The sequence below is a fragment of the Streptomyces sp. AM25 genome (genome assembly GCF_058146165.1).
The window spans coordinates 253,006-308,991 of record NZ_JBKIWN010000015.1 but is presented as its reverse complement, the minus strand read 5'-3'; the positions used below and the strand labels follow the sequence as shown (position 1 = coordinate 308,991).

Here is a 55,986-nt window from a genome sequence, read left to right as displayed (position 1 = left end):
ACCACCCGCACTGCGGTCCACATGGCCCTCAACGGCGTCATGTCCCGTCACATCCGGATGAAGGTGATCCTCTCCCACGCCGGCGGCTTCCTGCCCTACGTCGCCCACCGGGTGGCGGTCGCAGCGAGCCTGGCGCGGCCCGAACAGAGCACCGTCGACGCCGTCCTGACGGACCTCAAGCGCTTCTACTTCGACACGGCCCTGTCCGGCAGCCCCACCGCACTCCCGTCCCTCCTGGCCTTCGCCGAGCCCGGCCACGTCCTCTACGGCAGCGACTGGCCGTTCGCCCCGGCCGAGGCGGGCGCGTACTTCAACGGCCACCTGGACGGTTACGAGGGGTGGCGGGCGGGCGAGCTCGACGCCGTCGGGCGGGGCAATGCGGAGGTTCTCTTTCCGCGGCTGGCGCGGGCATGAGAACGCCCCCGGTGCACCGCAGTGCACCGGGGGCGGGACCGAGCCACCGCGAAGGCGTCAGGCCTTCTTGGTCTCCCAGAAGATCCTGTCGATCTCCGCGATGAGCTCCAGCGCCTTCTCGCCCGTCTTCGGGTCCGTCGACGCCTTGGCGGCGCTCAGGGCCTTGAGGGTGTCGTTGACCAGCTGGTGCAGCTGGGGGTACTTCTCGAAGTGCGGGGGCTTGAAGTAGTCGCTCCAGAGCACCGAGATGTGGTGCTTGGCCAGCTCCGCGCGCTGCTCCTTGATGACGGTGGCGCGGGCGCGGAAGTGGGGGTCCTCGTTGGCCTGGTACTTCTCCTGGACGGCCTTGACCGACTCGGCCTCGATGCGGGCCTGGGCCGGGTCGTACACGCCGCAGGGGAGGTCGCAGTGTGCGCTGACCTTCACCTTGGGGGCGAACAGGCGGGAAAGCATGTGCTGTCCTTCCTCGTGATCGTCTTCTCGGGTGCGAGATTACTCGGTGCGGGAAGGCTTTTCCCGGGCGGCCCGGGGGGATTGGGTCAAAAGGCCGGTGCCGGTCTGGGACCGTGGACGGAGAGGACGACGGAGGTGCCGTGGTGCAGGTGCGACTGGACGAGCGCGGGCAGGAGCTGGAGCGCGAGCGTCGCGGGCTGCTGCGGATCGGGCTGGCCGAGGTCTACAACCCGTCGATGGTGCCGACGCTGAACCCTGGAGACCAGCTGCTCGTGCAGTACGGGGCGGCCGTGCGGCCGGGGGACGTGGTGGTGCTGCGGCACCCGTTCCGGCAGGACCTGCTGATCGTCAAGCGCGCCGTGGAGCGGCGCGCGGGCGGCTGGTGGGTGACCGGGGACAACCCGCTGGTGGAGAACGACAGCCGGGAGTTCGGGGCGGTGCCGGAGGAGCTCGTGGTGGCCCGGGCCCGGCTGCGGCTGCGCCGGCCGCCGGAGCGGGGTCAGCGGTCGGTGCGGGCCTGGGTGCGCTGGGCGGTCTCGGCGGTGCGGCCGCTGCGGGGGGCGCCGGGCGCGCTCTCCGAGCGGGCGTTCTCCAGGCGCTTGCGGGCCCGGTAGGCGGCCACGTTCGCGCGGGTGGCGCAGCGGTCCGAGCAGTAGCGGCGGGAGCGGTTGGTGGAGGTGTCGAGGTAGGCGTTGCGGCAGGGCGCGGCGCGGCAGATGCCGAGCCGGTCGACGCCCAGCTCGGTGAGGTGGACGGCCAGGCCCATGCAGGCGGTCGCGGTGTACGAGGCGCCGGCGCTGGCCGCGTGGTCGGCGATGTGCATGTGCCACTTGGGGCGGCCGTCCTCGTCGCGCTGCTCGTGGCCGGAGATCTGCGGGCTGACGGGGAACTCCATCATCAGCGCGTTGAGCAGGTCCACCGCACGGACCTCGTCGCCCTCGTCCGCCGCCTCGAAGACGGCGCGCAGCCGGACCCGTACCGCGCGCAGCCGGGTCAGGTCGCCGTCGGTCAGCCGACGGGCCATCTGGGTGCTGGAGCCGCAGAGTTCGCGGACGGCGTCGAGCGAGGTGAGGGCATCCGTACCGCGTGCGGGCTCTTCGGTGTTGACCAGCCGCACGGCGTAGTCCGAGTAATAAGCCAGTTCCACTTGTGGTCCTTACGCGGCGAGGTCTAGGGTGCGGGGCATCGATCGGTAATGGCCGGTTCTGCTTCGAGGGTATTACACGCGTTTTCCTTGTACAGGGCCCGGCCCGTAGGCATGTGCGACATGTGTGGCCGCGTCCCCGCGGTGCACACGACGAGCGGAGCTGAAAGATGTCCGAGATGTCCCAGACCACCGCAACCGCCCCCGACTGGGCCGCCTGGCAGGCCAGCTGGGACCGGCAGCAGGAGTGGTACCTGCCCGACCGCGAGGAGCGGTTCCGGGTCATGCTCGACATGGTCGAGGCGTGCGTCGGCGCCGAGGCCCGGGTCCTGGACCTCGCCTGCGGCACGGGCTCGATCTCGCAGCGGCTGCTGGAGCGCTTCCCCAAGGCCACCGTCACCGGGATCGACCTCGACCCCGCCCTGCTCACCATCGCGCGCGGCACCTTCGAGGGCGACGACCGCGTGGAGTTCGTGACGGCGGACCTCAAGGACCCGCACTGGACGGACCGGCTGCCGCACGCCGAGTACGACGCCGTGCTTACCGCCACCGCCCTGCACTGGCTGCACTCCACCGACCTGCGCGTGCTCTACGGGCAGGTCGCGGGCGTGGTCCGCGCGGGCGGCGTCTTCATGAACGCCGACCACATGCCGGACCCGGCCACCCCGCGCATCAACGAGGCCGAGCGCGCCCTGCGCCACGCCCGCCGGGAGCGGGCCCGGGCCGCGGGCGCCCTCGACTGGCGCGACTGGTGGCAGCTCGCGGCCGCCGACCCGGTCCTTGCCGAGCCGACCGCCGAGCGCTTCGTGATCTACGGCGAGCACGCCGACGGCGACACGCCTGCCGCCGGCTGGCACGCCGCGACGCTGTGCGAGGCGGGATTCAACGAGGCGCGGGCGGTGTGGAGTTCGCCGTCCGATGCGATGGTGCTGGCGCTGAAGTGACCTGCGCCCCGTAAGGGGCGCTACAGCACCTTCGACAGGAACGACTTCGTCCGCTCGTGCTGCGGGTTCGTCAGAACCTCTCGCGGCGCGCCCGACTCGACGACCACGCCGTCGTCCATGAAGACGACCGAGTCCCCGACCTCGCGGGCGAAGCCCATCTCGTGGGTGACCACGATCATCGTCATGCCGTCCTCGGCGAGGCCCCGCATGACGTCCAGCACGTCGCCCACCAGCTCCGGGTCCAGGGCGGAGGTCGGCTCGTCGAAGAGCATCAGCTTCGGCTCCATCGCCAGCGCCCGCGCGATGGCGACGCGCTGCTGCTGGCCGCCGGAGAGCTGCGAGGGGTAGTTGCCGGCCTTGTCGGCGAGGCCGACCCGGTCCAGCAGCTTCGTCGCCCGCTCCCGGGCGACCGCCTTGGTCTCGCCCTTGACCTGGACGGGCGCCTCCATGACGTTGGCCAGCGCCGTCATGTGCGGGAAGAGGTTGAAGCGCTGGAACACCATGCCGATGTCCCGGCGGTTCTGGGCGACTTCGCTGTCCTTGAGCTCGTAGAGGCGGTCGCCCTTCTGCCGGTAGCCGACGAGCTCGCCGTCGACGTACAGCCTGCCCGCGTTGATCTTCTCCAGGTGGTTGATGCACCGCAGGAACGTCGACTTGCCGGAACCCGAGGGGCCGATGAGGCAGAACACCTCGCGCGGTGCGACCTCCAGGTCGATGCCCTTGAGGACCTGCGTGGCGCCGAAGGACTTGTGGACGCCCTCGGCCTTGACCATGGCGCTCATGCGCTGACGCCTCCCTTGGTGCGGTTGCCGGCCCCGGCCAGGTTCGCCCTGATCTTCTGCCAGGGCGTGAGCGGCAGGCTGCGCTGCGAGCCGCGTGCGTAGTAACGCTCCAGGTAGAACTGCCCGACGCTGAAGACGCTGGTGAGGATGAGGTACCAGGTGGCGGCGAGGAACAGCATCTCCACGGTCGCACCGGTGGTCTGCCCGATGTCGGAGGTGGAGCGCAGCAGTTCCAGGTATTGTGCGGCGCTCGCGGCCAGCGACGAGGTCTTGAGCATGTTGATGAACTCGTTGCCCGTCGGCGGCACGATCACGCGCATGGCCTGCGGCAGCACGATCCGGCGGAGCGTTCTGCCCTGGCTCATGCCGAGCGCGTGCGCGGCCTCGGTCTGGCCCTCGTCGACCGACTGGATGCCGGCCCGGACGATCTCGGACATGTACGCGGCCTCGTTGAGTCCGAGACCGAGCAGCGCGGCCATGAACGGCGTCATGAACGAGCTCATGTCGTCACGGTAGATCGGGCCGAGGTTGATCTCCGGGAAGATCAGCGCGAGGTTGAACCACAGCAGCAGCTGGACGTAGACCGGGGTGCCGCGGAAGAACCAGATGTAGAGCCAGGAGACGGTCGACGTCACCGGGTTCTTGGACAGCCGCATCACGGCGAGCACGATGCCGAGGGCGAGGCCCAGCAGCATGGCGAGCACCGAGATGAGGACGGTCTTGCCGAGGCCGGAGACGACGGAGGAGTCGAAGAGGTAGTCGGGGATGGCGCCGTAGTGGACGTTCGCGGAGGCGAAGGCGTTGACCAGCAGTCCCAGCAGCGCGATCACGACGACGGCGGCGACCCAACGCCCGTAGTGCCGTACCGGGATGGCCCGGATGGCCTCGGGGGTGGCCTTGCCTGTCTTCTCCGGTGTCTCTGGAGAGTCAGTCATGGATACGACCTTTCAACGGTCAGCACGAGGGAAGGAAGGTCAGGAACCGCCGTTGATCTTCGGTTCCTTGATCGTTCCTGCCTCGACTCCCCAGGTCTTCATGACCTTCTCGTAGTCGCCGTTCTTGATGATCGCGTCCAGGGCCTCCTTCAGAGCGTCGCGCAGCTGCGTGTTGCCCTTGGCGACGGCGATGCCGTACGGAGCGGCTTCCACCTGGTCGCCGACGATCTCGAAGGCGTTGCCGCCGCCCGAGGTCTTGACCGCGTAGGCCGCGACCGGGAAGTCGCTGGAGACGGCGTCGACTCCGCCGGCCTTCAGCCGGGTCTGGGCCTCCAGGTCGGTGTCGAAGGCCTCGATGCTGATCTTGCCCTTGCCGGCCTTCTCGCACTTGTCCGACTCGGACTTGGCCATGTCGTCCGAGACGGTGCCGCGCTGCACGGCGATCTTCTTGCCGCAGAGGTCGTCCCAGGACTTGATGTCCTTGGTGTCGCCCTTCTTCGTGTAGATCGACACGCCCGCGGTGAAGTAGTCGACGAAATCGACGCCTTCGCCCACCTTCTTGCGGGTCTTGGGGTCGACACCGTCCTGCCGGTCCTTGGTGTCGGTCATCGCGGACATCGCTATGTCGTAGCGCTTGGAGCGCAGACCGGTCAACAGGGTGTCGAACGTGCCGTTGTTGAACTCGAAGGTCACCCCGAGCTGCTTGCCGAGCGCTGCGGCGATGTCCGGGTCGATGCCGACGGTCTTGCCGTCCTTCTTGAACTCGACCGGCGGGTAGGCGATGTCGGAGCCGACCTTGATGACGCCGGCGTCCTGGACGGACTTGGGCAGCTTGGCGAAGAGCGGCGCGGAGGAGCCCTTGGCGGTGGCCTCCCCGCCACCGTGGCCGGACTTGTCCCGTTGGTCGCCGCAGCCGCTCAGCAGCAGGGCGCCGGCGACCGCGATCGCGCCGGCCGCGGCCACACGACTCCTGGCGGCAACCGGGCGGGGGGTGGTGCTTGCGGTCATTGCTGGTTCCTCCTGCGGGTGAGGGGATAGCCGACTGGTCAACACTGCGTGTGGTTCACAAGCGGTAACGCGTTACCCGGGGGTGCACAGGGGTACCGAGGAGGCCCGGCGCACCTGCTGTGCGGTCGCAACCTCGTGCGGTCTGCGCATCTTGCCATCCGGAGTACCCCATTCGGGGGCCCAGCTATATCAAAATCGGATAACGGGCCGTCTGCATGCGCTACCGGTCGGTAAGGAACCGGTCGTGGTTGGCATGCTTTTGTCACCAGGATTCCCCCATAACCTGCAGAACGCCCGAGAACTCGCTCGTCTGCCGTCGTGTTCATCCGGTAGAAAGGCCCGGGACCCCTCACCCGGGGCTCAGGGCGCGCCCGTGCGGCGTGCGCCCGGTGTCCGTACCACCCCTGTCACGGACGCGGCGTCCGGCCTGCTCCGCAACACGGGGCGGCTACCCTCGACAGCAGTTACGACAAAGGGGTCAACAACAGTGTCAGCGGAGATTGTGAATCCTCGGAGCGACAGCGGCCAGGACGGAGACGCTCACGGCGAGCTCTTCGACCCGGCCTTCGCACTGCACCGTGGCGGCAAGATGGAGATCCGGGCGACGGTCCCGGTCCGGGACCGGGACGACCTGTCCCTCGCCTACACGCCCGGCGTGGCAAAGGTGTGCAGCGCGATCGCCGAGCAGCCCGAACTCGTCCACGACTACACCTGGAAGTCCCAGGTCGTCGCGGTGGTGACGGACGGCAGCGCGGTGCTGGGCCTGGGGGACATCGGCCCCGAGGCGTCGCTGCCCGTCATGGAGGGCAAGGCCATCCTCTTCAAGCAGTTCGGCGGCGTCGACGCGGTGCCGATCGCGCTCGACTGCCGCGGTGTCGACGAGATCGTCGACACCGTCGCCCGGCTCGCACCCTCCTTCGGCGGCATCAACCTGGAGGACATCTCGGCGCCGCGCTGCTTCGAGATCGAGCGCCGCCTCCAGGAGCGCGTGGACATCCCCGTCTTCCACGACGACCAGCACGGCACCGCCGTCGTCACCCTCGCCGCCCTGCGCAACGCGGCCCGCCTCACCGGCCGCGAGCTCGGCGACCTGCGCACCGTCATCTCCGGCGCGGGCGCGGCCGGCGTGGCCATCGCCCGCATCCTGGTCGAGGCCGGCATCGGCGACGTCGCCGTGTGCGACCGCAAGGGCATTGTCTCCCGGGACCGCGAGGACCTCACCGACGTCAAGCGCGAGCTGGCCGGCTTCACCAACAGGTCCGGTCTCTCCGGCTCGTTGGAGACCGCGCTCGACGGCGCGGACGTCTTCGTCGGCGTCTCCGGCGGCACGGTCCCGGAGAGCGCCGTGGCCACGATGGCCGACAACGCGCTCATCTTCGCAATGGCCAACCCCACGCCGGAGATCCACCCGGACGTCGCCCACAAGTACGCGTCCGTGGTCGCGACGGGCCGCAGCGACTACCCGAACCAGATCAACAACGTCCTCGCCTTCCCCGGCATCTTCGCCGGTGCGCTCCAGGTGCGTGCCACGCGCATCACCGAGGGCATGAAGCTGGCGGCTGCGGAGGCGCTGGCCGCTGTGGTGGCCGACGAGCTCAGCGCGGAGTGCGTGATTCCGTCGCCGTTCGATCCGCGGGTTGCGCCGGCCGTCACGGCGGCCGTGGCGGCGGCTGCGCGTCGGGACGGCGTGGCGCTGCGCTAGGCGCTTTGCCCGGGGCGCGGGGTTCTTCGGCTGCGGGTTCGCTCTGGTTGCTCGCGCCCGCGCGGCGGAGCCGCAAATCGAAACAGTCCCGCGCCCCTTCGGGGCGCGGGACGCGTGTCACACTCGCTTACGGTTCCCCCATGAACGCGCCCCCGGCTAGGTTCTGACCATGTTCGCCGCCTATGCCGCACGCATCGACCGTGACCAGCCGCTGAACGGCCTCGAGTTGGGGGAGCGCCCCGAGCCCGAGGCGCGGCCCGGCTGGACGACCGTCACCGTCAAGGCCGCCTCCCTCAACCACCACGACCTGTGGTCGCTGCGCGGGGTGGGACTGTCCGAGAAGGCCCTGCCCATGATCCTCGGCTGTGACGCGGCCGGGATCGACGAGGACGGCAACGAGGTCGTCCTGCACTCCGTCATCGGCCAGACAGGCCACGGCGTGGGCCCGGACGAGCCCCGTTCGATCCTCACCGAGCGCTATCAGGGCACGTTCGCCGAACGGGTCGCCGTGCCGGCCTGGAACCTACTGCCGAAGCCGCAGGAGCTGTCCTTCGAGGAGGCGGCCTGCCTGCCGACCGCGTGGCTGACCGCCTACCGGATGCTGTTCACCAACGCGGGCGTGCGGCCGGGCCAGAGCGTCCTGGTGCAGGGCGCCGGGGGCGGTGTGGCCACGGCGGCCATCGCGCTGGGCGCGGCGGCCGGGCTGCGGGTCTATGCGACGAGCCGTGACGCGGCCAAGCGGGAACGCGCCCTGGAACTGGGCGCCATCGGGGCGTTCGAGGCGGGTGCGCGACTGCCGCAGCGCGTCGACGCGGTCATCGAGACGGTGGGCGCGGCGACGTGGTCGCACTCGGTCAAGTCCCTCAAGCCCGGCGGCACGCTGGTCATTTCGGGCGCGACGAGCGGCCCCAACCCGCCCGCGGCAGAGCTGACCCGGATCTTCTTCCTGGAGCTGAAGGTCGTCGGCTCGACGATGGGCACGAAGGAGGAGCTGGCGGATCTGCTGGCCTTCTGCGCGGCGACCGGGGTCCGTCCGGTGATCGACTCGGTCCTGCCGCTTGACCGGGCGCGGGAGGGCTTCGAGAAGATGGCGGGCGGAGACCTGTTCGGAAAGGTGGTCCTGACCGTCTGAGGGCCCCGAAGGGGCGCGGGAGGCACCGGGTGTTACGCGGGGTGCGGCCAGTCCTGGCGGCCTTGATCCTGACCATGACACCGCCCCCGCCCCCGCCCCCCACGGCCCCGGCCCTGACCGGCTGGAACGTCGAAGACAAAACACACCGCGGCCCCGACGCCCTCCGGGACATCACGGAACGCCACTTCCGCGACCTTTCCGCACACGGATTCACCTTCGTCCGTCTGCTGGTCTTCTGGGACGACCTGGAACCGCTTCCCGGCCATTACAGCGAGCGATATCTGGCCCGTATCGAGCGCATTCTGGACTGGGCCCACCGGTATCGTCTCCGCGTGGTGCTGGACGCCCATCAGGATGTCTACGGGCCGGCTTTCGGCGGCCACCGCGGCATTCCCGAATGGGCCACGCGCACGGACGGCCTGCCGTATGTGCCGCACCCCGGCGACTGGTTCTCCGAGTACTACGAGCCCGCGGTGCAGGCCGCGTTCGAGCACCTTTACCAGGATGCGGATCTGCGGAATGCGCAGATGCGCATGTGGCAGGTGCTGGCAGGGCGTTTCGCGCGGCACCCGGCGGTTCTCGGCTACGACCTGATGAACGAGCCGATGGGAAAAATGCGCCCGGGCGAGGACTTTCCCGCAGCGGCGCGGCGCATCGAGGCGACGCAGCTGACGCCGATGTACGGGCGTATTGCCGCGGCGATCCGCCGGGTGGACCGGAAGCACTGGCTGTTCGTGGAGCCGACCCCCGCCGCAGGCGAGGGCCTGCCCACCGGACTCGGCCGGATCCCCGACCCGAAGGTGGTGTACGCGCCGCATCTGTACGACGCGGCGATGGAGGCGGGCCGGGACTACGACCCCGGCTCCGGCTGGCTCGCGCGGTTCGAGGCCGCGGTGGTGCGGTACGCGCGGGAGTACCGGGTCCCCGTCGTGGTGGGCGAATGGGGCTCGCCCCGCAGCGAGTTGCCGCACATGCGGCGGTTCTACCTCGACGCGCCGGCGTCGATGGCGCGGTACACCTCCGGCTGGGCGAGCTACACCTGGTGCTACGGGGCCGGGTACTGCGCGGTGGACGCGGCGGGCCGGTTCCTGCCGAACAAGGGGCTCACCGCCCGCCGGTTCACTCCTTCCCGTCCCGCCCCTGGCTGAGTACGGCACCGATCCCGGCCGCCGCCTCCGCCAAGTGCGCGCGCACCTCGGTGAGCTGATCGGACGTCACACCGTGGTCCCGGGCCGTGTCCCGCACCTCGTCGCGGAACCGGTCGAGCAGCCGCTCGAGTTCGCGGCCGGCGTCCTTCCACGCCTGCCGGGCCCGCCGGCTCTCCTCCTTGGCCCGCCGGGCCTGCTCCTTCCACTCCTCCTTCGCGCGCCGCAACTCCTCCTTGGCGCCGGCGAAGTAGTCCGAGACCGTCTCCCCGTTGCTCGCGCGGGACCGCAGCGCGGCCTCGCGCATCTCGCGCCGCAGGTCCCCGGCGGCCCCCCGGACGTCCTCGCGGATGTCCGCGGCCAGCGCGGCGACGGATTCGCGGATCTCCAGCTCCAGGTCGGCCAGTTCGCCCTGTCGGTCGGCGAGTTCGGCGCGGCCGGCGTCCGTGATGGAGTAGACCTTGCGCCCGCCCTCCGTCGCGTGCGTGACGAGCCCCTCGGCCTCCAGCTTGGCCAGCCGCGGGTACACCGTGCCGGCCGACGGCGCGTAGAGGCCCTGGAAGCGCTCCTCCAACTGCCGGATGATCTCGTACCCGTGGCGCGGCGCCTCGTCGAGGAGCTTGAGCAGATAGAGCCGCAGCCGGCCGTGGGCGAAGACGGGGGCCATCAGAGCACCTTCCCTTCCACCGGGCCCGGGCCCGGTTCCGCGGACCCGGCCGGCCGGCGCAGCAGAGCCACGCCCCCGGACACCGTGGTGATCTTCAGGCGCCCGCCGCCCGTCCCCAGCCGCCCGGTGATGCGCTTGGCCCCCCACTGCCCGCCGACCCGCAGGTCCTCGAAGGCGCAGGAGACCGGGCCGCTGGCCGTGTTGGCCTCGACCTCGGCGTCGACCGGGTGCGGCAGCCGGATGGCGATCTCGCCGGAGACGCTGGTGAGCGTGAGCGAGGGGTTCGTCCCGGCGGTGCCGGAGAGGTCGATGAGCATGTCGCCGCTGACGGAGTCGGCCTTGACCGTGCCGCCCTCGGTCTCGATCAGCGTGAGGTCGCCGGAGACGGAGTTGAAGCGCAGCTCGCCGCCGAGCGACTGGGCCTCCAGCCGGCCGGAGACCGTGTCGGCCCGGACCGTGCCCGTCAGGCCGACGAGGGTGGCCTCGCCGGAGACGGTGGCGATCCTGGCGTCGCCGGAGGTGCGGGAGACGACGGCGCCCGCGGAGACGGTGCCGACGTCGACGGGCGTGGCCGTCGGTACGGTGAGCGTGACGGTGACCCTGCGGTGCCGCTCCTTGGGGTCGAACCACTTGAGGAAGCCCGTCCAGGGCACGTCGTCATAGGTGACGGTCAGCGTGCCGCTCGTGTGGGTGACCGCGAGCGGGGGACCCTCGATCTCCGTCAGCTCCAGCCGGGCGGGCCCGCTGTCCGTGCCGACGACATTGACCGTGCCGCCCACGATGCGCACCTTCAGGGCCGTGACCGGCTCGTCGAGGGTGAGCTTCTGTGGCGCGGCCAGTGACCACTTCGACTGGCTGGGCATTCCGGGCCTCCTCTGACCGAGGACGCAACATATCGCGTCTTGCAAGACACGATATATCGCGGTCCCTGGAAGTCAAGTGCCGCCCCCGTGGCTTAGCGTTGACGCATGTCCGCAACTGATCACAGCCGGGCGGCGGGGGTTCTGCTGCTCTGCCGGGCCGAGCCCGACCGCGTCCGTCCTTCCGCGCAGCTCCTGCGCGAACCGCTCCTCCTGGCCCCGGCGGGCGAGGGGTGGAGCGTGCTGGTGCCGGGGGAGGAGGCATGGCGCGAGGAGGGCTCGCAGATCGCCGCCATGACGGCGGACTGGGCGCACGCGCTGACCGTCGCCGAGACCTGGCCGGCGGTCGGGCTGTGGTGGGACGAGCAGGGCGCGGGCTTCGTGGTGGCGTCCGGCTTCCGCCGGACCGTCGGCTACACCTGGCTCGCGGACGGCACGCCGCTGGGCGGCGAGGACGCGATGACCGCACTGCGCGCGCGGCTCGGGCTCGATCCGGTGCTGGACGCCGAGGCGTTCGACCGGCTGACGGAGGCGGACTCCGACGCGGACGCCGCTGCGCGGGTGCTCGGGCTGATCGCGGTGCTGTCGCGGGCGGGCCTGCACCTGGGCTCCGGGCTCGCGCCCGGCGCCGGGGCCGAGCTGCTGCGGGCCGCGGCCGGGGCGCTGCCGGAGGCGGAGCCGGTGGAGTGGCCGGGGTGGCGGGCCGCCGTTCGCGGGCCGCGGGCCCGGGCGTTGGGGGTGGCCGAGGTCGCCGTCGGCGCCGGGCTGCTGCTGTGGGGGCGGCGGCGCCCCCGGGTCCGGCTCGCCGGGGCGTTGCTCGTCGCGGACGGTGCGCTCACGATCGCGTACGACACGTGGCGGGCGCGGCGGGACCGGGACTGAGCGGGAGCTGCTCCCGGTCCGTTGTCGCCTGCAGGCCGTTTACGGCTGGTCGCGCAGTTCCCCGCGCCCCTGACGGGGCGCGGGCGAACCGCCCTACTCGTCGTCGTCCTCGTCGTCCAAGCGCGCCAACCACGTCGCCAGACGTTCCACCGGCACCTCGAAGTCCGGGTTGAGGTCCACGAACGTGCGGAGCTGCTCGGCGACCCAGCCGAGGGTGACCTCGTCCTCGCCCCGCCGGTTCTCCAGCTCCTCGATGCCGCGGTCGGTGAAGTACAACGCGCTCTCCGTCAGTCATAGTCATACGGGTAGAGGCCCAGGATAGGTCCCGACTAGCCTGCTGCATCATCGCGGCTAGCGGGGGGTGGGACGCGTGGCTCAGGGGATCGCTCAGGTCCGGCTGGACGACGGCACCGTCGTCTGGGCACGGATCACGGAGGCGCACGAACTCGACGAGGACGCGGCGGGGGACGGCGGCTACGCCGACTCCAGCGCCGTGAGCCGGGTCGCCGAGATGACCGACGGCCTGTCCGACGTCGTCCGCGGCGTCGTCGGCTCGCTCCGCATGGGCCTCGCGGCAGCGGCCCCGCAGGAGGTCGAGGTCGAGTTCGGGATCGAGCTGTCGGCCAAGGCCGGCAAGGTCATCAGCCTGCTCGCGGACGGCGAGGGCAGAGCGTCGATCACGGTGCGGCTCACCTGGAATCAGGCGGATCGGGCAGAGCTCGCCGCCCGGGAACCTGCGACCCCGGCTGCTCCTTGAGCGCCTGGGACGGCCCCGCGCGCCGGTCGGTCGTACGCATTTCCGCGCCGGGCGGAGGGTATGAGCGAAGCGGCACCGGGTTCTGGGGCAGTGGCTTCTTCATCGCTCCCGGCTGGGTGCTGACCTGTGCCCATGTCGTGGGGAACGGGGGTGGCGGCGTGCTCGGCGGCGGTACGGCCATCGACATCACCGACGCGGACGAGCGCACGGTGCAGGGCCGCGTCGCGCTCGTGCTGCCCGAGGCGGACGACCCCGCCTCCCCGCCGCGCCGCTGGCCCCTGCCGGACCTCGCCCTGGTGGAGGTGGCGGACGCGGACGGCGCCGAGTGCCTCTGGCTGAGCGACCGTTCGACGATCGTCCCGGCCCCGGTCAGCCTGCACGGCTGGTCGCTGGAGACGGGCGAGCCGGCCCTGCGCTTCGGCGTGGGCATCGCCTCCGGCGGCGACGGCACCGAGGGCAACGCGATGCTGCTGCGCGGCGAGATCCCCGTGGCCGGCTGCTCGGGCGGGCCCGTGGTGGACACCGCCCGCGGCGCGGTGATCGGGATGAGCAAGGGCCGCGGCAAGGACACCGCGGGCCTGGCCGTGCCCATCACGGCGCTGCGCCGCGTCGCCGACGACGCCCCCGGTCGCAGCCTGCTGCACTCCGTCGTCCGGGCCCACGACCGCCACCATCTGCTCCGCTACCGCACCCTGGGCATGGGCAGCTGGACTGGCCTGCAGCAGGACCAGCGCCTGCACGCGGCCGACAGCTTCACCCCGGTGCTGCGCGCCCATCTCTTCGCCCGGCTCGCCGAGTTGCCGCCGCCCGGCACGCCCGCCGAGGTCATGAGGCTGGTGGACCGGGCCAAGCGCCGGGTGATCCAGGGGCCGTACCAGCCGGGGGTGGAGCACGACCCGCGCAGCTGGCGCGAGGGCGTGGGCCTGCTCTACGACGTGCGCGGCGGCGACGACGCCGACGGCCGCGAGGCGGGCCGCGGCCCCGGGCGGGACCTGGAGCTGGAGGCCGTGCTGCTCTACGCGGCCCTGGTGGTGGCGGAGCTCGGCCGGCCGGGGCGGTCCGGCCCGGCGGTGGACGCACAGCTGCTGCGCGACGTCGGGACCTGGCTGGAGAACCACGCCGAGCCCCTCACCGACGTCATCCGGTGGGAGATCGACGACATCCTGCACGGCGGTGCACCCGACGGCCCGGACGGACCGGTGCCGCACCGCCAACCGCGGCCCGACGCCGTCGACCTGGACAAGCGCCCGTCGCGGCCCGTCGCACCGGCCGACGCCCCGACGCGCGCCCGCGCCGATGTGATCGTCGAGGTCGACGAGGTGCTCTACGGCGCCCGCTACCCCTGGCGCGTCAAACTCCTGCTGGAGGACGACCTGGTGACCCCGCTGACGTTCGACGAGGAGGGCGCTCCGCGGGACGGGCTGCACGAGGCGTTGCGCCGGCCGATCGCCGAGGCGCTGAGCCTGGGGGACGTGGGGGAGCATCTGGCCGCCCTGCACGTGGTGCTGCCGCGCGAGCTGTTCGACGTGCCGCTCGACTCCTGGGAGTTGACGCCGCCGGGCCGGTCCGCCTCGGGCATCGACCCGTACACGATGCCGCTGGGGCAGCGCCGCGTGGTCGTCGTGCGCGACCGGCGCCGCCGCGACTTCCCCGCGATACCGGAGTGGCGCCGGCGCTGGAAGGCCGCGGCCTCGGGTCCGTTGACGGCCGTCTCGCTGCGCAGGGAGGTGCCGGAGCCGGGCCACGACAGCCCGCGCCGGGAGACCGGGCGTGCGACGTACCGGAGGCTGTCGTTCGTGGCCGACACGGCGGTGCCGGTCTACTGCGGCGAGGCGGCCGCGGGCTCCGGGGCCACCGCGATGGAGGCGGCGCTGGCCGCCGGGCACGCGGTGGCGATCTGGCGGCGCTGCGCCCCGGACCACCGCGACTGCGCCGACTTCCACGCACAGGTCTCCCGCCTGGTGAGCGAGGCCGGCACGGCCGAGGGGCTGCCCCACCGGATACGCGAACTCCGCATCGCCTGCGGGGATCCCGACGAGATCGAGCCCGGGGCGCAGTGGGCGCAGTCGATCGCCCTGCTCCTGGACTCACCGGACCATCCGCCGCTGCCCGACACGCCGTTGTACGCACCCGGCACCTGGCCCGGGGCGTCGTGATGGCGGTGCGCGGGGCTCCGGCGGCCGGTACCTTCGGTCGGGGAGCGGCGGCCCATCGGACACCCCCGAGGTCACCATCAGCCGTGAGGAGCCACGCGTGAACGATTGGCGCATCTACCGAGGGGCGGGCCTGCCGCACGACGGGATCCGGCGGCTGCCGCCGCCCCCGCCCTGGCGGGACTTCGCCGCGACGGCGCCCGACGCGGGGGCCGCCACCGATCCCAGCGCCGCGCGCCGGCTCGGGGTGCTGCGCCGGCTGGTGGAGAACCACCACCCGCGCCCCGAGGAGGTCGAGGCCGTCAACGCCGCGCTCTACCTGCGCCGTCCGCTGCTGGTGACGGGCAACCCGGGCACCGGCAAGTCGACGCTGGCGCACGCCGTCGCCTACGAGCTGGGCCTGGGCCGGGTGCTGCGCTGGCCCATCGTCAGCCGCTCCACGCTGCGCGACGGGCTCTACCACTACGACGCCATCGCCCGTCTCCAGGACGTCCAGCTGGAGCGGGCCGGGGGCGACGGCGGGGAGCGGCGCTCCATCGGCTCGTACGTCCGTCTGGGCCCGCTCGGCACGGCGCTGCTGCCGGCGGCGCAGCCGCGGGTGCTGCTCGTCGACGAGCTCGACAAGAGCGACCTGGACCTGCCCAACGACCTGCTCAACGCCCTGGAGGAAGGGGAGTTCCAGCTTCCGGAGCTGGAGCGGATCGCCGACCGGGAGCCCGAGGTCGAGGTGCTCACCGACGACGGCGGGCGGGCCGTGCTCCAGGGCGGGCGGGTGCGCTGCACCACCTTCCCGCTGATCGTGCTCACCTCCAACGGCGAACGCGACTTCCCCGCGGCCCTGTTGCGGCGCTGCATCCAGCTCGACCTGAAACCGCCCGGCGAGGAGCAGCTGACCGCCATGGTGCGGGCGCACCTGGGGGACGACGCCGTGACCGACGGCGACGCCCTCATCCAGCGCTTCCTGGACCGCGAGCCGGGCGAGGTCATCGCCGCCGACCAGCTGCTGAACGCCCTCTTCCTCACCCAGCACGCGCCGCGCACCGAACGGGTCACGCGGGACCGGCTCGCCGAAATGCTGATGCAGCCACTCGACCGTCCGAGGTGATGAGATGACGGCGCCGCCCCCCGAGCAGCCGCTGGGGCAGCTGGTCGCCCGGCTGCGGGCCGCGTCCTGGGAGCTCACGGCGGAGGAGCTCGCGGACGCGGTGTGGCTGGCCCAGTGGACGGACCCGGTCCCCGCGGATCCGGGGCACCCGGCGGAGACCGGAGTGCAGCAGCCGGCCCCCGCGTTCGTCGACGGCGGTGCGCAGCGGGCCGCCGAGGACGCGGACGCGGTGACCCGTCCGGCCGGCTCGGACGACGGTGACCCGCCGGCGGACCGCTCCGGTGCGTCGCGGCTCGCCGAGCGCACCGGTCCCGTACAGCTGTACGCCCGGGGCGGGCGCACCGGCGGAGGCGTGGACGCGTTTCCGATACGGGTCCCGATGGCCGCCTCCCTGCCCGGGCTGCTCGGCCTGCAGCGCGCGCTGCGGCCGCTGCGGGGCTACCGGCCGGCCGCCGCGCGCGTCCGGGGGCCGCTGGACGAGGACGCCACCGCCGAGCGCGGCGCCTGCACCGGCGTCCTGCACCCCGTCTTCCGGCGGGGCGGGCGGCGGGCGGCGTCCATGCAGCTGCTGATGGACGCCTCGCCGTCCATGGTGGTCTGGGAGCGGATGCTGGAGGAACTGCGTCAGACCTGCGCCCAGTTGGGCGTCTTCCGGGACGTCCAGGTGCGCTATCTGCACCGGGCGGACGACGGCACGCCGCTCGTCGGCACGTCGGCCTCGCCCGCTGCGGGACGCCGCCAACGGCCGCGGCCCGCGGACCAGTTCCGCGACCCGACCGGGCAGCGGCTCACGCTCGTCGTCAGCGACTGCGTGGGGCCGCTGTGGCAGGAGGGGCGGGCACAGCGGCTGCTGCACCACTGGTCGCGGAGCTCGCCGCTGGCCGTCGTGCAGCCGCTGCCGCCACGGCTGTGGCCGCGGACGGCGCTGCCCGCGGGAGGCGGCACGCTGGTGCGCGACCCCGGGCCCGGCGGCCGGCTGGGCTTCGAACCCGAGGGCTACGGCTCGCTGCCCGGCCCCGGCGCGCTGCCCGTGCCCGTCCTGCTGCCCACGCGCGAGGCGCTGGGCAGCTGGGCGCGGCTGCTGTCCGGCCCCGGCCGGACGGCCGTGCACGGCGCCGCGGGCTGGCTGCTGCCGGACCACCCGGCCCGGCCGGCGCCCGCCGGGTGCGCCGGCCGCGACGCCGACCGGCTGCTCCGGACGTTCCGGGCGGGCGCCTCGCCCGGGGCGCTGCGGCTGGCCGTGCACCTGGCCGCCGTTCCGCTGACGCTGCCGGTGATGCAGGTGGTGCAGCGCGCGATGCTGCCCGACACCGGGCCCATGGAACTGGCCGAAGTCCTGCTGGGCGGGCTGCTGCAGCGCCTCCCGGACCAGCAGGACTGCGCGGCCCCGGGCCGGGACGCGGCCTCGTGCTGGTACGAGTTCGCCGACGGCGTACGGGAGATGCTGCTGCGCCACCTCGACCGCAGCGCGGCGGCCCTGGTGCTCAAGCACTGCTCGGACTACGTGGAGCGGCACTTCGGCAAGGGCGCCCGCAACTTCGCCGCCCTCGCGGCCGCGCAGCTCGCGGGCGACGAGCCCGTGGCGCCGGGCCCCGAGCGGCTGCTGTCGGGGGCCGCGGAGCCCGAGCTGTTCGCGGAGATCCCCGCCCGCGTGGTGCGCTGGTACCGGCCCGTGCCGGTGGGCAGCGGCCCCGTCGGCGAGGCGGAGCGGCTGCTGCGCCTGTGGCGGGTCCAGGCCGACCCGACCCTGCTGCACCGCGCCCGCACCCTGGCCGGCCCGGCGGCGGTCGCACCGCTCGCCGCGGAGGGGGAGGCCGACGGGATACGGGCCAGGATCGTCCTCGGCGAAGTGCTGCTGGCCCTGGCCGGCACCGAGTCGGTGCGCGGCGACGCGCAGGCGCACCGCGACGTCCTGGCCGAGGCCGTCACCCTGCTCGACGAGGCCCACGGGCACACCGCCGCGGGCAGTCCCCGGCACACCGAGGCGGCCCTGGAGCTGGCCGCCGCGCACCACGCCTGCTGGCAACAGGACGGCAACCGCGACCACTTGCTGACCGCCGCCCGCACACTCCGTGCCCTCCCCGGCGGCCGCCCGGTCCGTCACCTGCGCCTGGGCCGCGTCCTGCTGGACCTGGGCGCCGCACACGCGGACGAGGCCGCCGCCGAACTCCGCATCGCCTGCGACCTCCTGGACACCACGGAGGCCCCGCCCGCACAGCGCTGCGCGGCCCTGACCGACCTGGCCCGGGCGCAGCGCCTGGCCCGCGCCCCCGCGGCGGAGACCATCGCCGTCCTGGTCCGCGCCGCGGCCGCGGCCACGGACGACCTCCAGCTGCTGGCCTGCCTGACGGAACAGGCCCGCGCCTACGACGTGGCCGAGGCGCCGGCGGACGCGGACGAGTCCTACGCGGCGGCGGTGGCCCTCACGGACCGCCACAGCGTGCAGCGCTGCGAACTCCTCACGGAATGGGGGGAGTCGCTGCTGCGCCGCGCCTCCGCCGAGGCGCCCCCGTCGTCCCGTGGCCCCGACCTGTCGACTCCGCCGCACGGTACGCCGGTGGTGCCCGTCACTCCTCAGGAGGCCATGGGGCCGGACCGGTTCGCGGTGGCGGCAGCCGCCGAGGGGGCGGACGAGGCGGTCGCCCGCGCCGAGGCCGTGCTGCGGGAGGCGTTCGTCATGAGTCCGGGGCGGTCGCCCCTGCTGTCGCGGACGCAACTGCTGCTCGGGCGGGCGCTGGTGCTGCGGTTCCGGCGGCAGGGCTTCCTGCCCGACCTGTACGAGAGCAGCCATCTGCTGGAACAGGCCGCACGGCGCGGCCCGGACGGGATCGTCCGGGCCGAGGCGTGGCTCGAACTCGGCGAGGCGCGGCTGGCGTTGTCCGCACGCGGGGCGGTGCCGCAGGCCGACGCCGCCGCGGCGTTCGCGTCCGCCGTGGAGGAGGCCCGCACCGCGGAGGCGTACCTGGTCGCGGCCCGGGCCGCCCACCGGTACGGCACCGTCCTGGAGGGCATGGGACTGCACCGCTCCGCCCTCACCGCCTACCGTGACGCACAGCGCGCCTGGCACGAACTCACCGACCGGCTGGCCGAGGTGCCGTGGGACGAGGTCGAGGCCAACCGGAACAGCATCCGGCGGCTCGAACGCGTTTCCGGGTGACGGGGCCTGGGAAGAACCGTGCAGCCGCGGGGCCGTTCCGCGGCGGGCGGCAGGGAGGAGAAGAGGGTGCCGAAGCACGAGAGCGGAACGCTGCCGCTGCCCGACCTCACCGGGATGAGCCTGCGCTCGCTGCGTGCGGCGCGCACCGAGCAGGACCCGGCCCTGGCGGCCGTCGTGGACCGTGCCCTGCAGCACCCGGCGGACCTGGGGGAGACCTGGTACTCGTGCGGTACCGAGGGCGGCCGGGCGCGCGGATGACGCCCGGCCCCCGGCCCGCCGGCCCGGCCCTGGCGCGCCTGGCCCGCACCCGGTCCGCCCACGGCGACGTCGCCCTGCTGCTCGGCGGGGTGCACAGCCGCCGCCTGGTGCTGCTCAAGTCCCTGCTGACCCGCCTGGAGCGGCGCCCCGGCGCCGTGCCCGTCCCCGTCCGCCAACGCTTCGAGGAGCACTGGAGGCTGCTGGAGCAGGCCGAATCGCTGCACCCGCACTCGGTGCGCCGCACCCTCGACTACCCGGCCGTGGGTCACTGGCTGGCCCGTACCCTCGCCGCCGAGGACGGCGGGCAACTGGCCGGGCTCCTGGACCGGTTCGGGGCCGTCGCCGCGTCCGCCGCCCTGCGCGCGGGCACCGACTTCACCCTCGAACTGCCCGCCCCCGGCGGTCTGCTGGCCCTGCCCGGCATCGGCCTGCTGGGCTGCGACGCCCCCATGGTCCGCCTCACCGCCCACGGCCCCGCGGCCCACCTGGCCCCCGGCCCCGTCCTGCACCGCGCGGCCGGCCGCGTGCACGGCAGCGGCACCGGCTGGCGCGGCCTGCGCCCGCTCCCCGGCAGCGCCGGGTACCTGGACGACCTGGACCCGCACCGCGCCCCGCCCGGCGGCGTCGGCCACACCGCCCTGCCCGCCGCCCCGCGTTCGGCCACCGCCGTCCAGCCCTGGCTGCCCCGCTGGCGCGCGGCCCTGGCCCTGCTGCGCTTCGCCGACCCGCTGCGCGCCGCGGAGACCACGGCCCTGCTGCGCTGTCTGGTGCCGCTCGCCCGCACGGGGCCGCAGGGCCAGGACGGTCGGAAGGCACTCCAGGTCAGCGCCACGCTCCGGTCCGCCCCCGGCGCGGTGCTCTGCACCCTGCCGGACACCGCGGCGGACCTGGCCGAGGTCCTCGTCCACGAGACCCAGCACAGCAAACTGGCCGTGCTCCACGACCTCGTACCGCTGCACCGGGCCGGACCGCACGCCGTCCACCGGGTCCCCTGGCGCCCCGACCCGCGGCCCTTCGAAGGCGTGCTCCAAGGCACGTACGCGCACCTGGCCCTGGCCGACTTCTGGACCCGGGCGGCCCGCCGCGACGGCCTCGCCCCCACGGTGCGGAGCGTGGCCGTGGCACGGGGTGACGCCTGCCGCAAGCAGGTCGCGCAGGTCCTGCCCCTGCTGCTTGAATCCAGGGAACTGACTCCCGCCGGGCGGGAGTTCGCGGCCTGCATGCAGCAGCACCTCGTGGGCCTGGGGCGGTCCGTGGACCCGTCCGCGACGATCGGCGGAACGTCACATTCCAGTGACGTACGGTAATCTTGGGGCAAAGCCGGCCGGTCGGCCGGAGCGCCGCGAAGGAACGAGGGAGACGGGCGATGAGCACGCAGCGGCAGGGTTCCGGCAGCGGTTCGGTGCAGGCCGGCGAGAGCTTCGTCATCGTCTTCGCCGGGTTCCACCGGCCCTGGGGCACCTGGATCGCCCACCGTCTGGAGAGCCACGGCCACTCCGTCGTCCTGCACCGCTGGGACCCGCGCCGCGAGGTGCCGCTCGACGACTACCTGGGCGACCTGCTGCTCGGCCCCGGCCGGATCCTGCTGGTGCTGGACGACTGGTTCTTCGCCCTCGGCCCGCGCCGCGAGGGGGAGTGGGCCGAGGCCCTGCGCGGCATCGTCGCCCTCAACGCCGACCGCTTCGCCGCCGTCAACCTCACCAACCGCCCGCTGCTGCCCGCCACCGTCGTCCTCAAGCCCGTCGAACTGTGGGGCGTGGGAGCCCAGGAGGCCGAGCGCCGGCTGCTCGGCCGGCTCGGCCTCCCCGCCGGCCCCGCCCGCCGCTCCCTGCCCCCCGGCCCCGGCACCCGCTACCCCAACGACCCGCCCGCCGTCTGGGGCGAGGTCCCCCGCCGCAACGCCCGCTTCACCGGCCGCGACGACCTGCTCAACGCCCTCCAGGAACAGCTGATGGACGCCGACCAGGGCACCGCCGTGTGCGCCCTGGTCGGCATGCCCGGCATCGGCAAGACCCAGCTCGCCGCCGAGTACGCCCACCGCTTCAGCTCCGACTACGACGTCGTCTGGTGGGTCAACTCCGACACCCGCGGCACCCAGCGCGAGCGCCTTGGCGAACTCGCCCCCGAACTCGGCCTGATCGCCGGCTCCGAGCCCGGCGAGCGCATCCGCGCCGTCCACGAGGCGCTGCGCCGCGGCGACCCCTACCCCCGCTGGCTGCTGATCTTCGACGGCTGGGACGACCCGGAGGGCGCCGCGGACCTGCTGCCCGACGGCGCCGGCCACGTGCTGATCACCTCCCGCAACCGCCGCTGGGCCGAGGCCGGCGCAACGTCCCTGGAGATCCCCGGCTTCCAGCGTCACGAGTCCACCGGCTACCTGATGCGCCGCGCCCCGCGGATCACCGCGGAGGAGGCCGACGCCGTCTCCACCGAGCTGGAGGACATCCCCCTCGCGCTCGTCCAGGCGGCCGCCTGGCTGGGCGAGTCGGACATGGACGTCACCGACTACCTGCGCATGGTGCGGGCCGGCGAACTCGCCGGATTCGCCGACCAGCCGGGCTTCGACAACATCTCGCGCTCGTCCCTCACCTCCTGGTCGATACTGATCAACCGGCTCCGCGAGGCCCAGCCCCACGCCGTCGAACTCCTGTCGCTGTGCACGTCGTTCGCCCCCGGCCGGATCCCCATCGGGCTCGTGCGCCACCTGCCGCCGTCCCAGCTGCCCGAGGGCCTCGCCTGGCTCGCCGGCGACCTGCCCAGCTGGACCCGCGCCCTCGACACCCTCGTCAGCTACTCCGTCATCAGCGCCCGCGACACCCGCACCGCCCTGGCCGGCGAACCCGGCCCCGAACAGGAGTCGGTGCACATGCACCGGCTCGTCCACGACATCGTCTCCCGCCTCACGGCCCCCGACGAGCAGCGCGAACACCGCCGCGTCGTCCGCCGGATGCTCGCCGCCGCCGACCCCGGCAACCCCCAGGACAGCCGCCTGTGGCCGCGCTACGCCGAGCTGCTGCCCCACCTGGAGCCCTCCGGCGCGCTCGCCAGCCACGACGCGGGCGTCCAGGAGACGGTGCTCAATCTGCTGCGCTACTGCTTCCGCAGCGGCGAGTTCCGCCTCGGCGCCGAACTCGCCGAGAAGATCCGCACCCAGTGGTCCGAGATCTTCCCGCCCGAGCACCCGCGGATGCTCGACCTCACCACCCAGCAGACCAACATCCTGCGCTCCCACGGCGGTTTCCGCGCCGCCTACGAACTCGACCGCGCCGTCCTGGAACGGCTGCGCTGCACCGCCGGCGTCGACCCCACCGCCCTGATGACCGCCACCAGCAACCTCGCCGCCGACCAGCGGTACCTCGGCCAGTACGCCGAGGCCCTGCAGATGCAGCGCGAAGTCCTCGACACGGCCCTGCGGCTGCTCGGCCCCGACGACTACCTCACCCTCCTCGCCCAGCACAATCTGGGCCTCGGCCTGCGGCTGCTCGGCCGCTACGCCGAGGCGTACGACATCGACCTGGAGACCCTGCGCAAACGCGAGGCCCTGCTGCGCACCCGGCACGCCGCCACCCTCGTCTCCGGCCTCTCCTGCGCCCGCGACCTGCGCCTGATGGGCCGCTACGCGGACGCCCTGGCCCGCCAGGAGCTGGTGGTCCGGATGCACATCCAGGTCCTCGGCCCGCAGCACCCGCAGACCCTGCGCGCCCGCCACAACCTGGTGCTCTGCGAACGGCGCGCCGGAACGCTCCAGGACGTGGGCGGTGCGATGGCGGGTCTGCTGGAGCAGATGGAACAGGTCCACGGGCGCCGCCACTACGCCACGACGTCCTTCGTCGTGGACTACGGCAACTACCTGCGCGAGCACGGCGACCTGAGCCACGCGCGCGACCTCATCCTGGAGGGCGACCACGCCTTCCGCGAACTGCTCGGGCCCGCACACCCCATCAGCACCGGGATGCAGTCCAACATGGGCCTCATCCTGCAGGCGGCGGGCGAACGGGCCGACGCCCTCACCCTGTTCGAGCAGGCGTACGCGGGCCTGGCGGCCACGCTGGGCACGGACCACCCCGCGGTCCTGGGCTGCGCCCTGAACGCGGCCGCCGGCCGCAACTTCAACGGCCGCCTGGACAGCGCGGAGGAACTCAGCCGGAGCACCTTGAGGCGGGCACGGCACGCGCTGGGGCAGGACCATCCGTTCACGCTGTCGTGCGAGGTCGCCCTCGCCATGGACTTGCGAGGGCTCCGGCAGCACGAGGAGGCGGGGAAGGTCGAGGAGGACGCGCTCCAGCGGCTGACGCGCACCTTGGGTGCGCAGCACCCGCACACGTTGTCGGCGCGCCAACGGGTTCGTCCCTACTGGGACTTCGAGCCGTATCTGGGGTAGGCGCGGGCCGGCTTGGGCTGGTCGCGCAGTTCCCCGCGCCCCGTCAGGGGCGCGGGGAACTGCGCGAGCAACCAAAAGAGGCCCGCACCGAAAAACGATGCGGGCCCCAGTGAGACGCGGTTACGCGTCAAACACCTCGGCAACAAGCTGCGCCTGCTCCGCCTGGTGCCTCTTGGCGGAGCCGACGGCCGGCGACGACGAGTGCGGACGCGAGATCCGCCGCAGCCGCTCCGACGCCGGAACATCCGCGCCGACCGCCAGGTCGAGGTGGTCGATCAGGTTCAGCGCGATGAACGGCCACGCACCCTGGTTCGCCGGCTCCTCCTGCGCCCACAAGTACTTGGCCGCGTTCGGGAACTTGGCGATCTCCGCCTGCACCTCCGCACCCGGAAGCGGGTACAGCCGCTCCAGGCGGATGAGGGCGGTGTCCATCGCGCCGCGCTTCTCCCGCTCGGCGGCGAGGTCGTAGTAGACCTTGCCGGCGCAGAAGACGACCTTGCGCACGTCGGCCGGGTTGACGGCGTCGTCCCCGATGACCGGACGGAACTGGCCGCTGGTGAACTCCTCCGCCTTCGACGCCGCGGCCTTCAGACGCAGCATCGACTTCGGGGTGAAGACGATGAGCGGCTTGTGGTGCGGGTTGTGGACCTGCCAGCGCAGCAGGTGGAAGTAGTTCGACGGCAGCGTCGGCATGGCGACCGTCAGGTTGTTCTGCGCGCACAGCTGCATGAACCGCTCGATGCGGGCCGAGGAGTGGTCCGGGCCCTGGCCCTCGTAGCCGTGCGGCAGCAGCAGCGTGACGCCGGAGGTCTGGCCCCACTTCTGCTCGGACGAGGAGATGAACTCGTCCGTGATGCTCTGGGCGCCGTTGACGAAGTCGCCGAACTGCGCCTCCCACAGCACCAGCGCGTCCGGGCGGGCCAGCGAGTAGCCGTACTCGAAGCCCATCGCCGCGTACTCGCTGAGCAGCGAGTCGTAGACGTTGAAGCGCGCCTGGTCGTCCGAGAGGTAGAGCAGCGGGGTGTAGTCCTCGCCGGTCTCGCGGTCGACGAGCACCGCGTGGCGCTGGCCGAAGGTGCCGCGGCGGGAGTCCTGGCCGGCGAGCCGGACCGGGGTGCCCTCCATCAGCAGCGAGCCGAAGGCGATGGTCTCGCCCATGCCCCAGTCGATGGTGCCGTCCTCGATGCTGGCGGCGCGGCGCTGCAGCTGCGGCACCAGGCGCGGGTGCACCGTGACGTTCTCCGGCGTGGTGACCTGCGACTCGGCGATCCGCTTGAGGACCTCCTGGGAGATCGCGGTGTTCACCGCGGCCGGGAACTCCGGCAGCTCGGCCGGGGGCTCGTAGGCCGCGGGGGCCGTGTCGGCGTCCCGGACCTCGACGAAGACCTTCTCCAGCTGGCCCTGGTAGTCCTGCAGGGCCTGCTCGGCCTCTTCCAGGGTGATGTCGCCGCGGCCGATCAGGGACTCGGTGTAGAGCTTGCGCACCGAGCGCTTCTTGTCGATCAGGTCGTACATCAGCGGCTGGGTGAACGAGGGGTTGTCCGACTCGTTGTGGCCCCGGCGCCGGTAGCAGATCAGGTCGATGACGACGTCCTTGTTGAACGCCTGGCGGAACTCGAAGGCGAGCCGCGCGACGCGGACCACGGCCTCCGGGTCGTCACCGTTCACGTGGAAGATCGGCGCCTCGATCATGCGCGCGACGTCGGTGCAGTACATCGACGAGCGCGAGGACTCCGGCGGCGCGGTGAAGCCGACCTGGTTATTGATGACGATGTGCACGGTGCCGCCGGTGCGGTAGCCGCGCAGCTGCGACATGTTGAGGGTCTCGGCCACGACGCCCTGGCCCGCGAAGGCCGCGTCGCCGTGCAGCTGGATCGGCAGGACGGTGAAGTCCGTGCCGGCCTTGCCGATGATGTCCTGCTTGGCGCGGGCGATGCCCTCGACGACCGGGTCGACCGTCTCCAGGTGGGACGGGTTGGCGGCCAGCGAGACCTTGATCTGCTCGCCGTCCAGGCCGGTGAACGTGCCGTTGGCGCCCAGGTGGTACTTCACGTCGCCGGAGCCGTGCATCGACTTCGGGTCGAGGTTGCCCTCGAACTCGCGGAAGATCTGCGCGTAGGACTTGCCGACGATGTTGGCCAGCACGTTCAGACGGCCACGGTGGGCCATGCCGATGACGGCCTCGTCCAGGCGGGACTCGGCGGCCGCGTCCAGCACCGCGTCCAGCAGCGGGATGACGGACTCGCCGCCCTCCAGCGAGAAGCGCTTCTGGCCGACGTACTTGGTCTGCAGGAACGTCTCGAACGCCTCGGCCGCGTTCAGGCGGCGCAGGATGCGCAGCTGCTCCTCGCGCTCCGGCTTGGCGTGCGGGCGCTCGACGCGGTCCTGGATCCACTTGCGCTGCTTCGGGTCCTGGATGTGCATGAACTCGATGCCGGTGGTGCGGCAGTACGAGTCGCGCAGCACGCCGAGGATGTCGCGCAGCTTCATCAGCGACTTGCCGGCGAAGCCGCCGACCGCGAAGTCGCGCTCCAGGTCCCACAGGGTGAGGCCGTGCTCGGTGATGTCCAGGTCGGGGTGCTTGCGCTGGCGGTACTCCAGCGGGTCGGTGTCGGCCATGACGTGGCCGCGGACCCGGTAGGAGTGGATCAGCTCGAAGACCCGGGCGGCCTTGGTGACGTCGTCGTCGTGCGAGGCGTCGATGTCCTTGAGCCAGCGGACCGGCTCGTAGGGGATGCGCAGCGCCTCGAAGATGTCGTCGTAGAAGCCGTTCTCGCCGAGCAGCAGCTGGTGCATGATCCGCAGGAACTCGCCGGAGGCGGCACCCTGGATGACCCGGTGGTCGTACGTCGAGGTCAGGGTCATGACCTTCGAGATGCCCATCTTGTTCAGGGCGTCCTGCGACGTGCCCTGGAACTCGGCGGGGTAGTCCATGGCACCCACGCCGATGATGAGGCCCTGGCCGGGCATCAGGCGCGGCACGGAGTGCACGGTGCCGATGCCGCCGGGGTTGGTCAGCGAGGCGGTGACCCCGGTGAAGTCGTCCATCGTCAGCTTGCCGACGCGGGCGCGGCGGACGATGTCCTCGTAGGCCTGCCAGAACTCGAAGAAGTTCAGGGTCTCGGCCTTCTTGATGGCCGCGACCACGAGCTGGCGGTCGCCGTTCGGCTTGACCAGGTCGATCGCCAGGCCGAGGTTGACGTGCTCGGGCTTGACGAGGGTCGGCTTGCCGTCCTTCTCCGTGAAGGAGTGGTTCATCGACGGCATCAGCTTCAGCGCCTGCACCATGGCGTAGCCGATGAGGTGCGTGAAGGAGACCTTGCCGCCGCGGGCGCGCTTGAGGTGGTTGTTGATGACGATGCGCTGGTCGAACAGCAGCTTCACCGGGACGGCGCGGACGGACGTGGCCGTCGGCAGCTCCAGGGAGGCGTTCATGTTCTTGGCGACCGCGGCGGACGGGCCGCGCAGCGTCACGAACTCCGGACCGGCGCTCGGCTCGGCCGGCTTGGCCGGGGCCTTCGGCCGGGCGGCCGGGGTCTTGGCGACCGGGGCCGGGGCGGCTGCGGCGGGCTTCGCGGGGGCCGCGGGCTGAGCCGGTGCGGCGACCGGGGCGACCGGGGCGGCGGGAGCCTGCGCGGCGGGAGCCGCCGGCGCCTGGGCGGCGGGCCGAGCGGCGGCGGGGGCCTGCGCCGTACCGGCCGGAGCGGCGGCCGGCGCCGGGGCTGCGCCCTCGGTCACCGCCTTGCCCGGCTTGTAGTCGGCGAAGAAGTCCCACCAGGCTCGGTCGACCGAGTTCGGGTCCTGGAGGTACTGCTGGTAGATCTCGTCGACGAGCCACTCATTGGGACCGAACACATCAGCAGGACTCTTGCCCTGCCCTGCTTGGTCGGCCGAGATGCTCGAGTTACTGGGGGACTGTGGCGACACGGCGGCAACCGCCCTCTTCCGCTTACCTAAGACTGGTGGACAGCGGGAATAAAGGCTACGCCTCTCAGCACCTTTGATGCAGGCCACCCGGGCCAGCAGTCGCCTAAGTCACACTCCGCACGTGGTTTGAGGGCATGACTTGTCGGGAAACACACGGGGTTTTAGCGCTCCGCTGATGGTGCCGAGGGCTTTCCGGTACCCCGGAACCCCGCCCCACATCCACCGAATGTGTGCCTCCACCACCGACCCTACGTCAGATCAGCTCTCAGAGAACGCCCGGAAGAGTGACCTTGATGCGACAGCCGCGCGGGGATTCGGCCACCCCTATGCTCCCGCCGTGCAGGTCCACCGCCCAGCGCGCGATCGCCAGCCCCAGGCCCGTACCGCCGTCCGTGCCCGGGCCCTGCTGACAGGCGTCGCCCCGGTTGAAGCGCTCGAAGACGCGGTGCCGCTCGTCCTCCGGGATCCCCGGGCCCTCGTCCAGCACCTCCAGGGCCAGCGACTGCGCACCGTCGCCGCGCCGGGCACGCACGGTGACGCGCCCGTGCGGGGGGCTGTGCTTGACAGCGTTGTCCACCAGATTCGCCACCACCTGGTGCAGCCGTTCGGCGTCCGCGTGTGCCGTCAGTTCGGGAGGTGAGACGTCCAGGTGCAGGTGGACGTCCTTGCGGGCGCGCGGCGAGGCGCCGCTGCCGCAGGCCATCGACGCCTCCTTGAGCACCCCGGCCAGGTACGGCCACACCTCGAAGCGGCGCGAGTGCAGCGGCACCACCCCGTTGTCCAGCCGCGACAGGTCCAGCAGCTGCTCGACCAGCCGGCCCAGCCGCTCGGTCTGCCGCAGGGCGATCCGCATGGTCTCCGGATCGGGGGCCGAGACCCCGTCCACCACGTTCTCCAGCACGGCCCGCAGCCCCGCGATAGGGGTGCGCAGCTCGTGCGAGACGTTGGCCACCAGCTCCTTGCGGTGGGTGTCCACCGCCTCCAGGTCCGCGGCCATGCGGTTGAACGCCCGGGCCAGATCCCCGAACTCGTCCCGCCGCCCGGTCCGCACCCGCCGGGAGTAGTCCCCCTGCGCCATGGACCGGGTCACCGCGGTCATCTCGTCCAGCGGCGCCGTCAGGCCGTGCGCCACGAACTGGGTGATCAGCAGCGAAGCGATGATCGAGAAGATGGTGATCACCCTGAGCTCCGTCGCCGAGTGGATCGCGACGAACACCAGGAAGGTGGTGATCACCACCGAGACGGTGACCAGCGCCCCCAGCGCGGCCTTGACCGAACGGTAGGGGTCCAGCGGCCGCAGCGCCTCCCACGCACGGCTCCACAGGCCCCGCACCGGCCACCGCCCGGTCATGCCGCCGGGGTCTCCAGCGCGTACCCCACGCCGTGCACCGTGCGGATCCTCTCGGCACCGATCTTGCGGCGCAGCGCCTTGATGTGGCTGTCCACCGTCCGCGTGCCGGAGGCGTCCGCCCAGTCCCACACCTCGGCCAGCAGCTGCTCCCGGGAGAGCACCGCGCGCGGGGTGTTGGCCAGGCAGACCAGCAGGTCGAACTCGGTCGGCGTCAGGTGCACGTCCGCACCCCGCACCCGCACCCTGCGCTGCGCGTGGTCGATCTCCAGCTCGCCGAGCCGCAGGATGCCGCTGCGCGGCGTGTGCGCCGCCAGCGTCGCCCGTTCCACGCGGCGCAGCAGCACGTGCACCCGTGCGGCCAGCTCGCGCATGGAGAACGGTTTGGTCATGTAGTCGTCCGCCCCCACGCCCAGCCCGACCAGCATGTCGGTCTCGTCGTCCCGTGCGGTGAGCATCAGGACGGGCACCGGACGCTGCGACTGCACCCGCCGGCACACCTCCAGCCCGTCGAAGCCGGGCAGCATGACGTCCAGGACCAGCAGGTCCGGCTGCCACGCCTCGGCCGTGTCCACGGCCGCGGGCCCGTCGCCCGCGGTCCGCACCTGAAATCCCTCGGCCCGCAGCCGTGCGGCGATGGCGTCGACGATCGTCCGGTCGTCCTCGACGATCAGTACCCGACGCTGCGCCCCGGCGGCTGCCGCGGTCCCGCTCGGGCCGATGTGTGTCTGCTCCATGCGCCCCGCCCCTAAGCGTCTACCTGTGCCGACTGTGCCGATTCCGCTGGCCACTCGTGCTGTTGTGGCAAGCAGCGTACGGGCACCCGGGCGAGGTCGGCTACGCGGCGAGGAGACCGAGATGGACCACGTCGGGGACGCCCCGGGCAACGCTGATCTCTTCGGTTTTTACCCCGGCGAACCCGGCATTCCGGAGCGCTTCCTCGAACTCCGGGGAGGGCTGCGCCGACCACACGGCGAGCACTCCGCCGGGCCTCAGCAGCTTTCGGCAGGCGGCCAGCCCGGCGGGCGAGTAGAGACCGGCGTTGTCCTCGGTGACGGTCCACCCGGGCCCGTTGTCGATGTCGAGGCAGAGCGCGTCGTGGTGCGCGGCCGGTGCGGTGCGGACGTACGCGACGAGGTCCGCGTGCACGACCTCCGTGCGCGGATCGGCGAGCGCCGGGCCGGAGACCGCCGCGAGCGGCCCGGTGCGGTGCCAGTCGACGACGGCCTGCTCCCGCTCCACGACCGTGATCCGCCCCCAGCGCGGCTCGTCGGCCGCCCGCGCCAGCGAGAAGCCGACGCCCAGGCCGCCGATCAGCACGGCCGGCTCCGGCCGCCCCGGCGGCAGGGCCGCGAGCGCGGCGTCGACCAGCAGCCGCTCCGAGCGGCCGTCGGAAGTGTCCATGAGGAAGCACCCGTTGGCGATGATCTCGTAATGTGTGCCCCGCTGCCGCAGCACGACTTCACCGTGCGGGCCTTCGCGGCGGTCGAGGGTGACGGGGGAGCCGGTGGGGACGGGCATACGGCCTCCGTAAGGGGCTGCGGCCAGAGCTTGCTGCGCGGAACTCCCTTGCACCTTAATGTTTCTGGTGCCAAGGCAGGACAGGCCGGAAGGGGCGGCCCACGTGATCGAGCACGCACGGCGCGGGCTGCGCGGAGTGTGGCGGATGCTGCCGAAGCCGACGAATACGCCCTTCACGTTCTGTTACGCGCTGATTCTGCTCGGTACCGCCCTCTACGCCGACTTCGGCGACCCGGAGACGGTGAGCCTGCTCCTGCGCGAGTCCAGCACGGACGGCGCGCACCTCGCGCAGCGACCGCTCGTCGTGCTGATCGCGAGCGCGCTGTGGGTCGCGGGCGGGCTGCTCTCGGCGTACGGCCTGGCCTTCGCCCTGGTCCTCGCGGCCCTGGAACGCCGGGTGGGCGGGGCCCGCACGGCCGGCGTCTTCCTCCTCGGCCATGTCCTGGCCACGCTGGCCACGGAACTCCCGGTGGCGGGCGCGGTGGCGGCGGGCTCCCTGCCGGAGGCGTCGATGCACCGCCTCGACTACGGCATCAGCTTCGGGCTGATGGCGTGCGTGGGGGCCCTGTCGGGCCTGCTGCCGCGGCGCGGCGAGGTGGCCCTGCTGGGCGTGGCGGGGCTGATGTGCGCGCAGGACCTGATCGAACTGATCGACCCGCTGTCGAGCTGGGGTCATCCGATCGCGCTGTTGACGGGGCTTGCGTGCCGGTCGCTGATCCGTGAGGACGGATCGGCGGGGGAGCCGGAGCCGACGGTGCCGGGGCCCCGTGCGGCGGAGCCGATGGATGAGGACCGGCTGCAGCGGCGCTGAGTGCCGGTGCGGGTCGGCTGTGGCTGATCGCGCAGTTCCCCGCGCCCCTTCGGGGCGCTGATCGCTCACAGCGAACACCCCCACGGAACATCCCTGAGCCCAACGCAGTTGAGTCGGCATAGCTCAACTTGCCTGCCGAAGGGAAGATCATGGCTTCGACGTCCACCCCGCTCACCCTCCCCGTGCTGCCCCTGGATGACGAGGTCGTCCTCCCCGGCATGGTGGTGCCCCTGGACCTCACCGACCCGGACGTCCGCGCAGCGGTCGAGGCGGCCCAGGCCTCGGCCCGGACGGAGGGAGCCGGCGCCAAGCCCCGCGTCCTGCTCGTCCCGCGCATCGACGGCACCTACGCCGCCGCCGGCACCCTCGGCACCGTCGAGCAGGTCGGCCGCCTCTCCGATGGCGACCCGGGCGCCCTCATCCGCGGCGTGAGCCGCGTCCGCATCGGCGCCGGCACCACCGGCCCCGGCGCCGCGCTCTGGGTCGAGGGCACCCGCATCGACGAGCCGGCCCCCGACCCGCTCCCCGGCGCCGTGACCGAGCTGATGAAGGAGTACAAGGCCCTGGCCGCCACCTGGCTCCGCAAGCGCGGCGCCTGGCAGGTCGTGGACCGCGTCCAGCAGATCGAGGACCCCGGCCAGCTCGCCGACAACTCCGGCTATTCGCCGTTCCTCACCGTCGTCCAGCGCGTCGAACTCCTGGAAACGGCCGACCCGGTCGCCCGTCTCCGCCTCTCCGTGAAGTGGCTCAGCGACCACATCGCCGAGCAGGACGTGGCCGAGTCGATCGCCAAGGACGTCCAGGAGGGCGTGGACAAGCAGCAGCGCGAGTTCCTGCTGCGCCGCCAGCTGGAGGCCGTCCGCAAGGAGCTGGCCGAGCTCAACGGCGACCCGGAGAACGAGTCCGAGGACTACCGCACCCGCGTCGAGGCCGCCGACCTCCCGGAGAAGGTCCGCGAGGCCGCGCTCAAGGAGGTCGACAAGCTGGAGCGCGCCTCCGACCAGAGCCCCGAGGGCGGCTGGATCCGCACCTGGCTGGACACGGTCCTGGAACTCCCGTGGAACAGGCGCACCGAGGACGCCTACGACATCCCCGGCGCCAAGGCCGTCCTCGACGCGGACCACGCGGGACTGGAGGACGTCAAGGAACGGATCACCGAGTACCTGGCCGTGCGCAAGCGGCGCGCCGGCCGGGGGCTCGGGGTGGTCGGAGGGCGGCGCGGGGGCGCGGTGCTCGCGCTCGTCGGCCCGCCCGGCGTGGGCAAGACGAGCCTCGGCGAGAGCGTGGCCCGGGCGATGGGCCGCGAGTTCGTCCGGGTCGCCCTCGGCGGTGTCCGCGACGAGGCCGAGATCCGCGGCCACCGGCGCACGTACGTCGGCGCGCTCCCCGGCCGGATCGTCCGCGCCCTCAAGGAGGCCGGCTCCATGAACCCGGTCGTCCTGCTCGACGAGATCGACAAGGTCGGCTCGGACTTCCGCGGCGACCCGGCCGCGGCCCTGCTGGAGGTCCTGGACCCGGCCCAGAACCACACCTTCCGGGACCACTACCTGGAGGTCGAACTCGACCTCTCCGACGTGGTGTTCCTGGCCACGGCCAACGTCCTGGAGGCCATCCCGGAGGCCCTGCTGGACCGCATGGAGCTGGTCCGCCTCGACGGCTACACCGAGGACGAGAAGGTCGTCATCGCCCGCGACCACCTGCTGCCGCGGCAACTGGAGCGCGCGGGACTGGAACCGGGCGAGGTCGTCCTGGAGGACGAGGCGCTGCGCAGGCTGGCCGGCGAGTACACGCGCGAGGCGGGCGTGCGCAACCTGGAGCGCGCCGTCGCGCGCCTGCTCCGCAAGGTGGCGGCGCAGCACGAACTGGGCGAGCGGGAGCTGCCGTTCACGATCGGCGCGGACGAACTCCGTCCGCTGATCGGCCGCCCGCACCACACCCCCGAGTCCGCGCAGGACCCGGCGGAGCGCCGTACGTCCGTACCGGGCGTGGCGACGGGCCTGGCGGTGACGGGCGCGGGCGGCGACGTCCTGTACGTGGAGGCGTCGCTGGCGGACCCGGAGACGGGCGGGGCCGGTCTGACCCTGACGGGCCAGCTCGGGGACGTGATGAAGGAGTCGGCGCAGATCGCCCTGTCCTTCCTGCGCTCCCACGGCGCGGAACTGGAGCTTCCGGTCGGCGACTTCAAGGAGCGCGGCGTCCACCTGCACGTCCCCGCGGGCGCGGTACCGAAGGACGGCCCGAGTGCGGGCATCACGATGACGACGGCCCTGGCCTCCCTCCTCTCGGGCCGTCAGGTGCGCCCGGACGTGGCGATGACGGGCGAGGTCTCGCTGACGGGCCGGGTCCTGCCGATCGGCGGAGTGAAGCAGAAGCTGCTCGCGGCGCACCGGGCCGGAGTGACGACGATCATCATCCCGAGGCGGAATGAGCCGGATCTGGACGACGTTCCGGCAGAGGTGCTGGCCACGCTGGATGTTCATCCGGTATCGGATGTCCGACAGGTTCTGGAGCTGGCACTGACGCCGGCGACGGCGGCCGCGCTGCCGGCAGCGGCGTAACGACGAAGGGGATGGACATGAGCGAACGACTGAGGCGCCCGTCGGGCATCCGCTCCCTGCAACTGGGCGAAACGAAGGTCACGTACGTGCCGGACGGCGAGGCGCAGCTGTCGCTGCGCCACTGGTTCCCGGACACGACGGACGCGGACCGGGCGGACTGCACGAAGTACTTGGACGAGTCCGGCTACCTCGTGGCGAGCATCGGCGGCCTGCTGGTCGAGCGCGCCGACCGCGCCCTGCTCATCGACTCGGGCCTCGGCCCGACGTCCTCACCCGCCCAGCCCGGCAACCCCGTCGGCGCGATGTCGGGCGGCGCCCTCCTCGACAACCTGGCGGGCCTGGGCCGCCCGGCCGCCCGGATCGAGGCGGTGGCTTTCACCCACCTCCACGGCGACCACGTGGGCTGGGTCGACCACGAGGGCCTGAACGGCCCGGAGTTCCTCTTCTCGGAGGGGGAGTGGCGGCACCGCGACGCGGTGCACAACGCCCCGCCGGCGGAGACCCTCAAGGCCATGGAACCGAGGGTGCGCACGGTGGCGGACGGGGAGGAGATCTTCCCGGGAGTGCGGGTCATGCTCACCCCCGGCCACACGCCGGGCCACACGGCGTACGTGATCGACGGCGGCGACCGCCGCCTGATCGCCTTCGGCGACGCGTTCCACACGCCGCTGCAGATGACGCACCCGGAATGGCGCGTGACGGTCGACCACGACGCGGAGGGCGGCATCGCCTTCCGCCGGCAGCTGGTGGAACAGCTCGCCGAGCCGGGGACGGTCGGCTTCGGCGTCCACTTCGCGGACGTGGTGTTCGGGCGGGTGTCGGGGGGCGGCTGGTTGCCGGTGGACGAGTGACCTGAGCCTGTACGTGTCCCGGCGGCTGTGCGGTTCGTTGAACTGTGCGGTTGCCGGGACATGTTGGCAGCCGGGGAGGGGGTACGGTGACCATCGCGCCGACCGACAACGAGGGCTTGGACGAGATGTTCGAGCTGCTCTACACGATCACGCCGGGCGGCTGCAAGTCCGAGATCGTGGGCGGTGCCATCCTCATGGTGCCGAAGCGGGACGAGCACTGGGACATCATCTCGGATGTGCTGAGCCAGATGACCGATCACTTCGGGCCGGACATCAAAATCATGCACGATGTGCGCCTCGATCTCCCGGGCTACGGCAATGCGTTTGCTCCCGGCCTTTACAAGCTGAGGGACGGTGCGGAGCACGACGCAAAGGGCAACTGGCGTTACGAGGACGTCGAGTTCGTGCTGGAGGTGACCGCGCGGGGGACGGCTGACCGCGAATACGGTGCAAAGAAGGCGGCCTACGCCGCCGGTGGGATCCCGGTGCACGTGATCGCGGATCCGCACACCGGGCGCTGCCATGTGCACACGCTGCCGGTGGATGGTGAGTACCGGAGCCATGTGGTGGCCGAATTCGGTGAACCGATCGACCTCACGAGGACGGCCCTCGGCCTCACCTTGACCACCGACGAATTCGTCCGGGGCTGAGGCTCTGCCCCGGGGCTCAGCCCTGCATCTTCGGCGCCGAGTGTGCGGCGATCCAGTGAGTCCACGTGGCAGCGGTGGCCTGCGGCCGGGATCCAGCATCGGCCTTCTGCCGGACGGCATCCAGCTCGACGCATTCGACGCAATCGCTCCGGTAGGGCAACAACCCAGCCGAGCTTAGCTCTTCCCGCGTTGCGAGCCGCAGGGCGGAGGCGGGCACTTCCCAGGTCAGGGCACCATCGGGCCGCCGGACCTGCACGCGGCCGCCCTTCTCCCCGACCACCTGCGCCAGCCTGCCCTCACGGACGTCCACGACGTAGGCACCGTTCCGGTACGTCACCCCGCAGCACCTTCCGCCCTGTTCGTACCGGCGAAGCAGAGCTCTGTCCTCGCCTGCCTGAACCACCCGGCGATAGCCTCGCGCACGTCGACGCTCCTCATCAGCGTTGGCCATGCCCCGGGGCGCTGGCAGGCGCCGCCGGGGTCTCACATGCCGCGAACGTATAGCGATTGATGGAGCGGTATAGAGCAGTAAGACGCTATCCACTCCAACGTGTTGCGGCTCGTTGCTCTATGTTGACTGACATGGCAGGTGAGCAGGGCGCTTCGCCCATCGACCCGACGCGTGCGGCCTACGTGTACATGCAGGTCGCAGACCACATCGCTGCCCAGATCGAAGCGGGCGCGCTGAAGCGGGGCGCCCGGCTGCCGGGCGAGCGGGACTTGGCCGAGCAGTACGGGGTGGCGATCGGCACCACCCGCCGTGCCATTCAGGAACTGCGGGACCGGGGCCTTCTGGTCACTCTGCCCGCCAAGGGAACCTTCGTCGTCGAGTAGTCGCCGTCCACGACGTCACCCCTCCTCCACCGCCGCCCTCCGGCCGGCCAGGCGGTCCTCGTCCGCCGCGTTGCCGGTGCGGGCCTCGGTGCGGCGCCCCTTGGCCAAGTAGTCGCGCACGATCAACTCGACCGCGTCCTGCGGGCTTCTGGTGCCCGACAGCAGCATGACCTCGATCGCCAGATCGCTGTCCAGGCTGATGGTGACCTTGGCCATGACACTCCTCGTGGAAGGCGACGGCTCAGTCTGCATCGCCTTGCCGGAACCGGCAATCAGCTTCATTCGGCCGGAAGTTGACCCTCTGGGCGTACGCGCCATTGATCCGGCTCCGTCGCGCCGATTGCATATGCCCGACCACACGTGACGGAGGGGGAACTCCTTGCGCAAGCCCAGAGCAGGTTCGGGAAGAAGACCGGCCGGCACATCCGGCATAGCAGGGGCGGCAGCGCTACTCGGCGCTGTCGCCCTCGTCGTTTCCGCGGTGCCCGCGCACGCGGCACCCGGTGAGCGCGTCGAAGTCGTCCCCGGGAAGGGAACCTCCACCCCCTCCCTCGTCGACGGCATCCGCGACCGCGCCAAGGCCACCGGCAACGCCGCCGACGCCGCCCGCGAGCACCTCGCGGACAAGCAGGGCCGGTACCACATCGGCGATCCGCAGCGTGATCTCGAACCGCTGCAGACGCAGAGCACCGGCGCCACCGAGACCGTCCGGCTGCAGCAGAAGCACCGCGGTATCGACGTCCTCGGCGGGCAGTACGTCGTCCGGATGGAGAGGAAGGGCGGCAAGCGCGTCGTCACCGGCACCTCCGGGCGGTACTTCACCCGGCTGACGGCCGACACCAGGGCGGCCGTGACCCAAGACGTCGCCGTCGAGCGTGCCGTCGCCGCCGTGCGGGCCCAGATCGGCGGGCGGGCGCTCGACAAGACCGACATCGGCCGGCCGGAGCGCCAAGGGCTGACCCCGTCCGCCGAGTCCCTCGGCGGCACCGCCCGCGGGCTCGTCGTGCTGCCCAAGGGCGACGGCGTGCTCACCCAGCACGTCACCGTCCGCGGCACCAACCCCGCCACCGGCGAACCGGTCCTCCGCGAGGTCTACATCGACGCCCAGGCCGGTTATCCCGTGCTGCAGTACAGCGGGATCAAGACCTTCGGGGCTGCCAGGACCGCAGCGCCCGCCAAGGCCGGGATCACGGCCGACGTTCCCGCCCCCGCCACCGGCTCCGGCGTCAAGTACGACGGCACCACCGTCGACCTCAACCTCACCAAGGACCCCGGCCGCAACGAATACGTCATGCGCGACACCACCCGCATGAGCAACGAGATCGCCACCTGGGACGCCCGCGGCAAGGACGTCGGCGAGGTGTCCGGCCAATGGCCCGGCGACATCAAGGAGTTCGGCTCCACCACCCCCGCCTTCGGCGCGGACGCCACCGAGGCCGGTGCCGTCGACGCCCACTGGGCGGCCGGCAAGGTCTACGACTACTACAAGAACGTCCACGGCCGCGACAGCCTCGACGGCCGTGGCATGGCCATCAACTCCCTCGTCGGCGTCACCGAGTCCGGCTCGGCGTACATCAACGCCTTCTGGGACGGCACCAAGATGGTCTACGGCGGCGGCAACGACGAGTACCGGACGCTCTCCGCCGATCTGGACGTCGTCGGCCACGAGATGACCCACGGCGTCGTGGAGCACACAGCCGACCTCGTCTACGCGGGCCAGTCCGGCGCCCTCAACGAGGCCCTCGCCGACTACTTCGGCCAGGCCATCTCCGTGGACGCCGCCGGAGTGTCCATGGACGACCCGGACTCCGGGCTCCTCGGCGGACACCTGTGCCGCAGGAAGTCGCCGCGCGAGTGCGCGTTCCGCGACCTCAACGACGGCGCGACGACCTCGAAGAACTTCCTCGGCGTCGGCTTCGCCACCGACAACGGCGGTGTGCACCTCAACTCCACCATCTTCTCCGGTGCGTTGTGGGACATCCGCAAGGACCTCGGCGGCAAGCTCGCCGACCGCATCGTCTACAAAGCGCTGTCGGAGTACATGACGCCGCTGGACGGCTACACCGAGGGCCGCAACGCGGTCATCGCCGCCGCCAGGGACCTGGGCCTCTCCTCCGGCGACGTCAACACGGTCACCCGCTCCTTCAACGCCCACGGCATCGTCACCGACTGGGAACTGGCGCTCGGTGTCGACACCGACGTCCTGCTCGGCAAGGTCGACACCGTCGAGTCGTCCGTCGGCGCGGGCGGTGGCTGGTGGGCCGCCTCCCAGTCCAACGACTCCGGTACCGAGGCGTACTCGGTCTGGGCAGGACGCGCCGACGGCAAGGGCGCCCCGAAGCTCATCAGCCCCAACGACGGCCGCTACCACGTCAGTCCGGTGACCGACGGCAGGACGGTGGTCTGGCTGGCGTACGGGCCGAAGGGCATCGACATCCTCGCCCGGCCGCTCGCGGGCGGGCCGATCAAGACGCTGCGGTCCGGCAAGGCACCGCTCTCCGGGGTGCGGGTCGACGGTGACGTCGTGGTCTTCGAGACCGCGTCCCGCATCGGCACCCGGCATGTGGGCTACCTGAGGCTGAGCGACCCGGCAGCGGTCTTCGTCGAGGACCGGGCCACGTACAAGTCCGCCACCGCCATGCCCTCGATCGGCAACGGCCGCATCGCCTACGCCAAGCTCTATCCCGAGAACGGCACCTACAAGTTCGGTACCGAGGTGCTCGACCTCATGACCGGCAAGAAGACCCTGACCCGGCAGCTCGGCACGCCCGAGGGCATCGGCCAGACCGGCATCAACGGCAAGAACGTCTTCTGGCTGGCCGACGAGTCCAAGGGCACGGGCCAGATGGGCGTGCGGCGCGCTGCGCTCGACGGCACGGGTGCCGTGGATCTGAGCAAGGAGGCCGCCGCCGGCCTCTTCCCCTTCGACCTGACCGTCTCCCAGGACGCGGTGACCGTCACCTCGCAGCCGCCGGGCCTGCCGACCGGCAATCAGTCCACGGCCAAGCTGTGGCAGTTCTCCGCGGACGGCCGGGCGCTCGGCCGGGTCTCCTGCAACCGCGGTGAGCAGTTCTCCGCCGCCGCTGCCGGCGGCCGGCAGGTGGTGTGGCTCGACGGCACGACCGGCTTCACCGACCTGGTGACGCGGACCCGCCCCGCGGGCACCTGCGGTTGACGCACGCAACGCCAAGGGCCCCCGGCGCCGATGTGCCGGGGGCCCCGCCGTGTGCCTCAGCCGTCGGCCAGCGCCTGCAGGCGGCTGAACGCGCCGTTGAAGCGGTTGTGGTCACCGACCGTCGGGCCCGAGTCGGTGTACTGCCAGATGGTGTGGAAGGACCAGCCCCTCGGGAGCTCCCCTACGGACTTGCCGTATTGCGGTATCCACAGCGGATTGACGTCGCCGAACCTGCTGTAGTTCCCCATGCACTCCTTCCACCACTTGGTGGCCGTGTAGAGCAGGGCCTCCCGCCCGGTGCGGCGGTAGTAGCGGTCGAAGAAGTCGCCCACCCAGTCGATCAGCTCGTCCGAGCTCATCCCGTAGCAGGCGTCCCCGTAGGGGTTCCACTCCAGGTCGAGGACGCCCGGCAGCGTCTTGTGGTCGTGCGACCAGCCGCCGCCGTGCCGGGCGAAGTAGTCCGCCTGTGAAGTGCCGCTGGAGTTGTCGGGCAGGGCGAAGTGGTACGCGCCCCGGATCATGCCGGCGTCGTACGAGCCGTCGTACTGCTGGGTGAAGTAGGGGCTGGTGTAGCTGGTGCCCTCGGTCGCCTTGACGTAGGCGAAGCGGGCCCCGCTCTTCTTCAGCTTGGACCAGGAAACGTTGCCGTTGTGGCTGCTGACGTCGACGCCCTCGACGGAGGCGGACCGCGAGCCCTGGCCCTCGTCCTGGCCGCGTTCGTGGTCCGGGACGGTGACGCCCATCCAGTCCTGCGCGGGGTGGGTGGGGTGCTTCGTGGGGGCGTACGACGCGTCGGCCGCACCGGGCAGGGTGATCAGCAGGGCCAGGGCGGCCAGGACGGACAGCAGGGGGACGAGCGGCCGGGGCACCGCGATGGGTCTGCGGCGCTCCCGGCCGGAGCAGTGCACGGGCATTGGCGTGCCTCCGGTGCCTGGGTGGGGGCTAGGTTGGTATGACCATGCCATTACCGAAGCTATGGGCGCAGATACACGCCGCGACAGGGCCCCGGGGTGCTGCCGTTGGTCTAATCCTGCGAAATACTGACAGAGCTGCGGCAACGGTCCGCGGACCCGAGAACTTTTCATCGGCTGAAAGCCGAAATGAGGCGGAGAGGGCCTGACGTGCACCAGACCGGTACCCCGGAGCCCGGCGAAGGCATGGACCACGAGGAATTTCTCGCCCTGGAGCGCGAGCTGGCCGTGTTCCTGCGCCGGGCCCGCGCCTCGTCCGGGGAGATGGCCCGGGAGGTCCACCCCGACCTGGAGCCGGCGGCCTACGGGCTGCTGATCCGCCTCGTGGAGGCCGGGCAGCAGCGGGCCACGGACCTCGCTGCCTATTTCGGGGTCGGGAAGGCCACGATGAGCCGCCAGCTGCGGGCGCTGTGCGAGCTGGGATTCGTCGAGCGGGAGCCGGATCCGGCCGATGGCCGGGCGTCCCTGATCCGTGTCACGGAGGAGGGCGGGGCCCGCTTCCAGCGGGTTCGCGATGCGCGGCGGGCGCAGTACATGAGCAAGCTGGCCGACTGGGACCGGAACGAGATTGCGGAGCTGGCGAGGCTTTTGCATCAGCTGAACGTGAGCGCGGAGGGTTAGGGGTTTCTGGGCCCGGTTCGGCGGCTGCGGGTCCGTCGTGGCCGATCGCGCAGTTCCCCGCGCCCCTTACGGGGCGCACGCGCCCACGCGGCGGAGCCGCAAATCGAAACAGCCCCGCGCCCCTTACGGGGCGCCCCTCTACGGCACCACGTACAGCGCCGTCGCGTCGTCGTGCCGCTTGCCGAGGCGCCGCTCGGTGGCCCGCTCCGCCGCGCGTACGCGGTCGATCAGTGCCTGCGGCCCCTCCTTGGACAGAAGGGCGGCGCAATCCGCCCAGTCCCCCTCCCCGAACACCTCCACCCACCGGCTCGCCCCGTCCGTCAGCGCCGCCAGTGCCCGCACCTCCGCCCGCGGCAGCGCACCCGTGACGGCGCGGGCGGCCACGGCCGGATCCGCGGCGGCCGTGAAGAAGCCGCCCTCCGCGTTGCGCTGGGCGTCCGTCACGGGGCCGAGCGCGGCCAGCCGGTCGATCCGGTCGTCCTGGACGGCACGCACCCCGCGCCCGTCCGACAACAGCAACACCGAGTCCGACAGCACCAGATACTCCACCCGCTCCGCGTCCCACCGCGCGACGACCACCGTCGTCTGCGGCGTCCGCCGGTGCGTCAGGTCGCACGTGTCCCGATGAGCCGCAGCCGTACGGTCGATGGCGGCCGACAGGCATGAGGCGAGAGTCAACTCCCGTTCGACGCCTGCCAGGTGGAGCAGCGCTCCGCCCAACCGCTCCACGAACCACGGCACCCCGTGCCGGCACCCCGTACCGCCGTCCTCCGGCGGCGTCACCCCGTCGAGAAGGACGAACGCGCCGTCCGCCCCTCCGCTCACCGACGCGAAATCCTCGTTCCGGCGCCCCGGAACACCCGGCTGAGTGGCGAGTTCGATACGCATGCGGCCAGTGTGCAGGATGCCGGAATTTCCCTGGCCGTTGGCGCGCATCCTTCCGGCGTGCCGGGCGGTTTACCGGGTGGGCACGTGCCGGGGGGAAACGCGGCGGGTGCCGTCAGCAGGAATCAGGGGATCCAACGTGAAGTTCCGGGTGAGCTTCACTCCTTCGAATGAGCGGGGGAGTGAAGCAGGCCTGCCTCAGACGGGTGCTGAAAGGGTCAAATCAGTACCGCAGGACCAGGGGCGGGACGGACGCGAGCAGATTGTGAGCACCGGTGCGGAAGAAGCGGCTTCGGGGCGGCCAGCGCGAGCAGCAGACCACGGCGGTGCCGGAGCGCACCGCCCGCGCCCGCAACCGGCTCATCGCCTCCGTGACGGTCGTGTCGCTCACGGTGCTCGGAGCAGGCGCCTTCGGCATCGCCGACGCCCTGCGGGACCGCGAGGAGTCCCAGCGGCTGGCCGCGTTCGCCAAGGCCGACAGCGCCGCCGTCGCGCTCGCGCACTCCCTGGCCGACGAGCGCGACGCCATGACCGCCTACGCGGCCGCGGGGCGCGGCAGCGCGCCCGCCGTGCCGGACGCCCAACGGGCCCGTGTGGACCGGCAGATCGAGGATTTCGGACACTCCGCCCCGGCGTCCGTGCGGGACCTCCTCGACGGGCTCCCCGAGGTGCGCCGCAAGGCCCTCGCCGGGCCCGGTGACGCCCTGACGGTCTTCACCGCCTACACCGCCGTCGTGCAGGCCCTGCACGGGGTCGGCGGCGCGCTCGTCCACCGGCTGCCCGCCCGCGCGGCCGCGGGGGACGCGGCCGCGCTGCCCCCGCTGGGCCGCGCCGTCGAGGAGGCCTCGGCCACCCGCGGGCTGCTGCTGGCCGCCCTCGCCGCCCGCGGCCGCTCCGAACTCGGCGCCGCCGCCCAGCAGTCCGCGCTGCGCGAGCGGTCCGCCCTCGCCGACTTCCGGCAGCTGGCCGGGGCCGACACGCGGGACTCGTACGCCCGCGCCGTCGGCGGCCCCGGCAGCGCCGATGCCGACGCCCTGCTCGACCACCTCGTCGCCGGCCCGCCCGCCACGGCGGCGGCCGACGCGGAGGGCACCAGATCGCCGGAGGAGATCCGTGCGGCCCTGACCGCCCGGATCGAGGCCATGCGCGGGGTCGAGTCCGGCCTCGCCACGGACGCCATGGCCCGCCTCGCCCGGCTGCGCACCCACGACCTCGAAGCCCTCGAAGTCCGCAGCGCCCTGGCCGCGTTGTGCTTCCTCCTCGCCCTCGGCACCGGCACCGCCGCCGCCCGTTCGGTCACCCGGCCGCTGTCCGCGCTGCGGCGCGGTGCCCGGCGCGTGTGCGCCGAGCCGCTGACGCGCGACCCGGTCGCCGTCAAGGGCCGGGACGACGAGTTCGCCGAGATCGCCCGGTCGGTCAACGTGCTGCACGGCACGATCGTCCGGCAGCGGGAGCGCATGAACTTCCTGGAGGGCGAGCGCACCCGGCTCGACGGCGCCCGGCGCGACATGGCCGAGGAGCGCGACACGCTGCGCGCCCGGCACCAGGAGCTCGCCGACCGGCTGTCCTGCCTCACCGGGCGGATCCACGCCACCGTCGTCAACCTCTCGCTGCGCACCCTGGGCCTGGTCGAGCGGCAGCTGTCGGTCATCGAGTCCCTGGAGGCCCACGAGGCCGATCCGGACCGTCTCGCCGTGCTGTTCAAACTTGACCACCTTGCCACGCGCATGCGCCGCCACAACGAGAACCTGCTGGTCCTCGCCGGAGCCGAGCACGGCGGCGGGCACACCGGGGCCGTCCCCCTGCTGGACGTGCTGCGGGCGGCCGTCAGCGAGATCGAGCGCTACGAGCGCGTCCGCATCCACTCCCTGCCCGCCCGGTCCCAGCTCGTCGGGTTCGCGGCGGACGATGTCAGTCACCTGGTGGCCGAACTGCTGGAGAACGCCACCGCGTTCTCGCCGCCGGACGTGCAAGTGCAGGTCTCCGGATGGCTGTTGGAGAACGGCGAGGTCATGCTCTCCGTCCAGGACGAGGGCATCGGCATGTCCCCCGAGCGTCTGGAGGAGCTCAACGCCCTCCTCGCGCAGCCCGATCCGGACCCGGGCCGGATCCCCCTGGGGACGCGCAAGCAGGGCCAGGGGCCGGGCGACGAGGCGGCCCGCCCCGTCATGGGCCTCGGCCTGTACGTCGTCGCCCGGCTCGCCGCCCGGCACGGGGTGCGCGTCAAGCTGCGCGAGCAGCGGCCCGGCGGCATCACGGCCGTCGTCGTACTGCCCGCCCACCTGCTGCCCACCGACGCCCCGCCGCCCGATCCCGCCGCGGCACCGCCCGTGCCCGGCGCCGGCACGGCACCGCCGCGCGTCAACCTGCCGGGCGCCGTCGCCGAGGCCAACTCCCATACGCTGCCCGGCCGCTCCCTCCGTAAGACTGAAACCGCACACCGCTCGCCGGTCCACGCCACGGCGCCCGACGACTCCGAGCGGACGATGGAGCTCCGCGCCGTACGGGACGGCCACCGCCCCCCGCCGGGCCGCCACGCCCGCCCCGGGGCCCCGGCCCCCCGCCGCCCCGCGGAACCCGCCCCCGCCCCGGAGCCACCGGCCCCCCGGCCCGTGCCGCCGCCCCGCGAGGTCACCGGGACGGGCCTGCCCAAGCGCACGCCGCGGACCGTCGCCCAGAAGCCCGTGCCGCTCAGCGTGCGGCACGGTGTGGACGCCGACGCACTGCGCCGCAAGCTCGCCGGATTCCAGCAGGGCGCCCGGGACGGACGGCGCGATGTCGAGGCGGAGTTGACGGAACGTGATATTGGTCGGCGTCGCACGGGGGCATCGGACGACGGCGGCACTGTCGAGGAGGCACGCGGTTGACTGCATTTTCCCAGGGGGCGACGCCCGTCACCCCCGTCGGCACCATGGACACCACGCTCGGGGGACTGAGCAGCGAAGCCCGCAACCTGCACTGGCTGCTGACCGATCTGGTCGAGGAGGTCGCGGGCGTGCTGTCCGTCGCCGTCGTCTCCTCGGACGGGCTGCTGCTGCTCTCCTCCGAACCGGACGGACAATCGGTCGCCGCGGGAGCGGCGGGCCGCGAGGAGGGCCCGCGCGGCTCCTCCGCCGACCTGGCCACCATCGTCGCCGGGCTGGGCAGCCTGACCACGGGGGCGGCGACGCTGATGGACGGCGGCCCGGTCAAACAGACCATGGTCGCCATGGACCACGGCAGCCTGTTCGTCATGACCATCAGCGACGGCTCGCTGCTGGGCGTCCACACCGCCCCCGACTGCGACATGAGCGTCGTCGCCTACCACATGGCGCTCTTCGTGGGCCGGGCCGGACACGTGCTCACGCCCGAACTCCGGCGCGAGCTGCGGCGGTCGGTGGAGGCGGTCCGGTGACCACCGCGACCGCCCCACCGGTCATCTCCGCCGTCGGCCCGGTCACCCGCGCGGCCGCGCAGAGCCGGAGAACGGCGCGCGTCCGCCCGTACTCGCTCACCGGCGGACGCACCCGCTTCGGCCACGTGCTGCTCGTGGAGACCTTCGTGGCCGCCTCGGCCGACCCCGACGAGGAGCCCGCGCCGGCCCCCGGCGGACTGGCCGCCCGGGTGATGCCCGAGATCCGCGCCATCGTCGGGCTGTGCAGGAGGCTGCGCTCGGTCGCCGAGGTCTCCGCACTGCTGAAGATGCCGCTGGGCGTGGTGCGGGTGCTCCTCGGCGACCTCGCAGACCAGGGAAGGATCCGCGTCTACGGCACCGGTGACGCCACCGGACGGCCCGATCGCGCGTTGCTGGAAAGGGTGCAGAGTGGACTACGCAGGCTCTGACACGACAAGCGGCCCCGAAGTGGACCATCAGGGCCCGCGGAGCTGGCAGACCGACCGCTCCCGGGCCCCTGCCGTCACCAAGATCGTCATCGCGGGCGGCTTCGGCGTCGGCAAGACCACCTTCGTCGGCTCCGTCTCGGAGATCACCCCGCTGCGCACCGAGGCCGTCATGACGGAGGCGGGCGAGGCCGTGGACGACTTCGAGGCGGTCCCCGGCAAGGACACCACCACCGTCGCCATGGACTTCGGGCGCATCACGCTCGAATCCGACCTGGTGCTCTACCTGTTCGGCACCCCCGGCCAGAAACGGTTCTGGTTCATGTGGGACGACCTGGTGCGCGGGGCCATCGGGGCGGTGGTGATGGTCGACACCCGGCGCCTGGAGGACTGCTTCCCCGCCCTCGACTACTTCGAGAGCGGCGGGCTGCCCTACATCGTCGCCGTCAACCACTTCGAGGGCACGGCCCGTTACGAGCCCGAGGTGGTGCGCGAGGCGCTGTCCCTGCCCGCACAGGTGCCGGTGCTGGTGATGGACGCCCGCAAACGGATCACCGTCGTCGACACCCTGCTCACCCTCGTCGGCAGGGCCCTGGAAATCACCCCCGGACGCCCCTGAGATGCGCCGGATCCTCATAGTCGGAGCCGGCCAGGCCGGCCTCCAGCTGGCCCTGGGACTCCAGGGGCGGGGCTACGACGTGACGCTGATGTCGCACCGCTCGCCCGACGAGATCCGCTCCGGCCGCGTCATGTCCACCCAGGTGATGTTCCACCGGGCCCTGCAGCACGAGCGCGGACTCGGCCTCCACTTCTGGGAGGACCGGGCTCCGCGCATCGAGGGCCTCGGCGTGTCCATGGCCGGCACGGTGGCCGGCCGCCCCGGGGTCCGGCGCGTGGTCGACTGGACCGGCCGGCTGGACCGCTGCGCCCGGTCCGTCGACCAGCGGCTGAAGATGGCGGGCTGGCTGGAGACCTTCGCCGAGCGCGGCGGCCGCGTCGTCGTGCACGGCGTCGCCGTCTCCGACCTGGACTTCCTGGCCCACCGCTACGACCTCGTGCTGATCGCGGCCGGCAAGGGCGAGCTCGGCTCGCTCTTCGCCCGCGACCCCGCCCGCTCCCCGTACACCGCACCGCAGCGCTGCCTCGCGCTCGCCTACGTCCACGGCCTGGGCCCGCGCCCGGAACACCCCGAGTACGACGCCGTCCGCTGCAACCTCGTGCCCGGCGTCGGCGAACTGTGGGTGATCCCCGCGCTCACCGCCTCCGGCCGCGCCGACATCCTCTTCTGGGAGGGCGCCCCCGGCGGCCCGCTGGACGTCTTCCGCCGGGCCGAGGGCCCGGGCGAACACCTGGCCCGGACGCTGGAGCTGATGGAGCGGTTCACGCCGTGGGAGTACGGGCGCGCCACTGCCGTCGAACTCACCGACGCCCAGGCCACGTTGACCGGCCGCTACACCCCCGCCGTACGCGAGCCGGTGGGCCTGCTGCCCTCGGGGGTGCCGGTGCTCGGCGCCGGGGACGCCGTCGTGCTCAACGACCCGGTCGCCGCGCAGGGCGCCAACTCGGCGGCCAAGTGCGCCGCCGTCTACCTCGCCGCGATCACCGAGCGCGGCGACGCACCGTTCGACGCGGCCTGGATGCGGGCGACGTTCGCCCGCTGGTGGGCGGGGGCGCGGCATGCGACCAGGTGGACGAACGCGATGCTGGGGCCGTTGCCGGTGCACGTACGCATCCTGCTGGGTGCGGCGGTCGGCCTGCAGCCGATTGCCGATCGCTTCGCGAACGGGTTCGACGATCCGGCGGACTTCGACGAGTGGTTCTACGACGCCGCCAAAGCCGGGGAGTATGTGGCCCGGGTGCGGGTCGGTTGTGGCTTGTCGCGCAGTTCCCCGCGCCCCTGACGGGGCTCAGCTGCCGGTCGGCGGTTCGTACGACGCCAGCGGAGCCTGCCCCGAATCCGGGCGTACCGCACCCAGCAACGGATTGCCCGCCACCGGCGAGATCTTCACCTGGTCGCCCGTCCGGGGCGCCTGTATCACCAGGCCGTTGCCGATGTAGAGCGCGACGTGCGTGGCGCCCTCGAAGTACAGCACCAGGTCGCCCGGCCGGAGATCGCTGAGCGGCACCCGGGGGAGGGACGCCCACTGCTCCTGGCTGGTGCGCGGTATCGCATCGCCCGCGTGGGCCCAGGCCTGGGAGGTGAGACCGGAGCAGTCGAAGGACCCGGGGCCCTCGGCGCCCCACACGTACGGCTTGCCCAGCTGCCGGTACGCGAAGTCGATCGCCTTGGCGCCGGCCGCGGACGGGGTCCGGGAGCCGGTCGGGCGGGCGGCGGCGAGGAACCGGCGCTGGGCGTCGTCCGCCTGGCCGGCCTCCAGGCGCCGGAGCTCGGCGAGCTGCGCGCCGTTGAGGGAGGAGAGCAGCCGCTCGACCTCGGAGAGGCGCTTCTGCACCGTGTCGCGCTGCTGCTTCTGCGTGGCGGCCAGGGTCTGCTGCACGTTGAGGGCGTCGCGGGCTTCCGAGGCGAGCGTTGCGGAGCGCTTCTCGCCGGCGGTCAGCCGGTCGACGGTGACGGCCCGGCGGCCCGCGGCCCTGCGCCACTCGTGGCTCTGGTCGAGGGCCTGCTGCGGGTCGCCGCTGAGGAGGAACGTCACGTACGGGGAGAGCGGGCTCGTGGTGCCGCGGTACTGCTCGCGGGCGAGCCGGCCCGCGGCGTCCCGGCTCGCGGTGAGCGCGATCCGGGTCTCGGCGAGGTCCTCGTTGAGCTTGTCGACCTTGGCTCTCTGCTTCTTCAGCTTCTCCTCGGTGGCGTTGTAGGCCTCCGAGGCCTCCTCGGTCTTCTGGTACAGCGACCGGAGCTGGGCGAGGAGAGCGCTGACCGGTTGCGCGGGCGGCGGAGCCGCGGCGGCGGGCGGTGCGAGGACGCCGGCGCCGGCCAGCAGAGCGACGACGGCGCAGGCCGAACGCACGAACCGTCCTGACACGGACTCACCTCCGGTATCGGGCAGCGTGATCGTGCCCCCGGGAGGATCGTGCCATGCGCAGTGCGATTAATCGCAATCTTGTGGGTGAGCGTGCGGGGGCCTCGCGGGGCGCCCCGCTACGCCTCGTACACGTACTTCCACCCCTTCGGCAGCCCCAGCCGTCGCGTCGTCGCGGCCGGCACCCGCCGGTACCGGAGTACGGTCGGCGCCCCGCCGTCCTCCGCGGCCGGCACCGGGATCCGGTACACCTTGGGCGGCAACCCATTGAGCCCCACCAGCACCGGCAGCACCCGCCCGTCCATGGGCCCGCCCTCGAAGGGCGTCTTCTCGCTTCTCACGGACCCAGTCTCTCCCCCCGCGGCACCAAGTGCCGCAAATACGCCTCCGGCTCCGCCAGATACCGCCGCCAGTGGTCGACCAGCAGCAGGTCCTTCCACTCGACCGGCTGGACGCCGTGCTCCCCGACCTCCAGGATCCGTGCGCCGGGGGTCGCCGCCAGCACGGGGGAGTGCGTCGCGCAGATCACCTGGGCGCCCGTCCGGCCCAGCCGGTGCATGAGCGCGACCAGCTGCATGCACGACGAGAAGGACAGCGCCGCCTCCGGCTCGTCCATCACGTACAGGCCCGGTTCCTTGAACATGGCTTCGAAGACCGTGAGGAAGCCCTCCCCATGGCTCATCTCGGAGGTGTTCTCCTCCCAGTACCCCGGCAGGCCCCAGACCGTCTCCATCAGGCCGAAGGCGGTCTCGGCGCGCAGGAAGTAGCCCTTCTTGCGCCTGCGCGGGCCCGTCGCCATGCGGCTGCCCGTCCGGGTGAGGTCCAGCTGCAGGACCGATCCCAGCGCCGACGCCGGGCGGTCGTTGGCGTACTTGCGGCCCGCCCGGCCGCCGCGGCCGTCCAGCCCGTACGCCTCCGCCACCGCCTCGACCAGGGTCGACTTGCCCGAGCCGTTCTCGCCCACCAGGAACGTGACGGGAGCCTCGAAGGAGATGCCCCCGCCCAGCAGCTCCCGCACGCAGGGCACGGTCCAGGGCCAGCCGTCGCGCTCGCCGTCCTCGACGAGCTCCGGGGATACGTAAGCGCGGTTCACGAGCATGCGTACGAGCGTAGGGGCCGGGTCTGACAACCCGGCTCAGGGCAGCAGGTGCCCCGCCTCCTCGAACAGCGGCACCGCGCTCCGGGCCAGCCGCCCGGCCGCGCCCTCGGCCGGTTCCCGGGCGAAGGCGGCTCGGGCCACCTCCGCGGCCTGGGCGTCGCTCGCCGCGGTCGCGGTCAGCAGGGCCACGAAGTGGTCCACGAGCCAGTCGCGGAGCTCGTCCCGCGGCGGCTGCTTCCCCTCGTCCAGCCAGATCAGTGACGCCGCCTCGACGGCCGCGAGCCAGGTCCGCACCATCATGCGCAGCCGCGGCCCGGGCTCGGGCACGGACAGGTGCTTGAGGATCTGGGCGGCGGCCGCCCCGCGGACCTCGTCCACGATGGCGCCGGTGCGGGAGGTCCCGACGACGCTGCCGCCCTGCAGCAGGGCGCTGAAACCCGCGTCGTGCTCGTCGACGAACCCGAGGTAGCGGTCGAGTGCGGCCCCGAGGCGGCGCGTGAGCGGGCCCGACTGGGGCTCGGCGAAGCACAGTTCGAGGTCGTCGGCTGCGCTGCGCAGGGCGGCCTCGTACAACTGCTGCTTACCGCCCGGGAAGTAGCGGTACACCAGCGGCCGGGAGACCTCGGCGGCCGCCGCGACGTCGTCCAGCGAGACCTCCTCCGGCGCGCGGTGCGCGAAGAGCCCGAGCGCGGCGGCGATCAGCTGTGCCCGGCGCTCGGCGACGCCCAGCCTGCGGTAGGTGGTGCGGACGGCCCCGGTCATCCCCGCAGGGTACCGTCAGGCCAGCAGGCCCGAGCTTCTCCACAGCCTGCGGCCGGCGCCGCGCAGTACACCGATCTCGTCGAGGAAGTCGGTCAGCCGTTGCGCGCCCGCCTGCATCACCGCGCGCCGGTGGGCGCTGGCCCGTACCTGGGCGACGGCCTCGCGGCGGTCGAGGCCCACGTTGGTGTAGACGGCGGGGTTGACGAAGGCGAACGCGAAGATGCGCGCGGCCTCGCCCGAGCTGACGCGGGTCAACGCGGCCTCCCAGCGCGGCGCGGTGACCATCTGGCGCCGCAACTCCTCGCGGGCGTACCGCACATGGCGCGCCTCCTCGATGACGTGGATGCGGGTGACGCCGCGCACCAGGGTCTGCACCCGCTCGTCGGGGAAGGTGAGCCGCTGCATGTAGTCGAGGATCTCCTCGCCCAGCAGGGTCATCGCGAAGCTGCCCGGTGTGGTGGTGATCGTCTTGGCCACCCGGCCGAGTGCGTGGTGCAGCCCGGAGACGGGGTAGGCGGGGGCGCCACCCTTCTGGATCATGCGGGCGAACATCTTGGAGTGCCGGCACTCGTCGGCGATCTCGGTGAGTGCGTAGCGCACGTGGGCGCTGGTGAGCGGCTTGTCGTAGATGTGCCGGACCAGCAGCTGCATCAGGATGATCTCGAACCAGATGCCCAGCGAGGCCAGCGCCGCGGCCTCGTGCCGGGCGAGGTCCCTGCGCTGCTCCTCCGGCATCCGCCGCCACAGCGGGGTGTCGTAGAGCGAGACCAGCTCCGGGGGCCAGAACCACTTGCCGTCCTCGGGCGGTGCGTCCCAGTCGAGTTCGGCGTCCGGGTCGAAGGAGTGCCGTGCGGAGGACTCCAGCAGCCGCTCGGCGACCCGTTCGCGGTCCCTGAGCGGGCCGAGGGCGTCGTGGGGGAGCCGGGCGGGCCTGGGGCGGCCGGGTGCGGTGGTCATGACCGATGCCTCCTCACCTTCGGGGCGTCCGGGGTACGTTGGGGGTTACCGACGGTCACAGGCTTATGAGACTGCTTGTCAGCAAGGGAAGTCAATCCCCGCGACGGCACAGGAGGCCGCGACGATGACGACACCCGCCCGCCCCGACCCGGCTCCCGACGGCACCGTCTGGGCGGTCCCGGCCGCCGGGGCCGCCCGCTTCCGCTGGGACTACGACGACGGACGCGAACGCCTGCTGGCCCTCTACCGGAAGGGCAAGGACAAGCAGTGGGACGCGGCGAAGCGCATCGACTGGGAGCTGGAGGTCGACCCGGACGACCCGCTGGGCGTCCCCGACGCGAACCTCCCGATCCACGGCAGCCGGTACTGGGACCGGATGAGCGCGGCCGACCGCCGCAGCCTCCACCACCACTACGCGGCCTGGCAGTTCAGCCAGTTCCTGCACGGCGAGCAGGGGGCGCTGGTGTGCGCCGCCCGCATCGTGGAGGCGGTGCCCGACCTGGACGCGAAGTTCTACTCCGCGACCCAGGCCATGGACGAGGCCCGGCACGTGGAGATCTACAGCCGGTTCCTGCGCGAGAAGATCGGGACGACGTACCCCGTCAACCCCAGCCTGCGGGCCCTGCTGGACGACACCCTGCGCGACTCCCGCTGGGACATGCCCTGTCTGGGCATGCAGGTCCTCATCGAGGGCCTGGCCCTCGCCGCCTTCGGCCTGCTGCGGGACGTCACGGACAAGCCGCTGCCCAAGCAGATCCTCGCCTACGTGATGCAGGACGAGGCCCGGCACGTCGCCTTCGGCCGGATGGCGCTGCGCGACCACTACCGGCAGCTGACGGACGCGGAGCGCCGCGAGCGCGAGGAGTTCGTGATCGAGGGCTGCCTGCTGATGCGCGACCGGCTGCGCGGCGAGGAGGTGCTGGCGGACTTCGGGGTGCCCGCGGCCGACGCGGTGGAGCTGAGCGAACGGTCGGCGTACCTGCAGGTGTTCCGCAGGCTGCTGTTCAGCCGCATCGTGCCCTGTGTGAAGGACATCGGCCTGTGGGGCGAGAGACTGCAACAGGCCTACCTCGACATGGGCGTCTTCGAGATGGGCGACGCGAACCTCGACCTCCTCATGGCCCAGGACGAGGAGATCGCCGAACAGCTCGACGCACAGAGGTTCGCCCGCGAGGAGGCCGCCCGCACGGCGGAGGTCGCCGAGACGATCGCGAACGGATAACGAAGACGGGGTAATTGAGGGTATTCCATGGGCCGGGTGCCGGTTCTGCCGTCATCCTGTGAGCAGGGGCGTGCGGGGGAACGTCCTGCGGTAAGCCGCCGTCTATGAGCAGGAGAAAGCAGGCGGGCGCTCCAGGGGGAGGCTGCTCATGGCCCGAATCATGGCTCGAACGACCGGCAGGAACCGGCACATCGCCATAGTGGCGGTGTCCGTCGTGGCGCTCAGCGGAGTGATAACGGGATCCTTGGCCAAGGCCACGGAGTACGCACGAGCCGCTCCGGCCTCCGGCACGGAGGAGGCGGGAGCGGTTCCGCGGGACCCCGCGGCCCCGCAGGACCTGACACCCGAGCCTGCCGCGACGCCCACCGCCTCCGCCGCGCCCGGCGACGGCCGGGTGGCCGCGTCGATCACGCACGACACCGAGGCCGGCGGCAAGTCCGTCAGCATCACGGTCGACGACGGCCCCGACCCCGTCTGGACCCCCAAGGTGCTGGCCCTGCTGAAGAAGTACGACGTCAAGGCCGTCTTCTGCATGATCGGCCCGGAGGCGCGGGCCCGCCCGGACCTGGTCCGCAAGGTCCTCGCCGACGGCCACCGCCTCTGCGACCACTCCGTCGACCACAACACGGCCATGGACCAGCGGTCGGAGTCCTACCAGTCGCAACAGGTCCTCGACGCCCGGCAGATGATCGAAAAGGCGGCGGGCGGCGGCGTGCCGATCCGCTACTACCGGGCCCCCGGCGGCGCCTTCACCCCCTACAGCCGCGAACTCGCGGCCCGGCACGGCATGCGCCCGCTCGGCTGGAGCGTCGACACCCGCGACTGGGAACGCCCCGGCGTCGACCACATCGTCAAGGCGATCGAACAGGGCCTGACCGACGGCCCGATCGTCCTCGTCCACGACGGCGGCGGCAACCGCGGGCAGACGGTCGCCGCACTGGAGCAGGCGATTCCGTGGCTGAAGGAGCACGGGTACGTGTTCAGCTTCCCGAAGGTCTGAACGGTCCGAACGGTCTGGACCGTCCGAACCGTCTGGACCGGAGAACGCCGAAGGCCCGTTCCGAGTGATCGGAACGGGCCTTCGGCCTCATGTGCGCTCGGCAGGATTCGAACCTGCAACCTCTTGATCCGTAGTCAAGTGCTCTATCCGTTAAGCTACGAGCGCTTATTTTCCGCAGCAGGCCGCGAGGACTGATGCGGATTTTTTCGCACCTCATGCGAGGTGCCCCCGGCAGGATTCGAACCTGCGCACACGGCTCCGGAGGCCGTTGCTCTATCCCCTGAGCTACGGGGGCTTTCGTCGTCCGCTCGCTCGCGGCGACAGGTAGAACATTAGCAGCTCCGGAGAGGTGCCCCGCAACGAGTGATCGTTTGTGGCCGGCGGGCTCGCTCGCAGGGGGGTGGAAGTGGGGAAAACCCGGACGCAGCGCGGGGGGCGCGCCTACTCTCGGGGTGTGCCTGGCTTGTCCGGCCGGGTCCTTGTTGTGGACGACAACAGGGTCATCCGGCAGTTGATCAGGGTCAACCTGGAGCTGGAGGGCTTCGAGGTGGTGACCGCGGCCGATGGTGCCGAGTGCCTGGAGATCGTGCACCGGGTGCGGCCCGACGTGGTGACCCTGGACGTCGTGATGCCCCGGCTCGACGGGCTGCTCACCGCCGCCCGGCTGCGGGCCGACCCGCGCACCCGGGACATACCCGTGGCCATCATCAGCGCCTGCACCCAGTGGGAGCTGGAGGGCGGGCGCTCGGCCGGGGTGGATGCGTTTCTGGCCAAACCCTTCGAGCCCGCGGAGATGGTCCGCCTCGTCCGCGGCCTGATGCGGCACCGCGCAGCACTGGCGGAGAGTGCGGTGCATGACCGCGCCCCGAGGGGCGCGGGGAACTGCGCGACCAGCCACGACGAACCCGCAGTTGCCGAACCGCACCCCCAGCGGAGCGCATAGGCTTGCCCTGTGACCCCCGCCGATGTCTCCCGCACCGTGCTGCACACCGTGCGCTGCGCCGTCGAGGCCGACGAGCTGCGCGCCGCCGTGCCGTCGCGGGTCACCGTGCGCGTTCCGCCCCGTCCGGGCTGCGGCGACTACGCCACCAACATCGCGCTGCGGCTCGCCGGGGACAGCGGCCGCCCCGCCCGCGAAGTGGCCGAAATCCTGCGCCGCCGGCTCGCCGCGGAGCCCGGCATCGCCCGGGTGGACATCGCCGGGCCCGGCTTCCTCAACATCACGCTGGCGAGCGCCCCCCAGGCACGGATCGTGCGGAGCCTGCTGCAGGCGGACAGCCGCGGCGAGCCGCTCGACCTCCCGCCGCCCCCGCCGGAACTCCTCGCCCGCCTCGGCTCCGACGCCGCCCGCTGGAGCCTGCTCTGCCCGCCCGGCCTCGACCGTGACCTGCTCCTCGTCCAGCACGAGAGCAACCCCCTCTTCCGGATCCGGTACGCCCACGCCCGTACCGCCGCCCTGCTGCGCAACGCCCGCGACCTCGGCTTCGGGCCGGAGCTCGCGGAGGAGGACGCGGATCCGGGGGACGGGCCGCTGTTCGCCGCCCTCGCCGATCACCCCCGCATCGCCGCCGCCCGCGACGCCGGCCGGCTCGCCCGGCATCTCGAGCGGCTCGCCGACGCCTTCCTGCGCTGGCAGGCCGACCACCCGGTGCTGCCGCAAGGGGAGGAGAAACCCTCGGCCGTCCACCGAGCCCGCCTGGCCGTCGCCGAGGCCACGGGCAAGGTGCTGGCCGACGGCCTCCACCAGCTCGGCGTCACCGCACCCGCACACCTCTGAGGGGATCAGAGTCATGAGCCGTTCCGCCCACCCCGCCGGCCCCCGCTACGCCGACGTCCTTCCGGAGGGCCACTACACGGCACCCCCGGCCGACCTCAACGTGCTCGACGCGCACGTGTGGTCCCGCACGGTCACCCGCGACGCGGACGGCGTCATCACCGTCGGCGGCCTCAAGGCCACTGCCCTCGCCGAGGAGTTCGGCACCCCGGCCTACTTCCTCGACGAGGAGGACTTCCGCGCCCGCTGCCGCGCCTGGCGCGACGCCTTCGGCACGGAGGCCGACGTCTTCTATGCCGGCAAGGCCTTCCTCTCCCGCGCGATCGTGCGCTGGATCCACG

The 55,986-nt window shown here is 72.4% G+C and carries 51 protein-coding genes, 2 tRNA genes and 1 pseudogene (2 of these 54 cut by a window edge); 31 read left to right on the top strand and 23 right to left on the bottom strand.

Translation table 11 applies throughout. The annotated features are described in order from the left end of the window. Positions 1 to 414 carry the 3' end of an amidohydrolase family protein gene (locus ACLHRZ_RS22000; RefSeq protein WP_490420201.1) on the top strand. Its footprint begins 534 nt before the window's first position, so 414 of the gene's 948 nt are visible here — the last part of the coding sequence; the start codon falls outside the window, past its left edge; it ends in the stop codon at positions 412 to 414. 57 nt (positions 415 to 471) lie between these two features. Here ACLHRZ_RS22000 and sodN read toward each other — a convergent pair whose 3' ends face one another. Then, positions 472 to 867, bottom strand: coding sequence for a superoxide dismutase, Ni (gene sodN / locus ACLHRZ_RS21995; RefSeq protein WP_490420200.1), 396 nt, complete (start codon positions 865 to 867; stop codon positions 472 to 474). A gap of 143 nt (positions 868 to 1,010) precedes the next feature. Between sodN and sodX the strand changes: the two genes are divergently transcribed. Beyond that, the gene (sodX, locus tag ACLHRZ_RS21990; RefSeq protein ID WP_490420226.1) at positions 1,011 to 1,481 is read left to right on the top strand and encodes a nickel-type superoxide dismutase maturation protease; all 471 of its coding nucleotides are present in this window, start codon (positions 1,011 to 1,013) and stop codon (positions 1,479 to 1,481) included. On the opposite strand, the gene ACLHRZ_RS21985 is transcribed toward sodX, so the two are convergent. Beyond that, a complete protein-coding gene (locus ACLHRZ_RS21985; protein ID WP_490420199.1) occupies positions 1,367 to 2,014 on the bottom strand; it encodes a CGNR zinc finger domain-containing protein in 648 nt (215 codons plus the stop codon). The genes sodX and ACLHRZ_RS21985 overlap by 115 nt on opposite strands. A gap of 176 nt (positions 2,015 to 2,190) precedes the next feature. Here ACLHRZ_RS21985 and ACLHRZ_RS21980 point away from each other — a divergent pair, with 176 nt between their 5' ends. Further along, the gene (locus ACLHRZ_RS21980) at positions 2,191 to 2,955 is read left to right on the top strand and encodes a class I SAM-dependent methyltransferase (RefSeq protein ID WP_490420225.1); all 765 of its coding nucleotides are present in this window, start codon (positions 2,191 to 2,193) and stop codon (positions 2,953 to 2,955) included. A gap of 20 nt (positions 2,956 to 2,975) precedes the next feature. Here the strand turns inward: ACLHRZ_RS21980 and ACLHRZ_RS21975 are convergent, their stop codons facing one another. From ACLHRZ_RS21975 to ACLHRZ_RS21965, 3 genes are read right to left on the bottom strand one after another with little or no spacing between them, the layout of a single operon-like run. Next, a complete protein-coding gene (locus tag ACLHRZ_RS21975) occupies positions 2,976 to 3,737 on the bottom strand; it encodes an amino acid ABC transporter ATP-binding protein (protein ID WP_490420198.1) in 762 nt (253 codons plus the stop codon). Next, the gene (locus tag ACLHRZ_RS21970) at positions 3,734 to 4,672 is read right to left on the bottom strand and encodes an amino acid ABC transporter permease (RefSeq protein ID WP_490420197.1); all 939 of its coding nucleotides are present in this window, start codon (positions 4,670 to 4,672) and stop codon (positions 3,734 to 3,736) included. The genes ACLHRZ_RS21975 and ACLHRZ_RS21970 overlap by 4 nt, the downstream gene beginning before the upstream one ends. Positions 4,673 to 4,711: 39 nt before the next feature. Further along, the gene (locus ACLHRZ_RS21965) at positions 4,712 to 5,680 is read right to left on the bottom strand and encodes an ABC transporter substrate-binding protein (RefSeq protein WP_490420196.1); all 969 of its coding nucleotides are present in this window, start codon (positions 5,678 to 5,680) and stop codon (positions 4,712 to 4,714) included. 487 nt (positions 5,681 to 6,167) lie between these two features. On the opposite strand from ACLHRZ_RS21965, the gene ACLHRZ_RS21960 reads away from it, so the two are divergent. From ACLHRZ_RS21960 to ACLHRZ_RS21950, 3 genes and pseudogenes are all read left to right on the top strand, one after another. Continuing rightward, positions 6,168 to 7,382 carry an NAD(P)-dependent malic enzyme gene (locus ACLHRZ_RS21960; protein WP_490420195.1) on the top strand — a complete coding sequence of 405 codons (1,215 nt, stop codon included), beginning with the start codon at positions 6,168 to 6,170 and terminating at the stop codon, positions 7,380 to 7,382. Positions 7,383 to 7,551: 169 nt separating this feature from the next. After that, the gene (locus ACLHRZ_RS21955) at positions 7,552 to 8,514 is read left to right on the top strand and encodes a zinc-binding dehydrogenase (protein WP_490420194.1); all 963 of its coding nucleotides are present in this window, start codon (positions 7,552 to 7,554) and stop codon (positions 8,512 to 8,514) included. 74 nt (positions 8,515 to 8,588) lie between these two features. After that, a pseudogene (locus ACLHRZ_RS21950) lies at positions 8,589 to 9,635 on the top strand (glycoside hydrolase family 5 protein); the annotation flags it as partial. On the opposite strand, the gene ACLHRZ_RS21945 reads toward ACLHRZ_RS21950, so the two are convergent. Further along, a complete protein-coding gene (locus ACLHRZ_RS21945) occupies positions 9,634 to 10,326 on the bottom strand; it encodes a PadR family transcriptional regulator (RefSeq protein WP_490420193.1) in 693 nt (230 codons plus the stop codon). The pseudogene ACLHRZ_RS21950 and the gene ACLHRZ_RS21945 overlap by 2 nt on opposite strands. After that, on the bottom strand, positions 10,326 to 11,189 hold the full coding sequence (locus tag ACLHRZ_RS21940; RefSeq protein ID WP_490420192.1) for a DUF4097 family beta strand repeat-containing protein: 864 nt from the start codon (positions 11,187 to 11,189) through the stop codon (positions 10,326 to 10,328). The genes ACLHRZ_RS21945 and ACLHRZ_RS21940 overlap by 1 nt, the downstream gene beginning before the upstream one ends. Before the next feature lie 105 nt (positions 11,190 to 11,294). Between ACLHRZ_RS21940 and ACLHRZ_RS21935 the strand changes: the two genes are divergently transcribed. After that, complete coding sequence (locus ACLHRZ_RS21935) at positions 11,295 to 12,068, top strand: hypothetical protein (RefSeq protein ID WP_490420191.1); 774 nt, start codon at positions 11,295 to 11,297, stop codon at positions 12,066 to 12,068. 93 nt (positions 12,069 to 12,161) lie between these two features. Here ACLHRZ_RS21935 and ACLHRZ_RS21930 read toward each other — a convergent pair whose 3' ends face one another. Further along, positions 12,162 to 12,344: a DUF6104 family protein gene (locus ACLHRZ_RS21930; protein ID WP_358349821.1), complete on the bottom strand. Its 183-nt coding sequence runs from the start codon at positions 12,342 to 12,344 to the stop codon at positions 12,162 to 12,164. Positions 12,345 to 12,438: 94 nt separating this feature from the next. Between ACLHRZ_RS21930 and ACLHRZ_RS21925 the strand changes: the two genes are divergently transcribed. The 7 genes from ACLHRZ_RS21925 to fxsT all read left to right on the top strand — a co-directional run bounded on the left by ACLHRZ_RS21925 (position 12,439) and on the right by fxsT (position 23,879). After that, entirely contained in the window at positions 12,439 to 12,825 is a 387-nt protein-coding gene (locus ACLHRZ_RS21925; protein ID WP_490420190.1) for a CU044_2847 family protein, read from the top strand. 137 nt (positions 12,826 to 12,962) lie between these two features. Next, complete coding sequence (locus ACLHRZ_RS21920) at positions 12,963 to 14,981, top strand: VMAP-C domain-containing protein (RefSeq protein ID WP_490420189.1); 2,019 nt, start codon at positions 12,963 to 12,965, stop codon at positions 14,979 to 14,981. A gap of 97 nt (positions 14,982 to 15,078) precedes the next feature. Next, the gene (locus ACLHRZ_RS21915) at positions 15,079 to 16,083 is read left to right on the top strand and encodes an AAA family ATPase (protein WP_490420188.1); all 1,005 of its coding nucleotides are present in this window, start codon (positions 15,079 to 15,081) and stop codon (positions 16,081 to 16,083) included. A 4-nt stretch (positions 16,084 to 16,087) separates the two neighbouring features. After that, the gene (locus ACLHRZ_RS21910) at positions 16,088 to 19,240 is read left to right on the top strand and encodes an SAV_2336 N-terminal domain-related protein (protein WP_490420187.1); all 3,153 of its coding nucleotides are present in this window, start codon (positions 16,088 to 16,090) and stop codon (positions 19,238 to 19,240) included. 66 nt (positions 19,241 to 19,306) lie between these two features. Next, entirely contained in the window at positions 19,307 to 19,498 is a 192-nt protein-coding gene (locus ACLHRZ_RS21905) for an FxSxx-COOH-like cyclophane-containing RiPP peptide (protein ID WP_490420186.1), read from the top strand. Further along, positions 19,495 to 20,805, top strand: a complete 1,311-nt coding sequence (locus tag ACLHRZ_RS21900) for an aKG-HExxH-type peptide beta-hydroxylase (RefSeq protein WP_490420185.1) — start codon at positions 19,495 to 19,497, stop codon at positions 20,803 to 20,805. The genes ACLHRZ_RS21905 and ACLHRZ_RS21900 overlap by 4 nt, the downstream gene beginning before the upstream one ends. 59 nt (positions 20,806 to 20,864) lie before the next feature. Next, the gene (fxsT, locus tag ACLHRZ_RS21895; protein WP_490420184.1) at positions 20,865 to 23,879 is read left to right on the top strand and encodes an FxSxx-COOH system tetratricopeptide repeat protein; all 3,015 of its coding nucleotides are present in this window, start codon (positions 20,865 to 20,867) and stop codon (positions 23,877 to 23,879) included. A gap of 120 nt (positions 23,880 to 23,999) precedes the next feature. On the opposite strand, the gene ACLHRZ_RS21890 is transcribed toward fxsT, so the two are convergent. From ACLHRZ_RS21890 to ACLHRZ_RS21875, 4 genes are all read right to left on the bottom strand, one after another. After that, positions 24,000 to 27,806 carry a multifunctional oxoglutarate decarboxylase/oxoglutarate dehydrogenase thiamine pyrophosphate-binding subunit/dihydrolipoyllysine-residue succinyltransferase subunit gene (locus ACLHRZ_RS21890; protein WP_490420183.1) on the bottom strand — a complete coding sequence of 1,269 codons (3,807 nt, stop codon included), beginning with the start codon at positions 27,804 to 27,806 and terminating at the stop codon, positions 24,000 to 24,002. A gap of 265 nt (positions 27,807 to 28,071) precedes the next feature. Next, positions 28,072 to 29,157, bottom strand: coding sequence for a sensor histidine kinase (locus ACLHRZ_RS21885; protein WP_490420182.1), 1,086 nt, complete (start codon positions 29,155 to 29,157; stop codon positions 28,072 to 28,074). Beyond that, complete coding sequence (locus ACLHRZ_RS21880; RefSeq protein WP_490420181.1) at positions 29,154 to 29,891, bottom strand: response regulator transcription factor; 738 nt, start codon at positions 29,889 to 29,891, stop codon at positions 29,154 to 29,156. Before ACLHRZ_RS21880 ends, ACLHRZ_RS21885 begins: the two co-directional genes overlap by 4 nt. Before the next feature lie 100 nt (positions 29,892 to 29,991). Next, on the bottom strand, positions 29,992 to 30,675 hold the full coding sequence (locus tag ACLHRZ_RS21875) for a spermidine synthase (RefSeq protein ID WP_490420180.1): 684 nt from the start codon (positions 30,673 to 30,675) through the stop codon (positions 29,992 to 29,994). Between the two features lie 103 nt (positions 30,676 to 30,778). Between ACLHRZ_RS21875 and ACLHRZ_RS21870 the strand changes: the two genes are divergently transcribed. The 4 genes from ACLHRZ_RS21870 to ACLHRZ_RS21855 all read left to right on the top strand — a co-directional run bounded on the left by ACLHRZ_RS21870 (position 30,779) and on the right by ACLHRZ_RS21855 (position 35,545). After that, entirely contained in the window at positions 30,779 to 31,486 is a 708-nt protein-coding gene (locus ACLHRZ_RS21870) for a rhomboid-like protein (RefSeq protein ID WP_490420179.1), read from the top strand. Between the two features lie 149 nt (positions 31,487 to 31,635). Next, the gene (gene lon / locus ACLHRZ_RS21865) at positions 31,636 to 34,044 is read left to right on the top strand and encodes an endopeptidase La (RefSeq protein ID WP_490420178.1); all 2,409 of its coding nucleotides are present in this window, start codon (positions 31,636 to 31,638) and stop codon (positions 34,042 to 34,044) included. A gap of 17 nt (positions 34,045 to 34,061) precedes the next feature. After that, the gene (locus ACLHRZ_RS21860; protein WP_490420177.1) at positions 34,062 to 34,895 is read left to right on the top strand and encodes an MBL fold metallo-hydrolase; all 834 of its coding nucleotides are present in this window, start codon (positions 34,062 to 34,064) and stop codon (positions 34,893 to 34,895) included. A gap of 86 nt (positions 34,896 to 34,981) precedes the next feature. Beyond that, a complete protein-coding gene (locus tag ACLHRZ_RS21855) occupies positions 34,982 to 35,545 on the top strand; it encodes a Uma2 family endonuclease (RefSeq protein ID WP_490420176.1) in 564 nt (187 codons plus the stop codon). Positions 35,546 to 35,561: 16 nt separating this feature from the next. Here the strand turns inward: ACLHRZ_RS21855 and ACLHRZ_RS21850 are convergent, their stop codons facing one another. Then, entirely contained in the window at positions 35,562 to 35,882 is a 321-nt protein-coding gene (locus ACLHRZ_RS21850) for a hypothetical protein (protein ID WP_490420175.1), read from the bottom strand. Positions 35,883 to 36,127: 245 nt separating this feature from the next. Between ACLHRZ_RS21850 and ACLHRZ_RS21845 the strand changes: the two genes are divergently transcribed. Next, positions 36,128 to 36,379, top strand: a complete 252-nt coding sequence (locus ACLHRZ_RS21845) for a GntR family transcriptional regulator (protein ID WP_490420174.1) — start codon at positions 36,128 to 36,130, stop codon at positions 36,377 to 36,379. Positions 36,380 to 36,394: 15 nt separating this feature from the next. On the opposite strand, the gene ACLHRZ_RS21840 is transcribed toward ACLHRZ_RS21845, so the two are convergent. Beyond that, positions 36,395 to 36,595 carry a hypothetical protein gene (locus ACLHRZ_RS21840; protein ID WP_490420173.1) on the bottom strand — a complete coding sequence of 67 codons (201 nt, stop codon included), beginning with the start codon at positions 36,593 to 36,595 and terminating at the stop codon, positions 36,395 to 36,397. 265 nt (positions 36,596 to 36,860) lie between these two features. Here ACLHRZ_RS21840 and ACLHRZ_RS21835 point away from each other — a divergent pair, with 265 nt between their 5' ends. Further along, positions 36,861 to 39,554, top strand: coding sequence for a M4 family metallopeptidase (locus ACLHRZ_RS21835; RefSeq protein WP_490420172.1), 2,694 nt, complete (start codon positions 36,861 to 36,863; stop codon positions 39,552 to 39,554). 56 nt (positions 39,555 to 39,610) lie between these two features. Here the strand turns inward: ACLHRZ_RS21835 and ACLHRZ_RS21830 are convergent, their stop codons facing one another. Further along, positions 39,611 to 40,468, bottom strand: a complete 858-nt coding sequence (locus ACLHRZ_RS21830; protein ID WP_490420171.1) for a lysozyme — start codon at positions 40,466 to 40,468, stop codon at positions 39,611 to 39,613. Between the two features lie 243 nt (positions 40,469 to 40,711). Between ACLHRZ_RS21830 and ACLHRZ_RS21825 the strand changes: the two genes are divergently transcribed. Further along, positions 40,712 to 41,146, top strand: a complete 435-nt coding sequence (locus ACLHRZ_RS21825) for a MarR family winged helix-turn-helix transcriptional regulator (protein ID WP_490420224.1) — start codon at positions 40,712 to 40,714, stop codon at positions 41,144 to 41,146. A gap of 138 nt (positions 41,147 to 41,284) precedes the next feature. Here the strand turns inward: ACLHRZ_RS21825 and ACLHRZ_RS21820 are convergent, their stop codons facing one another. Further along, a complete protein-coding gene (locus tag ACLHRZ_RS21820) occupies positions 41,285 to 42,034 on the bottom strand; it encodes a protein phosphatase 2C domain-containing protein (protein WP_490420170.1) in 750 nt (249 codons plus the stop codon). A 272-nt stretch (positions 42,035 to 42,306) separates the two neighbouring features. Between ACLHRZ_RS21820 and ACLHRZ_RS21815 the strand changes: the two genes are divergently transcribed. Genes ACLHRZ_RS21815 through ACLHRZ_RS21795 form a run of 5 tightly spaced genes read left to right on the top strand, consistent with a single transcriptional unit; the run spans position 42,307 to position 47,751 of the window. Beyond that, on the top strand, positions 42,307 to 44,898 hold the full coding sequence (locus ACLHRZ_RS21815) for a sensor histidine kinase (RefSeq protein WP_490420169.1): 2,592 nt from the start codon (positions 42,307 to 42,309) through the stop codon (positions 44,896 to 44,898). 44 nt (positions 44,899 to 44,942) lie between these two features. Continuing rightward, on the top strand, positions 44,943 to 45,425 hold the full coding sequence (locus tag ACLHRZ_RS21810; RefSeq protein ID WP_490420223.1) for a roadblock/LC7 domain-containing protein: 483 nt from the start codon (positions 44,943 to 44,945) through the stop codon (positions 45,423 to 45,425). Beyond that, entirely contained in the window at positions 45,422 to 45,853 is a 432-nt protein-coding gene (locus tag ACLHRZ_RS21805; protein ID WP_490420168.1) for a DUF742 domain-containing protein, read from the top strand. The genes ACLHRZ_RS21810 and ACLHRZ_RS21805 overlap by 4 nt, the downstream gene beginning before the upstream one ends. Further along, positions 45,834 to 46,469, top strand: a complete 636-nt coding sequence (locus tag ACLHRZ_RS21800; protein ID WP_490420167.1) for a GTP-binding protein — start codon at positions 45,834 to 45,836, stop codon at positions 46,467 to 46,469. The genes ACLHRZ_RS21805 and ACLHRZ_RS21800 overlap by 20 nt, the downstream gene beginning before the upstream one ends. Before the next feature lies 1 nt (position 46,470). Beyond that, a complete protein-coding gene (locus tag ACLHRZ_RS21795; protein ID WP_490420166.1) occupies positions 46,471 to 47,751 on the top strand; it encodes a styrene monooxygenase/indole monooxygenase family protein in 1,281 nt (426 codons plus the stop codon). 6 nt (positions 47,752 to 47,757) lie between these two features. Here the strand turns inward: ACLHRZ_RS21795 and ACLHRZ_RS21790 are convergent, their stop codons facing one another. The 5 genes from ACLHRZ_RS21790 to ACLHRZ_RS21770 all read right to left on the bottom strand — a co-directional run bounded on the left by ACLHRZ_RS21790 (position 47,758) and on the right by ACLHRZ_RS21770 (position 51,649). Beyond that, positions 47,758 to 48,834: a C40 family peptidase gene (locus ACLHRZ_RS21790; RefSeq protein ID WP_490420165.1), complete on the bottom strand. Its 1,077-nt coding sequence runs from the start codon at positions 48,832 to 48,834 to the stop codon at positions 47,758 to 47,760. A 116-nt stretch (positions 48,835 to 48,950) separates the two neighbouring features. Next, positions 48,951 to 49,172: a DUF8847 domain-containing protein gene (locus ACLHRZ_RS21785; protein ID WP_490420164.1), complete on the bottom strand. Its 222-nt coding sequence runs from the start codon at positions 49,170 to 49,172 to the stop codon at positions 48,951 to 48,953. Continuing rightward, complete coding sequence (locus ACLHRZ_RS21780) at positions 49,169 to 49,930, bottom strand: AAA family ATPase (protein ID WP_490420163.1); 762 nt, start codon at positions 49,928 to 49,930, stop codon at positions 49,169 to 49,171. Before ACLHRZ_RS21780 ends, ACLHRZ_RS21785 begins: the two co-directional genes overlap by 4 nt. A 36-nt stretch (positions 49,931 to 49,966) precedes the next feature. Further along, positions 49,967 to 50,692, bottom strand: a complete 726-nt coding sequence (locus ACLHRZ_RS21775) for a TetR/AcrR family transcriptional regulator (protein WP_490420162.1) — start codon at positions 50,690 to 50,692, stop codon at positions 49,967 to 49,969. Positions 50,693 to 50,707: 15 nt separating this feature from the next. Beyond that, positions 50,708 to 51,649, bottom strand: a complete 942-nt coding sequence (locus ACLHRZ_RS21770; protein WP_490420161.1) for an AurF N-oxygenase family protein — start codon at positions 51,647 to 51,649, stop codon at positions 50,708 to 50,710. A gap of 124 nt (positions 51,650 to 51,773) precedes the next feature. Between ACLHRZ_RS21770 and ACLHRZ_RS21765 the strand changes: the two genes are divergently transcribed. Both ACLHRZ_RS21765 and ACLHRZ_RS21760 read left to right on the top strand, forming a co-directional pair. Then, on the top strand, positions 51,774 to 52,871 hold the full coding sequence (locus ACLHRZ_RS21765) for a ferritin-like domain-containing protein (RefSeq protein ID WP_490420160.1): 1,098 nt from the start codon (positions 51,774 to 51,776) through the stop codon (positions 52,869 to 52,871). A 160-nt stretch (positions 52,872 to 53,031) separates the two neighbouring features. Next, on the top strand, positions 53,032 to 53,871 hold the full coding sequence (locus ACLHRZ_RS21760; protein WP_490420159.1) for a polysaccharide deacetylase family protein: 840 nt from the start codon (positions 53,032 to 53,034) through the stop codon (positions 53,869 to 53,871). A 92-nt stretch (positions 53,872 to 53,963) separates the two neighbouring features. Here ACLHRZ_RS21760 and ACLHRZ_RS21755 read toward each other — a convergent pair. Together ACLHRZ_RS21755 and ACLHRZ_RS21750 are read right to left on the bottom strand one after the other, a co-directional pair. Next, positions 53,964 to 54,036: transfer RNA gene (locus ACLHRZ_RS21755), tRNA-Arg, on the bottom strand. 58 nt (positions 54,037 to 54,094) lie between these two features. Further along, positions 54,095 to 54,166, bottom strand: a tRNA-Arg gene (locus ACLHRZ_RS21750). Positions 54,167 to 54,277: 111 nt separating this feature from the next. Between ACLHRZ_RS21750 and ACLHRZ_RS21745 the strand changes: the two genes are divergently transcribed. The 3 genes in view from ACLHRZ_RS21745 to lysA are tightly spaced (at most 13 nt apart) and all read left to right on the top strand, a layout consistent with a single transcriptional unit that may run on beyond the window. Next, a complete protein-coding gene (locus ACLHRZ_RS21745) occupies positions 54,278 to 54,814 on the top strand; it encodes a response regulator transcription factor (protein WP_490420158.1) in 537 nt (178 codons plus the stop codon). A 9-nt stretch (positions 54,815 to 54,823) separates the two neighbouring features. Beyond that, positions 54,824 to 55,648, top strand: coding sequence for an ArgS-related anticodon-binding protein NrtL (gene nrtL / locus ACLHRZ_RS21740; RefSeq protein ID WP_490420157.1), 825 nt, complete (start codon positions 54,824 to 54,826; stop codon positions 55,646 to 55,648). Between the two features lie 13 nt (positions 55,649 to 55,661). After that, positions 55,662 to 55,986: the 5' portion of a diaminopimelate decarboxylase gene (gene lysA / locus ACLHRZ_RS21735; protein ID WP_490420156.1), read on the top strand. Its footprint extends 1,067 nt past the window's final position; 325 of the gene's 1,392 nt are visible here — the first part of the coding sequence; its start codon is at positions 55,662 to 55,664; the stop codon falls past the right edge of the window.

Coding starts and splice junctions, on each gene's coding strand:
- ACLHRZ_RS21935 (WP_490420191.1), top strand. CDS start 11,295: ATGTCCGCAACTGATCACAGCCGGGCGGCGGGGGTTCTGCTGCTCTGC.
- ACLHRZ_RS21770 (WP_490420161.1), bottom strand. CDS start 51,649: ATGACCACCGCACCCGGCCGCCCCAGGCCCGCCCGGCTCCCCCACGAC.
- ACLHRZ_RS21970 (WP_490420197.1), bottom strand. CDS start 4,672: ATGACTGACTCTCCAGAGACACCGGAGAAGACAGGCAAGGCCACCCCC.
- ACLHRZ_RS21765 (WP_490420160.1), top strand. CDS start 51,774: ATGACGACACCCGCCCGCCCCGACCCGGCTCCCGACGGCACCGTCTGG.
- ACLHRZ_RS21795 (WP_490420166.1), top strand. CDS start 46,471: ATGCGCCGGATCCTCATAGTCGGAGCCGGCCAGGCCGGCCTCCAGCTG.
- ACLHRZ_RS21940 (WP_490420192.1), bottom strand. CDS start 11,189: ATGCCCAGCCAGTCGAAGTGGTCACTGGCCGCGCCACAGAAGCTCACC.
- ACLHRZ_RS21880 (WP_490420181.1), bottom strand. CDS start 29,891: ATGGAGCAGACACACATCGGCCCGAGCGGGACCGCGGCAGCCGCCGGG.
- sodN (WP_490420200.1), bottom strand. CDS start 867: ATGCTTTCCCGCCTGTTCGCCCCCAAGGTGAAGGTCAGCGCACACTGC.
- ACLHRZ_RS21830 (WP_490420171.1), bottom strand. CDS start 40,468: ATGCCCGTGCACTGCTCCGGCCGGGAGCGCCGCAGACCCATCGCGGTG.
- ACLHRZ_RS21775 (WP_490420162.1), bottom strand. CDS start 50,692: ATGACCGGGGCCGTCCGCACCACCTACCGCAGGCTGGGCGTCGCCGAG.
- ACLHRZ_RS21885 (WP_490420182.1), bottom strand. CDS start 29,157: ATGACCGGGCGGTGGCCGGTGCGGGGCCTGTGGAGCCGTGCGTGGGAG.
- lon (WP_490420178.1), top strand. CDS start 31,636: ATGGCTTCGACGTCCACCCCGCTCACCCTCCCCGTGCTGCCCCTGGAT.
- ACLHRZ_RS21825 (WP_490420224.1), top strand. CDS start 40,712: ATGGACCACGAGGAATTTCTCGCCCTGGAGCGCGAGCTGGCCGTGTTC.
- ACLHRZ_RS21840 (WP_490420173.1), bottom strand. CDS start 36,595: ATGGCCAAGGTCACCATCAGCCTGGACAGCGATCTGGCGATCGAGGTC.
- ACLHRZ_RS21910 (WP_490420187.1), top strand. CDS start 16,088: ATGACGGCGCCGCCCCCCGAGCAGCCGCTGGGGCAGCTGGTCGCCCGG.
- ACLHRZ_RS21955 (WP_490420194.1), top strand. CDS start 7,552: ATGTTCGCCGCCTATGCCGCACGCATCGACCGTGACCAGCCGCTGAAC.
- ACLHRZ_RS21845 (WP_490420174.1), top strand. CDS start 36,128: ATGGCAGGTGAGCAGGGCGCTTCGCCCATCGACCCGACGCGTGCGGCC.
- ACLHRZ_RS21980 (WP_490420225.1), top strand. CDS start 2,191: ATGTCCCAGACCACCGCAACCGCCCCCGACTGGGCCGCCTGGCAGGCC.
- ACLHRZ_RS21810 (WP_490420223.1), top strand. CDS start 44,943: ATGGACACCACGCTCGGGGGACTGAGCAGCGAAGCCCGCAACCTGCAC.
- ACLHRZ_RS21780 (WP_490420163.1), bottom strand. CDS start 49,930: ATGCTCGTGAACCGCGCTTACGTATCCCCGGAGCTCGTCGAGGACGGC.
- fxsT (WP_490420184.1), top strand. CDS start 20,865: ATGAGCACGCAGCGGCAGGGTTCCGGCAGCGGTTCGGTGCAGGCCGGC.
- ACLHRZ_RS21760 (WP_490420159.1), top strand. CDS start 53,032: ATGGCTCGAACGACCGGCAGGAACCGGCACATCGCCATAGTGGCGGTG.
- ACLHRZ_RS21820 (WP_490420170.1), bottom strand. CDS start 42,034: ATGCGTATCGAACTCGCCACTCAGCCGGGTGTTCCGGGGCGCCGGAAC.
- ACLHRZ_RS21945 (WP_490420193.1), bottom strand. CDS start 10,326: ATGGCCCCCGTCTTCGCCCACGGCCGGCTGCGGCTCTATCTGCTCAAG.
- ACLHRZ_RS21860 (WP_490420177.1), top strand. CDS start 34,062: ATGAGCGAACGACTGAGGCGCCCGTCGGGCATCCGCTCCCTGCAACTG.
- ACLHRZ_RS21965 (WP_490420196.1), bottom strand. CDS start 5,680: ATGACCGCAAGCACCACCCCCCGCCCGGTTGCCGCCAGGAGTCGTGTG.
- ACLHRZ_RS21875 (WP_490420180.1), bottom strand. CDS start 30,675: ATGCCCGTCCCCACCGGCTCCCCCGTCACCCTCGACCGCCGCGAAGGC.
- ACLHRZ_RS21975 (WP_490420198.1), bottom strand. CDS start 3,737: ATGAGCGCCATGGTCAAGGCCGAGGGCGTCCACAAGTCCTTCGGCGCC.
- ACLHRZ_RS21900 (WP_490420185.1), top strand. CDS start 19,495: ATGACGCCCGGCCCCCGGCCCGCCGGCCCGGCCCTGGCGCGCCTGGCC.